Genomic DNA, 57671 nt, shown 5'->3' on the forward strand with positions numbered 1-57671 from the left:
TAGGCTTTCATTCACCCTGATTTTACCGCCCCCGGACCATGTCTATAAGAATCAGATAACACGACAAGTAGTCTGACGCCGGGGGGTCACGCCACACCAAGACTGCCCGAGGACCATTCGACGCATCGCCAAGAAATACGCTTTTCTTGAGATCGAGTGACGTGCGATCAAGCACTACAAGCTCACGGTTGTTTCGGTTGACAGACAGCAGAGAATTTGAGGTAAGCGCTTGCGACAATGGGTCGACCCATGAAAATGGTTTGCTCCAAGAATTAGGCTCAAATCTAATATCCTGAACTGACCTTCCAGTTTCAACATCCAGCACGCAGATACCTCGATGGGACTGGAACATGCCGACATAAACGCGATTGTGAATGTCGTCGTGTGTCAAACACGCAGGAGTGGCGTCGTCTGCTCGGCCATTTTTTACTTCGGCAAGCTGAGCGTTGGCCACGTAAGCCTGCCGGCTTAGATCGTAGATAGCCAAATAAGAGTTAGCGTGCGGATAACGCTGCCCATTGATGCAACCGCCACGCTGAACACCAATGTAGAGAAGCGGCTGCGTTGGATGTCGCAGCAGCGACATGCAGCCTCGCCCGCCTTCGGGATACGGCACTGCCGTGACGGCGTATGTGGCGCTGTCGATGACATAGAACTGATTAACACGGTTGCTCGCAAAATAGACTTCTTTCTCGTCATGCGACACCGCCAGTTGCCCATCACCTCCACCCGGTATCGCTATCCTCTTGACGATAGCGTGAGTAGCCAGATCAATAGCCAATATAACTTCCGAGAAAACTTGGCCAACGAACAGGCGTCCGTCTGCAACAACCAAGCTGCCGGGCGGATGACTACGTATTTCTCTCGCACCATTTTGCGAGGAAACCACTTCGTATTTGTCGAGGTCGATGGTACGGATGATCGTTTTGGAAATCGGATTAACAATGGAAATACTGCATCCGGCCCAGTTTGCAGTAATGATGACGTTGTTATACAGGAGCAGGTCATGCGGCTCAGCTCGGCTAGGAAACTGATAGATGGGCTCTCCATCATCGCTGCTGCTCAGCGTAAGCGGGACCTCTGATGTTGCTGCCAGTGCCGTGCTGGCGAACTCATCCAATGACGTCACAAGCGTAATATTCGTCCCTCGCGCCGCATCCTGTGCACCAGGCTGAAAGCCCGCCTCACTGACAATAATTCCCCGGTCAGCGCCAAGGTCGTCGATGAGACTCTTGAGCGCAAGCACCTTTTCCTTGGGAACGCGAGTCTTCCATAATTTGCATTCAATCACCCAAGTACACAGAATGCCTGATCGAAGAAAGGTCGCGTAGACGTCGACGTCATGGGTTGCACGAGCGCCGGTAACGCGAAAGTCAACCTGAGCATTGCATCCAAGACGTCGAAATACTTCTGCTGTGGCTTCTTGATAGGCGCGCCAGTCCGTATAACTCATGCAGCCCCTCTCCTATGGTGCAATCGTTGTTTTTTGTGCGATATCCAGCTTGCGATGAATCAGCGAGATCATCGTCAGAATGTCGAGCGCGTCCTGTTCTGACATCGGCCAATTCGTCTTAGGCGCATGGGCCAGAGGATTACGCACTGCGCCGAATAGCCCGATCATTAAGTTCGCGAAGCCTTTCTGTTCGCTCTTTTCTGACTCGGTACTGAGCGGCCCAAGGGCTAAAGCAGGTTGTTGCCCAGAAAACGCCTTGTTCACCAGGTCTGCTCCGTCACCGCTCAGGCCAGATAGTTGGCGAATCCGCTCCGCAATGCCCTTCGTCGCCTCGAAGACCGCGTGAAAATAGTTCTCGTCCAAGAGTTCGGCACGGCAATAGTTCAATACTTCTGCGTGCACGGCGCGACTTTCTAATGCGGCCTTGAGCCGCCCCGCACGAGCGCGAGCCGCATCGAGCGTTGTAGCCTTATCGGCGTACCCGACCTTGCCGTCTTCGCGCACGTAGAAGCCGGAGAAGGCTAAAACGACATTGAGTTCGTCGCGACGCCATGCAAATGTCGTCGCATCGCGGGCATAGTTCACCGGGTTCATCGCTCGGTTGATGAACATGATGAGGTGGTTGCCGACTCCATGCTGGTTCTGCGCACCGGCCAGCGCATTGAATAACCGCTTCCACTTGGTCATCCCTGGCGAGGGGTCGGCAATCTCGATCTCCTGCAACAACCGCTCGATCTGCGTCCCACTCAGGCCGCGCTCGGTGTCGGCCAGAACGCGACAAGCGGCTTCGAGGTGCTGCGAGCTAAATAATGAGATATGTGTCATGAATTTTCTTTTTATTGTTCTCAGGCCCATTCAAGCGCGGTGATGATCGCCTGCCCCTCGGTGCCGACTTCAACAAACAGAGCGTGCTCGTAGCCAAGCTGCTGCTTGTAACCCTGAAGTTTCCGCAAATCGATCTGTCGATCGACGCGGCTCGTTGATTTCTTGAACTCCAAGACTAGATGATTTTGTCGCGTACCCCGTCGATGCACAATTACATCCGGGAATACGGTCTTCGCTTCATCGTCCTCGCTGTCTGGATAAAGTTCTAAATGTCCGAGACGCTTGGGTTCTGTGCCATCCCTGTTGTATTCGCAATCAACGGTCCAACCAGGAAAATACCGCTGGAGATACATCGCAAAGCGAAAGGTAATGGAGCGTTCGTTAGCATCGGTACCAAGTAAATCGTGGTCATTTTCCAAAAGTTCGGAAAGCGCTCGCGCAACTGCCTCGCCTGGCGGCTGATGCTGGAGATACTGCATTTGATTGGCGGATAGCATTCTCATCACCCTCCCAAGCTTGTCAAAAGCCTGAGAGCGTCCTGATATAGCGAGCGCCTTATAGCTTTCACTGTGTCCTCTTATCCAAGACTAACGCTGAACGGCGCGTATGCCGATTTAAACGTCGTCAATATCCTCTGCCGCGCCTTGTCCAATTCGTCGGCAACGCGATGCGTGAGCATGTAGGTGGGACAATTCTGCTGGCCGCATCCGCAAGGCCGGATCTCGCCTTCCCGAAGACGGGTTACGAAAATACGGCGCAGCGCATCGACCTGGCGAACCACCTGTTCCAACAGGAAGCGGATGCGCGCGTCTCGAATGTGATGAATCGACGGAATACGCCTGATCTCGTCACCTTCCCGCGTTCGCCATACACCAGTGTTCAGTGCGCCGATGGTGTCCTCGATCGCTTGCTGAAAAGCAGGCAGGGAGCTTTCCTGCTGAAATGGCGTGCGAAAAGCCGGCCGGTCGAATACGACCGCCATCAGTTGCAGTGCATCGACATCCGAGAGATCGGGGAAGTCGTCAACGAATTTGCGGATGTCCGCCTCGGCGTCGGGAAACTCGATGCCTTGGACGAAACGGTGTAGTAGATATTCGGCGCGAAGCCGCAGGTTCTCCTCAAACTCCACACCCGACCATATCGTCACATGAGGAATCCCCAGGGAGGCTGCGGCTTGCTCGATCCGGGTGCGGCTGGCGTCCGAAACAGCGCCACGAGAGACGAACTTGAAGACATCAGGCGTTCCGCCTATAGCCTTGACCGCCTTGGTCATGTCGCCCTTTGCTTTCGCCAAGGTCAACGTGTCCCGATTCGCGCACTGAATGATGGTCTTGCGTGCAGGTTGGCCATCAAGCGGTTCGATACCCGAGATGTCCCGCCCTTGATCGCCTCCAGATTGGCCGTGCCAAATCAGGTCGCGCCAGCCGGCGCGAACGTGATACGCAAGGACAAGGCGCTCGAACTGAACACCACTGTAGTCCTCGAAATGAATCGGAGAAACCGTCACCGTCGCCATGCCTCTGCCCTTTTCCCGTGACTACTGTTCTTGAATACGCTCCTCTACGCTCCAGCGAGTTTCTGTGATAGCCAATGTAAGCCACCATTACTTCGTGCGGTAGCGAACCTTGCAGCGCCGAACACTCACGGAGTGCGACATGGAGAATAACCCGTCACAGCTCATCAGCCGGGACAACGGTGCCAAGGAGCCTACGCGCCCCGTATCCATCCCGCTGCCCGGCTCGGACGCCTACGACGATCTCCCGCAGTTTCCAAAGCGCAGTGTCTTGCCCTTCCGACGCACCATCCGCCGCCAGGAACTGCGGCAAATCGTCCCCTTGGCCGAAACGACGATCTACGAAATGGAGCGCCGCGGCGAGTTCCCGCGCCGCTTCAATCTGACGCCGCGCTGCGTCGTGTGGGACTTGGCCGAAGTGGAGGCGTGGATCGAGCAGCGCAAGCAAGCCCCTCGCGGCGGCGTCTCGAAGCCGGATGTCCGCCTACGAAAAACCCGCCCTGTTCGGGCGGGTTCGAGTGAGGAATGATGCTGGACAGCGACTCGCATCCAAACAAGGTGGACGCCGAGCGCAGCAACCGCCAGCCTTCCTTCGTCACGTTGACCTGCGAAGCTACCCCGTGCCACGTCCAACACGTCCGCCAAGTGGCAGATCGACGCGCCGCCCTCATGCTCCGGCGCAGGAATCAATTTAGCCGAAGAAAACAGCCGGGCTGACTGAGAATCGCTTGCTCAATGCCGCGATGTGGTCGCGAGTCAGGTTGCGGCCTCGGCCATTGAGAATCTTCGACACCAGCGACTTGCTCCCAATCTCCGGTAGGTCAGCCACGCCCAAACCATGCTGCTCCATCAGCAACCGGAGCACGTCGACGCCGCCCAACTTCGCCACGCGCGCGTTGAATACCGCAAACTCGTCGGATTCGTTTTCCCAGATCTCGATGGAACGGACCAGGATCTCGATCAGCGGGCGGTTGGCCTCGTAGTCCTCGACCAGTTCATCCATCAACGCCAGCGCCTGGGCGTAGTCGTCCTCATTGGCGATATGGCCAATGAAACCCGCCTCGTCGAACAAGGCATGGGCTCGTTCCTTGATGGCGGCAAATCCCATCTCAGTCACCCTCCTTCCGGTAGCGTTTGCAAAGCTTGTCGTACTCGGCATGCGTTGCGATGTGCTTGACGTACATGCGGTTGTCGCGGAATTCGATGAAAGCAATCAGTCGAAGATTGTTGCCACCGATGTCCAGCACCCACCACTTGTCCTTGTACTTGAAGTTGTCCAGCGACGGAAAAACCTGCCGCAGTGCCTGCGGTGTATCGAAATCGCCGGACCGCAGCACCCGGTAGGTGCGGTCGATCGCTTCGGCGTCATTCGGATAAGCCTTTGCTGCGTCGCTGAACGGCTTTCTGGATATGACGTGCATATCGTTCCATGCTCACATGTAGAAGGATAGGCGGAAGTTGACTTTTTGTCAACTTCCGCCATTGAGGCGAGTCAGCCAGCTCAAACCGTCGCGCTCAACGCCGGCACCACCACGTTCGCCGGCATCAACTTCGGCGCGTAGGCCTGTCCGTCGCCCCAGGCATCGACCATGTTTGCCCACTCTTGCAGCATATGGCGCCGCTGCTCGGCGTACTCGGCCTTGTTGTAGACCGAGCGCGAGGAACGTCCATCCTCGTGCGCCAGGCACTTCTCGATCCAGTCGCGGTTGAAACCGATTTCGTTCAACAGCGTCGAGCCGGTGCGGCGCAGGTCATGGACGGTGAACGGTTGTAGCGGCAGCCCTTTGGTTTTTGCAGCTTCCGCCACAAGTTGCGTGACCCGATTCAAAGTCGCATTCGACATGAACCGCTCGGCATCGTAACGAGAAGGAAAAACGAACCTTGAGCCGGCCGCACAGGCGTGCAACGTGATGAAGATGTCGAGCGCCTGGCGCGACAGATAGACCACATGCGGATTGCGGCCCTTCATCCGCTGCTTCGGAATCGTCCAGGTTGCGCGCTCGAAATCGACCTCATCCCAGGTGGCCTGAATCAGTTCGCTCTTGCGCACCAGCGTCAGCAGAATCAGGCGCAGCGCCAGCTTGATGGTCGGATAGGTCGCCACCGACTCCATCTGCTGCACCATCAGCCGGATTTCCAGTGGCGACAAGGCGCGATCCTTCGGCACGAAGGTGGCGATCGAGGCTGCTCCTACGCTGTTCGCCGGGTTATCAACCTTTTCACCGTGGGCGATGGCATATACGTAGACCTGCTTCACGATGTCCCGAATCTGCACCGCCGTAGCAGGTGCCCCGCGCTCCTTGACCTTGTTGCACAAGGCCCGCAGGTCTTCGGGCTGGATTTCGGTCAGCAGGCGATTCTGGAAAACCGGCAGGATGTCCCGGTCGATGATGTGCTTGCGCATCGCGCGGGTGCTGTCGGCCAATCTTGCATTGGCCAGCCATGTCTCCATCGCCGTGCCGAAGGTCTTGATGGCGACCACCCGGCGTTTCTCGCGTTGCTTTTCGAGCGCAGGTGATATGCCCTTGAGGACGGTTTTCCGCGCGTCCAGGAGCAGTTCGCGCGCCATCGCCAGAGAAATACCGTCAGGGCCATAGCGCCCGAGGGTCAGCGTTTCCCGGCGTCCGTTGAAACGGTAATCGTAGCGGAAGGTGACGGTACCGCTGGGTGATACCGTCACGTACATCCCATCACGGTCAGAAGCCTTATAAGTCTTGGACTTAGGCTTCAAGTTACGCAGTGCAGCGTCGGTAAGCATCGAGGTTTCCTCCGGCTTTTTGACGGCTTTACCGTCAGGTTTTACCGTCAGGGACCAGGAGACCTGTTGATGCCCGGAAAGCCGCATGAAACAAGCTTTCCCGAGGAGGCTTTTACCGTCAAAGACGGTAAAAGTCTGAATAGTGAACGGGAGTGTCTTAATCCGGCCTCGATTTTTACCGTCAGCTCTACCGTCAACTTTTTCTGCTAGCCGGCGATAGCCACCGATAGCTGCCGCGACGTATTTCTTTCTAAATCAACACGTTACGTCAGTTTTTCGATAGCTGGCGATAGTCCTCGAAGGACGTCAATTCACTCCCACTCGATTGTCGCCGGCGGCTTCCCGGAAATATCGTACACAACCCGATTGATCCCGCGAACCTCATTGATGATCCGGTTCGACACATGTCCCAGCAGCTCATGCGGCAGATGCGCCCAGTGCGCCGTCATGAAATCGAGCGTCTGCACCGCGCGCAACGCGACCACATACTCATACGTGCGCCCGTCGCCCATCACGCCCACGCTCTTCACCGGCAGGAATACCGCGAACGCCTGGCTCGTCAGGTCGTACCACGACTTGCCGGTTTCCTTGTCGATGAACGTGCGCAGCGTTTCGATGAAAATCGCATCCGCGCGGCGCAGCAGATCGGCGAAATCGCGGCGCACTTCGCCGAGAATCCGCACGCCCAGACCCGGGCCCGGGAACGGATGGCGATACACCATCGCAGGCGGCAGACCGAGCTTCACGCCCAGTTCACGCACTTCATCCTTGAAGAGTTCGCGCAACGGCTCGAGCAGCTTCAGGTTGAGCGTTTCCGGCAGGCCGCCCACGTTGTGGTGGCTCTTGATCGTATGGGCGCCCTTCTTGCCCTTGCCCGCCGACTCGATCACATCCGGATAGATCGTGCCCTGTGCGAGCCATTTCGCATCGGTGAGCTTGCCGGCTTCGGCCTGGAACACCTCGACGAACTCCGCGCCGATGATCTTGCGCTTCGCTTCCGGATCGGTCACGCCGGCCAGCTTCGACAGGAACGCTTCGCTCGCGTCGACGTGAATCACTTTCACACCAAGGTGATCGGCAAACGTCGCCATCACCTGTTCCGCTTCGTTCAGACGCAGCAGACCGTGATCGACGAACACACAGGTCAGCTGGTCACCGATCGCGCGATGCAGCAGCGCCGCGGCCACCGACGAATCCACGCCGCCCGACAGCCCCAGGATCACGTGCTCGCTACCGACCTGCTCGCGGATCTTCTCGACGGCTTCGTCGACGTAGTGACCCATTTCCCAGTCCGGCTTCGCGCCGCAGATGCCAAGCACGAAACGCTCGAGCATCGCGCGGCCCTGCACGGTGTGCGTGACTTCCGGGTGCCATTGCAGGCCATAGAAATGACGCGCTTCGTCGGCCATGGCGGCCACCGGGCACGATTCCGTCGATGCCATCAGCTTGAATCCCGGCGGCATGTCGAGCACCTTGTCGCCATGGCTCATCCAGACCTTGAGCATGCCGTGGCCTTCGGCCGTGCGGAAATCCTCGATGCCTTCCAGAAAGCTCGTGTGATTGCGCGCCCGCACTTCGGCATAACCGAATTCGCGCAGATGGCCGTTGTCGACCTTGCCGCCGAGCTGTTCGGCCATCGTCTGCATGCCGTAGCAGATGCCGAGCACCGGCACGCCCAGATCGAACACGGCTTGCGGCGCGCGGGGGGTGTCCTCATCGACGACCGAGTTCGGGCCGCCCGACAGGATCACGCCCTTCGGCGCGAATTCGCGGATGAATTCGTCACTGACGTCGTAAGGATGGATTTCCGACAGCACGTGCGCCTCGCGGATGCGTCGTGCGATCAGTTGGGTGACTTGCGAACCGAAGTCGAGAATCAGAATCTTGTCATGCATGGCAGCGGACTGAATCAAAAGTGAACGGATACGGAACGCTGCACCGGAACGATTTCCGGCACAGCGATGAATTCAATGCCAGCCAGTGAACTGCGCGAAGCAAACCGTCGCAGGTCATGGCGAAAAGACGTGATGAAGCCGATGTGAAGGCAAGCGGAACAGCCAGACGCAATTCGTAAGCGTGAACCCCTGACGCGAGAGACGCAGGCGCTCGCACGTCAGCCATGAAACGGCGGACGCGGTGCGCCAGGCGAATCGGCCGCGGCATCACGGGCTTCGTCGCGGGCAGCGTCGTGGCCGGTCACCGTGGTGCGGGTTTCGACCGTGCGCGTTTCAGCGGTCACGACGCCGGCTTGATGCGCAGCCGTGAAATCCGGCTCGACAGGCGCGCCCGTTGCGGGACTGACCGGACGCGACGCAGCCATCACGGGCTCCGCCCCGTACACGCGCGGCTCGCTATCCACGCCGCGATTCAGTTCGCGATCCGCTTGTGCCGCGTTCGCGGCATCCTTGCCGGCGCGCTTCTGCTCGCGCCCGGCACCCGCGGCTTCGGTCGCTCGCTCCCGCTCACGCCGGCGCACCACGCGCGCAAGACGCACGCCGCCCAGACCGACGATCACCAGCACGAGCGCGACAACCGCCGACACCAGTTGACCAAACGCCGTCAGGGAAGGCTTGTGCAGGCCAATCAGCCAGACCAGCATCAGCACGCCCGTCAGCCAGTTGACGTGCCCGACGACGCGCGCCACCGCACGCGTCATCGCACCATCGATCGCGGCATGAAACGCTAGCCACGCGAGGCCGAGAAGCGCCAGACCGAACGCCTGCCCGACGAGTGCAGGATCGACCTGCACCAGTTGCAGCGCGTTGTACAGCGATGTCCACGGCGTGAGCAGAAACAGCAGCCCGAACGCCAGCAGCAACAACGCGTCGATGACGAGTACAGCGCGCAGCAAGGGCTTCATCGGCGTCTGCTCCTTTAGTCCACGTGGTAGTTGGGCGCTTCCTTCGTGATCTGCACATCGTGCACGTGCGATTCACGCATGCCCGCTGCCGTGATCTGGACGAACTCGGCCTTGTCATGCATATCGCCGATCGTCGTGCAGCCGCAGTAACCCATGCTGGCGCGCACACCGCCGATCAGCTGGAACAGGATCGCGTTGACCGAACCCTTGTACGCGACGCGACCCTCGATGCCTTCCGGCACGAGCTTGTCGATGTTCGCGGAATTGTCCTGGAAGTAGCGGTCCGCCGCACCGTCCTTCATCGCGCCGACCGAGCCCATGCCACGGTACGACTTGTACTGGCGGCCCTGATACAGGAACACGTCGCCCGGCGATTCCTCGGTGCCGGCGAGCATGCTGCCCATCATGACCGCATCCGCGCCCGCGGCGAGCGCCTTGCTGACGTCGCCCGAGAAACGCACGCCGCCATCGGAGATGACCGGCACGCCCGTGCCGCGCAATGCCTCCGATACGTTCGAAACAGCCGAGATCTGCGGCACGCCGACCCCCGCGACGATCCGCGTCGTGCAGATCGAGCCCGGGCCGATGCCGACCTTGACGCCGTCCGCGCCGTATTCGACGAGCGCCTTCGCCGCTTCGGCGGTGGCGATGTTGCCGCCGATCACCTCGACGTGCGGGAAGTTCTTCTTGACCCAGCGCACGCGCTCCAGCACGCCCTTGCTGTGACCGTGCGCCGTATCGACGACGATCACGTCGACGCCCGCCGTCACCAGCAACTGGACGCGCTCTTCGTTATCCGCGCCGACGCCGACCGCCGCGCCCGCGCGCAGCTTGCCGTGTTCGTCCTTGCAGGCGTCCGGGTGTTCGGTCTGCTTCGTGATGTCCTTGACGGTCATCAGGCCGCGCAGTTCGAACGAATCGTTGATCACCAGCACGCGTTCCAGCCGATGGCTGTGCATCAGCGCTTTCGCTTCGGCGAGCGGCGTGCCTTCCTTGACCGTGACGAGACGCTCACGCGGCGTCATGATCGTGCGGACCGGCTCGTCGAGACGGGTCTCGAAACGCAGGTCGCGATTCGTGACGATACCGATCAACTGCGCACCTTCGACGACCGGAAAGCCCGAAATACCATGCTGTTGCGACAGTGCGATCACGTCGCGCACCGGCATCTGCGGCGGCACGGTGATCGGATCGCGCACGACGCCGGATTCGAACCGCTTGACCTTCGCGACTTCGCGGGCCTGTTCGGCCGGCGTGAGATTCTTGTGAATGATGCCGACGCCACCCATCTGCGCCATCGCGATGGCAAGGCGGGCTTCGGTGACGGTGTCCATGGCGGCAGACACGAGCGGCATATTCAGGGAGATGTTGCGGGTCAGCCGGGTTTTGAGGCTGGTGTCACGCGGCAGAACGTCAGAGAAAGCCGGGACGAGGAGCACGTCATCGAACGTGAGTGCTTTTTGGATCAGACGCATGGCAAATCCTATGGGCGCAAAAGCGAATTATACGCGATACCTCCCTGGTTTTCACTGCGCGAACAGCAGCTTAGCGGATTTTCCGTGACTTTTTCTGGCTTCGGCGGCCCGCGGATTTCGGTTCGCCGTTCGGCTCAGGTTCGATCGGGTTTCGTTTGCTCGTTCGGCTACACCGATCGTCAATGCGTGCCCTGGTCCCGATTTCCCGGTTGACGGTTCCGGGCCATTCATACGCCCGGAATGCAGGATTGAACAAGACGGCGCCCCGCCTCGCCGTGTTAACCTGCGCGCCTTCCCAGTATTTCGTTTGAGGTAGCAATGCGGCGGGGTGTGGCATATGGCGTGATGGCCGGGGCGTTATGGGGCGTGGTTTTCCTCGCCCCGAGGCTTCTCGCGGATTTCTCCCCACTCCTGCTCGGCGCCGGGCGCTATGTGATGTACGGCGTCGTTTCCGTGCTCGCGGCGCTGCCTTCCGCGCGCTCGCTGCTGCGCCGCCTGACGCGCCAGGACGTGCGGGCGCTCGTCACGCTCGCGCTCGTCGGCAACATCCTCTATTACGTGCTGCTGGCAAGCGCCGTGCATCTGGTCGGCATTTCGCCGTCTTCGCTGATCGTCGGCGTGCTGCCGGTTACCGTCACGCTGCTGGGACGCGGCGATCACGGCGCCGCGCGGCTTTCGCGGCTGGTGTTGCCGCTCGCGATGGTCGTCGCGGGCATCGTGTGCATCAACGTCGACGTCTTTACCGTCGACGGCGGCGGCACCGCCAGCACGATGACGAAAGTCGCCGGCCTCGCCTGCGCGACCGGCGCGCTCGGATGCTGGACCTGGTTTGCCGTCGAAAACACCCGCTATCTGCGCCGCAATCCGCATTTCAGCGGCAACGAATGGTCCGTGCTGTGGGGGGTGGTGACCGGCGCGCTCGCCGCGATCATGTGGGCCGTGATCGCCGTGCTGCCCATGGGCGTCGCGCCGGCTCCCGTCGCCGACAGCCGCTGGCAGCTCTTCTGGGGCATCAATCTGGTGCTGGCGATCGGCGCGTCGTGGCTCGGTAACGGGCTGTGGAACGCTGCATCGAAGCGGCTGCCGCTCACGCTATCGGGCCAGATGATCGTGTTCGAAACGCTTTTCGCGCTGCTCTACGGCTTTATTTACGATCATCGCATGCCGCGTCCGCTCGAGATGGCGGCCATTGCACTGCTGGTGGCGGGTGTGAGCTGGTCGGTGCGCCAGCATGCCAGCGACGATCCGGATGACACGCCGATCGAGGAAAAGGCACAGGTATCGGCGCATTGAAGGCTCGGGCCTGGGAGGGAAACAGGGCCGATCCGCGCAGATCAGTCGTTATTCGAGTCGCTATTCGCCGCTCCCCACGCGGAAAACGGCTCGCGAGGCACTGCAGCAGCAATGCAACCCAGGCCGCACGTTACCGCGAGTCCTTGTTGAGCCACCGACGCCCTTCGATCGAACCTGCCTTGCGGGTTTTCTGCACGCGCCGCTGGCGCGCTTCCTTTGGGTCGGCGATCAGCGGACGGTAGATTTCCACGCGATCATGCTGTGCGAGCACGGTGTCGAGCGGCTTCAACTTGCCGAATACGCCCGTTTTCATGGTGCTGATATCGATTTCCGGGTAGCGTTCGCGGATGCCGCTTGCTTCGATAGCCTCACGCAGCGTCGAGCCTTCGGGCAACTCGACGGCGATCAGCGTCTGCGTATCGGGCAGCGCGTAGCAGACTTCGATCGACAGCATCGCGCTCATGCCTTACCGTAGCGCTGGTCGGCACGCTTCACGAACGATTCGACGAACGTGTTCGCGATGTGGCTGAACACCGGCCCGATGATTTTCTCGATGATGATGTTCGAGAATTCGTAGTGCAGCGCGAATTCGATCTTGCAGGCGTCCGCGCGCAGTGGCGTGAAGCGCCAGAACCCGGTGAACTTTTTGAACGGGCCGTCCGCGAATTCCATATCGATGCGCGTGGGCCGCTGCTGGGTATTGTGGGTGGCAAAATGCTGCTTGATACCCTTGAAATTGATGTCGATTTTCGCCTCCATCCCGTTTTCGTCCTGACGACGGATTTCGACACCACCGCACCACGGGAGGAAATTGGGGTAATCGGCCACGTCGGTGACGAGGTCGAACATCTGTTCCGCCGAATGGCGGATCAACACGGTTTTCTGGACATCTGCCATAAATTGCGCGACAAGTGGCAACGGTGGACAAGCGCCGCGGGCTTTCCTTGCCCCGCTTTGCTAAAATCGTGATTTTAAACGAGTTGGGCACTTTCCATTCATGAGCATTATCGACAACAGAAAAGCCTTCTTCGACTATTTCATCGAAGAACGCTACGAAGCGGGGCTCGTGCTCGAAGGATGGGAGGTCAAGGCCCTGCGCGCGGGCCGCGGCCAGATCAAGGAAGGCTACGTCGTGATCCGTGACGGCGAGCTGTTTCTGATCGGCGCGCACATCAGCCCGCTGCCGGAAGCATCGACCCATATCCACCCGGATCCCGTCCGCACGCGCAAGCTGCTGCTGCACAGCGAGGAGATCAGCAAACTGATCGGCAAGGTCGAGCAGCGCGGCTTCACGCTCGTGCCGCTGAATTTCCATTACAAGGGCGGCCGCGTGAAGTGTGAAATCGGTCTCGCGAAGGGCAAGAAAATGCACGACAAACGCGACGTAGAGAAAAAGCGCGACTGGGAACGCGAAAAAGCACGCCTGATGCGCACGCCGACCTGATTCACTTCGATCAGGCACAGAAAGGAGAAGGCCCGCTGAAAATCCAGCGGGCCTTCTTGTTGATGCCGACCTCAAGCCGCGACCGACGTCTGCGACCTCACCGCTCTTTCGACGAGACCGCACCCCATCGCGATACGTCAGCCGGCCTTGCCGCGACTCACGATCGTCAGCGCCGATGCGATCATCGTGCTCATATCCGCCAGGTTACCCGGCACGATCAGCGTGTTGCCCTGCTTCGCCAGGTTGCCAAACGCGCTCACGTACTGCTCGGCCACCTTCAGGTTCACCGCTTCCATGCCGCCCGTCGACTGGATCGCCGCCGCGATCTTCTGGATCGCCTGCGCGTTCGCCTCGGCTACCGCCAGAATCGCGGACGCCTGACCCTGTGCCTGATTGATCGCAGCCTGACGCTCGCCTTCCGACTTCTGGATCGACGCCTCGCGCCCGCCCGATGCAATATTGATCTGCTCCTGCTTGCGCCCTTCCGACGCCGCGATCAGCGCGCGCTTTTCGCGCTCGGCGGTGATCTGCGCCTGCATCGCGTGGAGAATTTCCTTGGGCGGCGTCAGATCCTTGATTTCGTAGCGCAGCACTTTCACGCCCCAGTTGGCGGCGGCTTCATCGAGCGAGGACACGATGCTGTGGTTGATGAAGTCACGCTCCTCGAACGTCTTGTCCAGTTCGAGCTTGCCGATCACGGAGCGCAGCGTGGTCTGCGACAGCTGCGTGATCGCGAACACGAAGTTGCTCGATCCGTACGATGCCTTCATCGGATCGGTCACCTGGAAGTACAGCACGCCGTCTACCTGCAACTGCGTGTTATCGCGCGTGATACAGACCTGGCTCGGCACTTCGAGCGGAATTTCCTTGAGGATGTGCTTGTACGCAATGCGGTCGACGAACGGCAGCACGATCGTCATGCCAGGCGTGAGCGTCGCGTGATAGCGGCCGAGCCGCTCCAGCACCCACGCGTGCTGCTGCGGCACGATCTTGATGGTTTGCGCGGCGATCACAAACACGATCACCAGCAGAATTGCCCCGACGATAGTTACGTCCATCGTGTTACCCCTTTTATGGTTCGATGCGTTGTTCGTCCGTGCCTGTGTTCCCAGGCGAATTCAGGCCTGCACGGACTGCTTTTTTGCCGCCACGATCAGGCAGCTTCCTCGCAGCGCGGTGATCTCGTAGAGCCGCGCGTCCTCGGGTTCGCCTGGCGCCAGTTCGACATCCCACTGCGCGCCGCGATAATTCGTGCGCGCCCGCCGGTCCTGCCAGACGGACACGTTCAAGGTCTCGCCAATGTCCAGATTCACGTCAGGATTGTGCAGCGCATCCTTGCGCACTTTCCGGCCGAAGCGCGAGCGGCGCAGCGCAAAAACCGCCGCCGCCGCGACAAGCGCCGCGATCGCAAGCTGCGAATCGAGCCCGAGCCCCGCCCAGTGCGCAAGACCCGCCGCGACAAAGCCCAGCGCGATCATCAGCATATAGAAGGTGCCACTGAACAACTCCAGCACGACGAGCACCCCTGCACCCACCCACCAGAACAGCCCACCTGTTGCCACGTCGACCTCCAGAAAGCAAAACACCCCGGATATACCGGGGTGTTTATAGCACGAACCTGGTGCGTTATTCCGTGCCTTGAAGCATGTTTACTTCGCCGAGGACTTCGCCAGCGCCTGCCACGTTTCGATGACCGTATCCGGATTCAGCGAAATCGACGCAATGCCTTCGTCCGTCAGCCATTGCGCGAAGTCCGGATGATCCGAAGGACCCTGACCGCAGATACCGACGTACTTGCCCAGACGCAGACAGGTTTCGATCGCACGCTTCAGCATGAACTTGACTGCCGGGTCGCGCTCGTCGAAATCGACAGCCAGCAGTTCCATGCCGGAATCGCGGTCGAGGCCGAGTGTGAGCTGCGTCAGGTCGTTCGAGCCGATCGAGAAGCCGTCGAAGAATTGCAGGAATTCTTCGGCAAGAATCGCGTTCGACGGCACTTCGCACATCATGATGAGACGCAGGTCCTTCTCACCACGCTTCAGACCGAACTTCGACAGCAGCCCGACCACGCGTTCCGCCTGCTTCAGCGTACGCACGAACGGCACCATGATCTCGACGTTGTCGAGGCCCATTTCCTCACGCACCTTCTTCAGCGCGATGCATTCCATCTGGAACGCTTCGGCGAAATCTTCCGCGATGTAACGCGATGCGCCGCGGAAACCGAGCATCGGGTTTTCCTCGTCCGGCTCATAGCGCGAACCGCCGATCAGCTTCTTGTACTCGTTCGACTTGAAGTCCGACAGACGCACGATGACCGGCTTCGGGTAGAACGCCGCGGCGATCGTCGCGATACCTTCGGTCAGCTTGTCGACGTAGAACGCGCGCGGCGACGCGTGACCGCGTGCGACGCTTTCCACGGCTTTCTTCAGATCCGCATCGATGTTCGGATACTCGAGGATCGCCTTCGGATGGACGCCGATGTTGTTGTTGATGATGAATTCCAGCCGCGCAAGACCGACACCGGCGTTCGGCAACTGCGAGAAATCGAACGCGAGTTGCGGGTTGCCGACGTTCATCATGATCTTGACCGGAATTTCAGGCAGCTCCCCGCGCTGGATCTCGGTCACTTCGGTTTCGAGCAGGCCATCGTAGATCTTGCCTTCGTCGCCTTCCGCGCACGACACCGTGACAAGCGCGCCGTCCTTCAGCAGATCGGTTGCATCGCCGCAGCCCACGACCGCCGGCACGCCAAGCTCACGCGCGATGATCGCCGCGTGGCACGTACGCCCGCCGCGATTCGTCACGATCGCCGCCGCGCGCTTCATGACCGGCTCCCAGTTCGGGTCGGTCATGTCCGCGACGAGCACGTCGCCTGGCTGTACACGTTCCATTTCCGACGGATCGTGAATCACGCGCACCGGGCCCGCACCGATCTTCTGCCCGATCGCGCGACCCGTGATGATGACCTGCGACTGGCCCTTCAGCTTGAAGCGCTGCTCGGCCTTGCCGGACGCCTGGCTCTTCACCGTTTCCGGACGCGCCTGCAGGATGAAGATCTTGCCGTCGCGGCCGTCCTTGCCCCACTCGATGTCCATCGGACGCTGGTAGTGCTTTTCGATGATAACGGCGTATTTCGCGAGCTCGATCACGTCTTCGTCGGTGATCGAGAAGCGGTTGCGCTGCTCGTGCGACACGTCGACGGTCTTCACGCGGCCCGCTTCGCCGGCCTGCGTGAATTCCATCTTGATCAGCTTCGAGCCAATCGAGCGACGGATGATCGGGTACTTGCCCTGCGCGAGCGTGGTCTTGAAGACGTAGAACTCATCCGGGTTGACGGCGCCCTGCACGACCGTTTCACCGAGACCGTAGCTCGACGTGATGAACACCGCGTCCTTGAAACCCGATTCGGTGTCTAGCGTGAACATCACGCCCGCGGCGCCGACGTCCGAGCGCACCATGCGCTGCACGCCAGCCGACAGCGCGACTTCGGCGTGCGTGAAACCCTTGTGGACACGATAGGAAATCGCGCGATCGTTATACAGCGACGCGAACACGTGCTTCATGCGATCGAGCACGTCGTCGATGCCGACCACGTTGAGGTAGCTTTCCTGCTGCCCGGCGAACGAAGCATCCGGCAGATCCTCAGCCGTCGCCGACGAGCGGACCGCGAATGAAAGCTCTTCGGGCGAGCTGTTCTTGAGGGTGTCGAAGCCTGCGCGGATTTCCGCCTCGAGACGCGGCTGCAACGGAGCGTCGACGATCCATTGACGGATCTCCTTGCCCGCTTCGGCGAGTGCCTTCACGTCGTCGACGTCGAGCGTCTCCAGACGCTTTGCAATGCGTTCAGTGAGGGTGTTGTGATGCAGGAAATCGCGGAATGCGAGTGCCGTCGTGGCGAAACCGGTCGGTACGCGCACACCTGCTTCGGCGAGCTGACTGATCATCTCGCCGAGCGAGGCGTTCTTGCCGCCCACGATCTCCACATCGGTCATCCGCAACTGCTCGAACGGAACTACATACGCCTGATCCTTTGCGACATTAACTGCGTTAGTCATACAAGCCCCTAAGTGTGAAAGAAATTCACGGCTGTGCAAGTGGGCCTGGACGCGGCCGCCTGTAAGAAGCGGTGACGCGTCTTGCACAACCTGTTGGAGAAGCAATCGCACGAAGGGTCGCAGGAAGATTCGCTGATGCACGAGGAAGCAGAAAATTCCGCGAACTTGATGCCATTCGACGTGTAATGCGGACGAAATGCCCGGCATCGACACGAACTGGCTGCAATTGCTTATCCAACAGGTTGCCGCTATTCTACCGTGCTGACTCCCGAAATGTGGCAGTCAGCAAAGAATAGCGCCTCGAACCGCGTCCCGCGCTGTCGGACTGGCCTTTGCGAGGTCTGCACCCGTCGCCGGAATGCGTTTTGTGGCCACACGGCGCGCTGCTGCGACGCCGCTGCGCGAAGCCGGAACGCGCGCGGCGAATCAGGCAGCGCTGTTTCTTTCGAGCGTGCTTTTCCGCTCACGTTCCCTCTTCCTGCGATGCCGCCCACCGTATTCATCGTCTCCGACGGTACCGGGATCACTGCCGAAACCTTCGCGCATTCGATCCTTTCCCAGTTCGACCAGAAATTCCGTCTGGTTCGCGTGCCTTTTGTCGATTCGGCGGAAAAAGCCTACGCCACGCTCGAAAAAATCAACGAGGCCGGCCAGCACGACGGCCGCCGGCCGATCGTGTTCTCGACGCTCGTCGACAGCGCGTCGAACAATATCGTCAAGGATTGCAATGCGCTCGTGCTCGACATGTTCCAGACCTTCGTCGAGCCGCTCGAACAGGAACTGGAACTGAAGTCGAGCCACGCGATGGGCCGCGGGCACCAGAACGCCGACACCGAGGAATACAAGAACCGGATCGAGGCCATCAACTTCTCGCTCGCGCACGACGACGGTCAGTCGAACCGCAATCTCGCCGACGCCGACGTGATCCTGGTCGGCGTATCGCGCAGCGGCAAGACGCCAACGAGCCTCTATCTCGCGATGCAATACGGCGTGAAGGCAGCGAACTATCCGTTGATCCCGGAAGACTTCGAGCGCGGCAAACTGCCTACGCCGCTACTTGAGCATCGTCAGAAGATGTTTGGGCTGTCGATCGATCCGCAGCGGCTCTCGGAGATCCGTAACGAGCGGCGTCCGGGCAGCAAGTACGCGGCGCTCGCGAACTGCCGCTACGAAATCAACGAAGCGGAATCGATGATGCGACGTGAAGGGATCAAGTGGCTGTCGTCGACACATAAGTCGATCGAGGAAATCGCGACAACGATCCTGCAGGAAATCAGGCTCGACCGTTCGTCGTATTGATTGCGGATACCAGCGCGCGACGCGCGCTGCCCGCAAGCAGGATCAGGCGCCGCGCTGCTGGCGGCACTGCTCGAAGAGACATACGGCAGCAGCCGCCGCCACATTCAGCGATTCCATTCCGCCCGGCTGCGGGATCGTTACCCGATGCGTGACCGCGTCGCGCCACGGCTGCGACACGCCAGCGCCTTCATTGCCGAACACCCACGCATGCGGGCCAGACAGATCGCAATCGTAGATGGCCTCGGCACCGTGCGAATCGGTGATCGTGACCGGCGCGTCGAGTCGTTCGATCAGCGTACCGGCTTCGACGTCCTCGTGAATCTCCAGCAGAAAATGCGCACCCATGCCCGAGCGCAACACCTTCGACGACCACGCGTACGCCGTTCCCGGCGCGCAGAACACGTGCGACACGCCCGCGGCCGCCGCGCTGCGCAGAATCGAGCCGACGTTGCCCGCGTCCTGAACGCCGTCGAGCACGACGCAGGTCTGCGTGACCCTGTCCGGCAGCGGCACGTCGATCTTCTCGACGAGCAGCAGGATACCCACGCCATGCACCACGTTCGAAAGCTGCCCGAACAGCGCATCGGGTAGCGTGACTACGCGCTGCGCGTCGATGCGCGACACGATCGCCTGCGCTTCTTCATGACGCAACGCGCCTTCGGTGACGACGCACGTTTCCGGCTGGCCCGCGACATCGAGATACGCGCTCGCCAGGTGAAAGCCTTCGAGTAACGCGTGCGCGCTGCGCCGCTGCTGGTGCGTCGAACCGGCCAGCGCTTTCAGGCGTTTGTAGAGCGGGTTGTCCCGCGAGGTGATGGCTTTCACAGGGGGTCGCGAAGGGTTCGGGTAGTCAGGGCGCCGCTTCAGTCGAAGCGCCTTTTCAGAACGCGGGGACGCCGTCGCCGAAAGCGTTACCGGAAACGTCGTCGCGCAACGACGGCAACACGACGGGCACCTTGCCCGGCCGGCCCAGCCGGGCATACGCCTCGCGCACCGGCGCAAACGAGCGCCGATGGTGTTCGCACGGACCGTGTTCGAGCAGCGCGGCCAGATGCTGTGGCGTGCCATAGCCCGAATGCGCGTCGAAGCCGTACACAGGATAGACCTGATGCAAGTCGAGCAACAGGCGGTCACGGCTGACTTTCGCCAGAATCGACGCAGCCGAGATGCTCTTCACCAGCGCGTCGCCGCCGATGATCGCCTCGCTGCGCACGCTCAGTACCGGACAGCGATTGCCATCGATCTTGACGAGCGTCGGCGTGACAGCCAGCCCTTCGACGGCGCGCTTCATCGCGAGCATGGTGGCGTGCAGGATGTTGATCGAATCGATTTCCTCGACCGAAGCCGACGCGATGCAGAACGCCAGCGCGCGATCGACGATCCTGTCGTACAGCTCCTCGCGCTTTTTTGCCGTGAGTGCTTTCGAATCGTCGAGACCGCGGATCATCGGCTTCGCCGGATCGAAAATCACCGCCGCGGCCATCACGGGGCCGGCCAGCGGACCCCGGCCGGCTTCATCGACGCCGCATATGATCTCGACGTCCGAATCGAAGTTCAACCCGGTCTGGAACGCCGCCGCGGAGCCGCCCGCAACCGGCTTCCGGCGCGGTGAGCGCGCGCCTGTCACCGCCGCTCCTTGTGGGTTTCGATGATGCCCGTCACCACTTCCGCGGCGCGCCGGGCCGTGTTCTGCTTCAGCACGTGATGCATTTCCGTGAAAATTTCCGTGAGCGTACGGCGATTGGCTTCGTCGTTCAGTTGCGTCAGCGTGGCGTCGGCTAGCGCTTCAGGCGTCGCGAAATGCTGGAGAATCTCCGGCACCACGAAACGCCCCGCCAGAATGTTCGGCAAGCCGACGTACGGCAGATAACCCTGCCGCCGCATGATCTGGCCCGTCAGCCAGGGCACCTTGTATGAGATTACCATCGGCTTCTTGAGCAGCGCGGCTTCCAGTGTCACCGTGCCGCTTTTGACGAGAATCGCGTCGGCGGCGGTCATCGCAGTCTGCGACTGGCCGTCGGTGATCGTCAAGGCAAGACCCGGATGGGCGTCGACAAGCGGCTTCAGCAGTTCGCGCAGCGCCGGCGTCGCCGCCGGCATCACGAAGCGCACGCCGGGCTCGCGCTGCTGCATCAGTTCCATCGCGTCGAAGAACGTCGGCCCGATCAGGGCGATTTCCGAGCGCCGGCTGCCCGGCAGCACGGCGATCACCGGCCCGCTTTCCGCCAGACCCAGCGTGCGACGCGCGCCCAGCGTGTCGGGCACGAGCGGAATCTCGTCCGCGAGCGGATGGCCCACGTACGACGCAGCCACGCCCGCTTTTTCAAGCAGCGCCGTCTCGAACGGGAACACGCACAGCATGTGGTCGACCGCTTTCGCGATCTTTTTGATCCGGCCGCCACGCCACGCCCAGATCGACGGGCACACGAAATGGATGGTCGGAATGCCCGCGTCACGCAGCGGATGCTCGAGCCCAAAGTTGAAATCGGGTGCATCGACACCGATGAATGCATCGGGCGGATCGGCCAGCAACTGGCGCTTCAGGTCGTTGCGAATGCCGAGAATCTCGGGAATATGCCGGAGCGCTTCGACATAGCCGCGCACTGTCAGCTTTTCCATCGGCCAGTGCGCGTCGAAGCCCGTCGCGATCATGCGCGGGCCGCCAATGCCGTAATACTGCGTCGATTCGGGCAGGCGCGCCGACAGGCCGTCGAGCAGCGATGCCGCGAGCAGATCGCCCGACGGCTCGCCGGTCACCATTGCAAGCCGCAGCGGGCGGGGTTGAAGCGCCATCGGCTAGCGGATGATGCCGCGTTGCGACGCTTCGACGAAGGCCACCAGCGCCTGCACCGGAGCATCGCCGTCGCCGCCGGCGATGGCGAGTTCGCGCAACTGGACCTTCGCCTCTTCGAGCGAAAGACCGTTCTTGTACAGCACGCGATAGGCTGTACGCAGCGCCGAGATCGCATCGGCGGAAAAGCCGCGACGACGCAGCCCTTCGACGTTGATGCCGTGCGGCTCCGCCTTGTTGCCGGCCGCGATCACGAACGGCGGAATGTCCTGCACGAGCGCCGAAGCGCCGCCGAGCATCGAATGCGCGCCGATGCGCACGAACTGATGCACGCCCGACATGCCGCCGATGATCGCGTGGTCGCCGATCGTCACGTGGCCGGCCATCTGTGCATTGCTCGACAGGATGACGTTGCTGCCCACGCGGCAATCGTGGCCGATGTGGACGTACGCCATGATCCAGTTGTCGTCGCCTAGCGACGTGGTTCCCGTGTCCTGCACCGTGCCGGTGTGGATCGTCGTGAACTCACGAATCATGTTGCGATTGCCGATCTCGAGCTTTGTCGGTTCGTCCTTGTACTTCATGTCCTGCGGACGGCCACCCACCGATGCGTAATGACCGATGCGATTATCTTCACCGATCGTGGTGTAGCCCTCGATCACACTGTGCGACCCGACCGTGGTCCGCGCGCCGATCGTGACGTGCGCGCCGACGACCGCATAGGGCCCGATTTCGACTGACTCGTCGAGCTGCGCGCCCGGCTCGATGATCGCAGTAGGATGAATCCTGCTCATGCGCCCTCGCTTGTGATTCGTTGCGTTGTCTGGATGCTGCGCGACCGCTTACTGGCCGTCGTCCGTGGTGCGGACCGCGCACATCAGGTCGGCTTCCGCCGCCACCTGGCCATCCACCTCGGCGCGCGCCTTGAACTTCCAGATGCCGCGCATGTGGCGCTCGAACGTGGCGTTCAGGATCAACTGGTCGCCCGGTTCGACCACACGCTTGAAGCGCGCGTTATCGATACCGACGAACAGATACAGCGTGTTGTCCGGATCGTGCGGCTCTTCCGCGAACGTCAGCAGCGCGGCCGTCTGGGCGAGCGCTTCCAGGATCAGCACGCCTGGCATGACCGGGCGCTTCGGGAAGTGGCCTGTGAAATACGGCTCGTTGATCGTCACGTTCTTCAGCGCCTTGATGCTCTTGTGCGGCTCGAGTTCGAGCACCCGGTCGACGAGCAGGATCGGATAGCGATGCGGCAGCAGCGTGAGAATCTTGTGAATGTCGAGATTGATTTTTTCGGTGTTCATGGTGTTTCTGCTCACGCGTGGATGGCGCGATGATGACTGCGGATGCTTGCGCAGGCAGGTTGATAACGCGTGCGGCTGTCGTTTCATGTAACCAGACTGCGTCTCCCGCCGGCCGGTCACGACAACAGCGCTTACGCCGTGCTCGTGCTCTGTGTTGCTTGTGTGCTTCGTGCTGCACGGGCGTTTCCACCCGTGCCCCGCGTCATGCGGTCCCTGTAGCGAATCGGGATACTGTTACGCCTTCTCGCCTGCCGCTGCCCCCGCGCCCGCTTCCAGCGCCTTGATGCGCTCGCGCAGCTTGTCGATATTGCGCAGCAGTGCGGCACTCTTGTTCCACGAAGCATGATCGACGGCCGGAAACGCACTCGTGTACATGCCTGGCTTCAGCAACGATTTCGATACGCCCGACTTCGCCGTGACGATGACATGGTCGACCAGCGTCACATGGCCGGCAATACCGACCGCGCCACCGATCATGCAATGGCGCCCGATCGTCGTGCTGCCCGCGATGCCGGCGCAGCCCGCGATGACCGTATACGCGCCCACCTTGCAGTTATGGCCGATCTGGACGAGATTGTCGATCTTTACGCATTCTTCGATGATCGTATCGGCCATCGCGCCGCGATCGATCGTCGTGTTCGCGCCAATCTCGACGTCCGACCCGATCGACACACCGCCGACCTGCGGAATCTTCACCCAGCTGCCCGTGCGGGCGTCGCCGTCGCCGGTGAAATCAGGGGCAAAGCCAAAACCGTCCGAGCCGATCACGGCACCGGCATGAATGATGACGCGCGGGCCGATCCGGCAGCCATGGTAGACCGATACGTTCGGGTACAGATGAGCGCCGTCGCCGACCTGCGTACCGCGGCCAATCACGACATTGGCGTCGATCTGTACGTTTTCGCCGATGACGGCCCCCGCTTCCACCGTCACGTTCGGGCCGATCACGGCGCTCGCCGCGACTTTCGCCGAAGGATCGATCGTGGCGCTGGCGTGGACACCCGGCGCGCGCTTCGGCGCGGCGAGGTCGATGAACGCCTGGGCGATGCGCGCGAAGTAAGCGTACGGGTTGGGCGTGACGATGAAGTTACGGCTCGAACCGGGCGCGAGTTTCGCGAGATCTTCGGCGTTGATCAGCACGGCGCCCGCGCGGGTCGTCTCGACCTGCGACAGATACTTCGGGTTCGCGAGGAACGCCAGCTGTTCCGGACCAGCCTGATCGAGCGGCGCAAGGCTGCCGACGCAATGCGCCGGGTCGCCAACTACCTTGCCGCCGAACTGCCGGGCGATATCCTCGAGCGTAAATCCCATGCGTGGACTGCTCCTGCTGTTCAGTTTCCGTTGGAGGACGCGGCCAGCGCCTTCAGCACCTGATCCGTAATGTCGATACGCGGACTCACATACACCGCTTCCTGCACGATCAGGTCGTAATGTTGCGCCTCGGCGATCTGTTTGATCACCTTGTTCGCGCGATCCAGCACCGCCGCCAGTTCCTCGTTACGACGCTGGTTCAGGTCTTCACGGAATTCGCGCTGCTTGCGCTGGAAATCCGTGTCGAGCTGCGACAGGTCACGCTGCTTCTGCGCACGATCCGCCGGCGACAGCGACGAACCGTTCTTGTCGAGCGAATCGGACATCGACTTCAGACGTGCCGCCATATCCTGCAGGTCCTTGTCGCGCTTCGCGAACTCGGCCTCGAGCTTGACCTGCGCCGCCTTTGCAGCCGTGGATTCGCGCAGGATACGGTCGGAATTGACCGCCGCGATCCTTGCTTCCTGCGCGTGCGCCACGGCGCTCACGCCCAGCGTCATGACCAGCGCCATGGCGCACATCACACGTTTCGAAAACATACCGGTTAGCAAAGTCATCCTCTCGATACTGTAGATAATCCGGAGCTGCGCCTCGCCCGCGCGATCAGAACGCCGTCCCGATCTGGAACTGGAATTTCTGGTACTGGTCGCCTTCATGCTTCTGCAGCGGGAAACCCAGGCTCAGCTTGAGCGGTCCGATCGGCGAGATCCACGCGAGACCCACGCCGTAGCCGTAGCGCAGGCCGTTCGCGCCATTCGAGTTGGCCGCGTTGCTCGCGTCCGCCCAGACGTTACCACCGTCGAGGAACGTGAACACGCGCAGCGTACGATCGTAACCGGTGCCCGGCAGCGGGAACGTCAACTCGATGTTGCCGACCACCATCTTCGAACCGCCGATCGGGTCGCCCGTCGTCTTGTCGCGCGGACCCAGCGAACTCGGTTCATAACCCCGCACCGAGCCGATACCGCCCGCGTAGTAGTTCTTGAAAATCGGGTATGGCTTGCCGCCGAGACCGTTACCATAGCCGCCCTGGAAGTTGAGGCCCAGCACGAAGCCACGCGAGAACGAATAATAGTACTGCGCCTGGAGGTCGGCCTTGTAATACTGCGTGCCGCCGACCGGCGTGCCGTACTCGGCGTTGGCCTGCGTGAAGTAGCCGCGGCTCGGGACAAGCGCGCTATCGCGCGCATCGCGCGACCAGCCAACAGTGAGCGGTACGTTGTTCGATACGCGACCGAAATCGTTAACGTACTGTTGATATGACGCCGGCGTGTTCGCATCGACGTCGAGCGTATTCTGTTCGAGGCCCGCGCCGAAGTAGACCGTATCCAGTTCCGAGAACGGGATACCGAACTTCAGGTCGCCGCCCATCGTGACGATCTTGAAGCTTGAATCCGTCGAGTAATACAGCGGCTCGTACGTACGGTAGTAGACGTCGGTAATGCGCTTGATGCCATCGACCGTGAAGTACGGGTCGACCTGCGTGACCGTCAACGTGCGGTATGTTTTTGCCGTGTTCACGTTGACCGAGAGACTCGTACCCGAACCGAACACGTTGTCCTGCGACACACCGGCCGACAGCACGACCTTGTCGGTCGACGAGAAACCCGCGCCCAGCGTGATCGCGCCGGTCGGCTTTTCGGCCACTTTGACGTCGACGTCCACCTGGTCGGGCGTGCCTTCCACCGGCGTTGTCGTGACGTCCACATCGGTGAAGTAGCCAAGACGGTTGATACGGTCTTTCGACAGCGCGAGGCGGTTCGAATCGAACCATGAGCTTTCAAGCTGGCGCATTTCGCGGCGCACGACTTCGTCACGCGTACGCGTGTTGCCCACGACGTTGATCCGGCGCACATACACGCGGCGGCTCGGATCGACCTGCAGCGTGAGGTCGACCTTGTGATGTTCCTGGTCGATCTGCGGCAGCGCGTTCACCGTGGCGAACGCGTAGCCGTATTCGCCGAGCTTGTCGACGATCGCCTTTGTTGTGGCCTGCAGCTTTTCCGCCGAAAAACGGTCGCCGGCCTTGATCTTGATCAGCTTGTTGAGCTCGGCTTCGCGATCCAGCAGATTGCCCGCGAGCTTGATGCTCGAGATCGTGTACGGCTCGCCTTCGTGCAGCGCGACCGTCAGGTACATGTCCTTCTTGTCCGGCGAGATCGACACCTGGGTCGACTCGATGCTGAACTCGAGGTAGCCGCGATTCAGGTAATACGAGCGGACGTTTTCGAGGTCGCCCGTGAGCTTTTCCTTCGCGTACAGGTCGTTCTTCGTGTACCACGAGAACCAGTTCGGCGTGGACAGCTGCATTTCATCGCGCAGCGTGCCGGTGCTGAACGCCTTGTTGCCGATGAAGTTGATCTGGCGGATCTTGGCGCTCGGACCTTCGACGACCGAGAACAGCACCGCGACGCGGTTGCGGTCGATCGGCGTGATGGTCGTGGTGACTTCGGCGGCGTAGAAGCCGCGCGTCAGGTACTGGCGCTTCAGTTCCTGCTCGGCCTTGTCGACGAGCGCCTTGTCGTAGTAACGGCCTTGCGACAGCCCGACGGCACGCAGCGCCTTCGCCAGGTTGTCTTTTTCGAATTCGTGAATACCGGAGAAATCGATCGTGCCGATGGCCGGCCGTTCGATTACCTGCACGATGACGACGTTGCCTTCGGTGGCGATCTTCACGTCGTTGAAGAAGCCCGTTGCGTAGAGCGCCCGGATGGCTTCGGACGCCTTGTCGTCATTGAACGTATCGCCCTGCTTGATCGGCAGATACGAAAACACGGTACCGGGTTCGACGCGCTGCAACCCCTCGATCCGAATGTCCTGCACCACGAAAGGTGTCGTCGCGTGAGCCACCAGCCCATGCGCGGCAAATGCCGCGGCTACAACTGTCTTTGGAACAAAGCGATGAGGTTTAAACAACGTGCTTCCCCAGTATGTATAGCTGCATCAGGTCGGGCGGTCGCCATCGTGAACGCCACCAGACACTTTAAAAATGGATTAAACGAGCAAGATCGTTGAAGAGCGCGATCGCCGACAGTGCGACGATGCAAACCAGCCCCGCTCTCTGCAGAACAAGCTGCCAGCGATCAGATACGGCTTTGCCGGTTACAGCTTCAACCAAATAATATAACAGATGACCCCCGTCCAATACCGGAATTGGTAAGAGGTTTAACACACCGAGACTGATACTGACGAGCGCGAGGAACGACAAAAACGCAGACGGACCAAGGCGTGCGCTCTTTCCCGCGTAGTCGGCGATCGTCACGGGACCGGACAGATTCTTCAGCGACGCCTCGCCGGTGATCATCCTTCCGAACATGCGAAGCGAGTACACCGCGATGTCCCACGTGCGGTGCGCGCCCATCTGAACGCTCTCGAGCGGCCCGTAACGCACATCGACGGACGGCACCTGCGTCGCGAGCGCCGCGCCAATGCGGCCGATGTTCTGGCCGGTGGCGTCGTCGCGAGTCAGTACCGGCACGACGCTCAGATCGCGCTGCACGCCCGTCTGGCTGCCCTGCGTGCCGCGCTCGATCTGCAACGTGATCGACTTGCCCGCATGGGCCTTGACGTAAGCGATGAAAGCTGTCGCGCTGCCGACCGGATGACCGTCGGCTGCGCGAACCGTGTCGCCTGCCGCAAGACCTGCTTTCTGCGCCGCGCTGCCCGGTTCGACACTCGCCACCGTCAGCGTGCCGCCGCCCGGCTCGAAGCCAAGACGGGTCATGAAATCGTCGTCGACGTCGCGATCGGCAAAGTCCCGCAGATCCAGCGCAAAATCGAACGTGCCGCGCCCATCCTTCGCGCCCAGCACGACGCGCCGGTGATCGAACGCGGCACCCAGCAGCTTCCAGCGCAAATCGGACCACGAGCGGACCGGATCGGTCTCGCCGCCGTTTTCGTCGCGAATCGATACGACCGTTTCGCCGCCGTCGAAACCCGCACGCGCGGCCAGCGTGTTCGCCGCGGGCGCCGCGACGATCGCCGCGGGCTCAGTCACGCCGCTCGCAAACACCACCGCGAACAGCACGATCGCCAGCAGGAAATTCGCGACGGGACCGGCCACGACAATCGCAAACCGTTTCGCGACGGACTGCCGGTTGAACGCGTACGGCAGTTCCCCGGCCGGGATCGTGGTGCCTTCTTCACGCTCGTCGAGCATCTTCACATAGCCGCCCAGCGGCAGCGCGGCGATCGTCCACTCGGTGCCGGTCTTTTTGCTGACCCACTGAACAAGCGGTTTGCCGAAGCCGATCGAAAACCGCAGCACCTTCACGCCGCACAGACGCGCGACGCTGTAATGGCCGTATTCGTGCACGACAACGAGCACGCCAATCGCAACGGCGAAAGCGACCAGTTCGATCAGCACATTCATGAACGCCTCACTGGACGGCGCGTTCCGGATGGACGCCCGCGGGCAGCCGGTCGATAAAGGCCGTGGCGGCGCGGCGCGCGGCGGCGTCGGCTTCGATCACGTCTTCGAGGGCGGCGGCGCTGCGGTTCGACAACCCGTTCAGCACGGCATCGACCACCTGCGCAATGGCCATGAAACCGATCCGTCGCGACAGGAACGCGTCGACCGCGACCTCGTTCGCGGCGTTCAGCGCCGCACTCGCGATGCCGCCTTCAGCCAGCGCCTTCGTGGCAAGCGCGAGGCACGGGAAGCGCGTGTAATCCGGCCGCTCGAACGACAGCGACGCGACCTGCGCGAGATCGAGTTGCGCGACGCCAGAATCGACGCGATCCGGGAACGCCAGCGCATGCGCGATCGGCGTGCGCATATCGGGATTGCCGAGTTGCGCGAGCACCGAGCCGTCCGCGTACGACACCATCGAATGGATCACGCTTTGCGGGTGAATCAGCACTTCGATACGTTCGCCCGGCAGATTGAAGAGCCAGTGCGCCTCGATGACTTCGAGGCCCTTGTTCATCATCGTCGCCGAGTCGACTGAAATCTTTCGACCCATCACCCAGTTCGGATGCGCGCAGGCTTCGTCGGGTGTGACGTCGACGAGCGTCGACGGTTCGCGTGTGCGGAACGGGCCGCCCGACGCAGTCAGGATGATCTTCGACACGCCGCCGTGCAGCGCCGCTTCACGCGGCAGGCACTGGAAAACCGCGTTGTGTTCGCTGTCGACAGGCAGCAGGATCGCGCCGTTGTCGCGCACCGCGTCCATGAAGATCGCGCCCGACATCACCAGCGCTTCCTTGTTCGCAAGCAGGATGCGCTTGCCGGCGCGCGCGGCGGCCAGACTCGGCGCGAGACCCGCCGCGCCGACGATTGCGGCAACCACCGTGTCGCAGCCCTCGCTCTTCGACACGTCGACGAGCGCCTGCGGGCCGTATGTGACTTCGGTCTTGCAGCCGGCCTCGCGCAGCTTCGTCGCGACCTGCGCGGCCGTTGCCGCATCGCCGACGACGGCCACTTCGGGCGAAAAGCGCAGACACTGCTCGACGAGCTTGTCGCCGTTACGGTGTGCGGTCAGCGCGTAGACAGAGAAACGCTCGGGATGACGCGCAACGACGTCGAGCGTGCTGTCTCCAATCGAGCCCGTTGAACCGAGCAGAGTTAATCGTTTTTGCATGTCTCTTTCTCTAGCCGAGCAGCAGCATCGCAAGCGGCAGCACCGGCAATAACGCGTCGATACGGTCGAGGACGCCGCCGTGTCCCGGCAGCAGGCCACTGGAATCCTTCACGCCAGCCTGGCGCTTCAGCATCGACTCGAACAGGTCGCCGACGACGCTGAATATCACCAGCACGGTCAGCGCAATGAGCGCCCGCAGGGCGCCATGGCGCTCCAGCAGCGCCGAATACAGGGTCGGCTCGAACGCATGGACGGCGACGGCCGCGATAGCCACGGCCAGTACGGCAACCCAGCCGCCCAGCGCGCCTTCCCAGGTCTTGCCCGGGCTGATGGCAGGTGCGAGTTTATGCCTGCCGAATGCCTTGCCTGAGAAGTATGCGCCGATATCGGCCAGCCATACCACTAGCAGCAGGGAGAGCACGAACGGCACGCCGGCCATGCGGGCCGCCACGAGCGCATGCCAGCAGGCGACGAACACCAGCAGGCCCGCGACCAGCAGGAAACCCCGCCAGGCGCCCTGTGCGAGCATCGGCTTGCGCAGCAGGACGAACGGCCCGACGAGCACCCAGAAAACCGACGCCGCCTGGAAGAGCGGCCGGGGCTCGTCGACGCCCGTGCCGAGCTTCGTGCTCGCAACGAGCGCCACGGCGGCGATCAGCGCATAAACGACCGGGCCGGCGCCGCCCAGCTTCAGGAGGCGCGCCCATTCCCAGGCGGCGAAAACGACGACGAACGCGATCAGCGCGCCAAACGCGCCCACCGGCGCAAAGAAGGTGACCGGCAGAAAGACAGCCAGCAGGACGAGCGCCGTGATGACACGGGTTTTTAGCATGGAAGCGAATCGACGTTCTGCGATTGCGGTTCGAGCTGCGCGCTCGTGCGGCCGAAGCGGCGCTCGCGCTCCGTATAGGATTCGATGGCGTGACCGAGCGCGTCGGCGTCGAAATCCGGCCAGAAGGTATCGGTGAAATAGAATTCGGTGTACGCGAGCTGCCACAGCAGGAAATTGCTGATGCGCTGCTCGCCGCCGGTACGGATGAAGAGATCCGGTTCGGGCGCGTAGGCCATCGCGAGATGTTCGGCGAAGGCTTCTTCGGTCACCTCGACGGGGCGACCCGCCGCGACCGACTGCTCGACCAGCGCGCGGGTGGCCTGCATGATGTCCCAGCGCCCGCCGTAATTGGCGGCGATGGTCAGCGTAAGGCGGGTATTGCGCGCGGTTTTCGTCTCCGCGCGACGGATCAGGTCCTGAATGCGCGTATCGAACATCGTGAGGTCGCCGACCACGCGCAGACGGATGCCGTTCGCGTGCAGCTTGCCGATTTCGCGCTCCAGCGCGGTCACGAAAAGGCGCATCAGGAACGACACTTCGTCGTTCGGACGACGCCAGTTTTCGGAGCTGAACGCGAACAGTGTCAGATATTCGACGCCGCGGCGGGCACACGCCTCGACGGTAGCCCGCACCGCGTCGACGCCACGGGTATGGCCCGCCACGCGCGGCAGCCGGCGCTGCGTCGCCCAACGGCCATTGCCGTCCATGATGATCGCGATATGTCGCGGCACCGCCGCGACATCAGGCACGCGAACGGTAGAGCTGGTATAGGTCATGGCCGTCGGGACAAAGACTGCAAAAAAAAGTGAAACCGTGAAGATGCTGGAGCCGGACGGTTTTACACCGTCATGATTTCGGCTTCCTTGGTCGTCACGAGCTTGTCGATTTCCGCGACGAACCGGTCCGTCAGCTTCTGGACGTCGTCACCGGCACGACGCTCGTCGTCTTCGGAGATTTCCTTGTCTTTCACGAGCTTCTTCAGCTGCTCGTTCGCGTCGCGGCGCAGGTTGCGCACCGCGATTTTGGCCGTTTCGGCCTCGCTCTTCACGACCTTCGTCAGCTCGCGGCGACGCTCTTCGGTCAGCGCGGGCATCGGCACACGGATCACGTCGCCCTGCGTCGCCGGGTTCAGGCCAAGATCCGATTCGCGGATCGCCTTCTCGACGACCTGCACCATCTTCTTTTCCCACGGCTGCACGCCAATCGTGCGTGCGTCGATCAGCGTCAGGTTCGCGACCTGCGAGATAGGCACCGGCGAGCCGTAGTAATCGACCTGAATGTGGTCCAGCAGCCCCGTATGGGCGCGGCCCGTGCGGATTTTCGACAGATCGTTCTTGAACGCTTCGATCGTACGCTGCATTTTCTGGTCAGCGCCCTTCTTGATGTCAGCCACAGACATGATTAAACCTCCGAACCTTTAAATCGGTGCAGGCCGGCCAGCACGCATGAGCGGCGACCTGGGCCCGCGTTCAGCCCACTTTACGTGGAAGGGAGTTTACACGTGGACGAGCGTGCCTTCGTCCTCGCCCTGTACGATGCGCTTGAGCGCGCCCGGCTTGACGATCGAAAACACGCGGATCGGCAGCTTCTGGTCGCGGCACAGCGCAAACGCGGTCGCGTCCATGACCTGCAGATTGCGGCCGATCGCCTCGTCGAAGCTGATCGTGGTATAGCGCGTCGCGGACGCATCCTTTTTCGGATCGGCCGAGTAGACGCCATCGACCTTCGTGGCCTTCAGCACGACTTCCGCGCCAATTTCCGAGCCGCGCAGCGCGGCGGCTGTATCCGTCGTGAAGAACGGGTTGCCCGTGCCGGCCGCGAAAATCACGACCTTGCCCTCTTCCAGCTGCCGGATGGCGCGCGGGCGGATGTACGGCTCGACGACCTGGTCCATGCGCAGCGCGGACTGCACGCGCGCCTCGATACCGGCGTGGCGCATTGCGTCCTGCAGCGCCAGCGCGTTCATCATCGTGGCAAGCATCCCCATGTAATCGGCCGTCGCACGGTCCATGCCGGCCGCGCCGCCCGCGACGCCCCGGAAAATATTGCCACCGCCAATCACTACCGCCAGCTGCGTGCCGAGCTGCACGACCTCGGCCACGTCCGCCACCATTCTTTCGATCGTCAGGCGGTTGATGCCAAATGCATCGTCGCCCATGAGAGCTTCGCCGGAGAGTTTGAGGAGGACGCGTTTATAGGCAGTGGGCATAGAGATATCCGGATCGCGCTGAAGAGGACGACGACAACATGGAACTGTAGGGGTGAAATGCTGATTCGGGCAAGCGCCGCCAGATTATCGGACCCGAAGGCCCGGCCCGGGCGGCTGTAGCGCGGGAATCAACCCGCGTTACAGCCCGCGTCTGACCGCGTGGCACTGCCGGCCGCAGCAGGATCTTGCCCCGCCGCGGGTCAAACGATACTGCGAGACCGCTTATTGCTGCTTTGCAGCAGCGACCTGCGCGGCCACTTCAGCAGCGAAGTCGTCCTGTTTCTTCTCGATGCCTTCGCCGACGACGAACAGTGCGAACTTCTGCACACTCGTGTTCGCGGCCTTCAGCATCTGTTCGATCGTCTGCTTGTCGTTCTTGACGAACGGCTGGTTCAGCAGCGACACCTCCTTCAGATACTTCTGGACGCTGCCATCGACCATCTTCGCGACGATTTCAGCCGGCTTGCCCGATTCGGCGGCCTTCTGTTCAGCAATGCTGCGTTCCTTGGCGATCAGGTCAGCCGGCACTTCGTCCGACGACAGCGAGACCGGCTTCATCGCGGCGATGTGCATCGCGACGTCCTTGCCGACCTGCTCTTCCGCGCCCGTGTACTCGACCAGCACGCCGATACGCGTGCCGTGCAGGTACGCCGCCAGCTTGTTGGGCGTTTCGAAACGCACGAAACGGCGGATCGACAGGTTTTCACCGATCTTGCCGACCAGCGCGAGGCGCACTGCGTCGACCGTCGAGCCTTCCAGCGGCAGCGCCGACAGGGCGGCGACGTCAGCCGGGTTTTGCGTTGCGACCAGCTGGGCAACGGTGTTCGAGAAAGCGAGGAAGTCGTCGTTCTTCGAAACGAAGTCGGTTTCGCAGTTCAGCTCGACGATCGCGCCTGCGTTGCCGCCGATGAACGAAGCGATCACGCCTTCAGCCGTCACACGCGATGCTGCCTTGCTGGCCTTGTTGCCGAGCTTCACGCGCAGCAGTTCTTCAGCACGGGCCATGTCGCCTTCGGCTTCCGTCAGGGCCTTCTTGCATTCCATCATCGGCGCGTCGGTCTTCGCGCGCAGTTCTGCAACCATGCTTGCGGTAATTGCCGCCATCATTCGCTCCTTGAGTCTGTCTTTCACACGCCGCCCGCACTTCGATACCGGCGGCAAGAATTCGTTTCCGCTGCGGCGCGAAAAATTTGCCGCGCCGCGTGCCGGGCTGCCTGCCCGGCCTGCACTCTTTATCGCGGCTTAAAAAAAGGGGGCCTGTAGAAAGCCCCCTTTTTTGCCGGACACGGGGCAGTTTTACGCTTCCCCGTTGACCTCGACGAACTCGTCGCCTTCGCCGCCACGGGCAGCCTGCACCACTTCGTTGACCGCGTTCGCACGGCCTTCGAGGATCGCGTCAGCCACGCCTGCCGTGTACAGGATGACAGCCTTGCTGGCGTCGTCGTTACCCGGAATCACGTAGTCGATGCCTTCCGGCGAATGGTTCGTGTCGACCACGGCAATGACCGGCACGCCAAGCTTGTTCGCTTCAGTGACGGCAATCTTGTGATAGCCGACGTCAACGACGAAAATCGCGTCCGGAATACCGCCCATGTCCTTCACGCCGCCGATCGACTTTTGCAGCTTCTGGATTTCGCGTTCGAACAGGAGCGCTTCCTTCTTGCTCATGCGCTCGGTTTCGCCCGACTCAACAGCGGCTTCCATGTCCTTCAGGCGCTTGATCGACACCTTCAGCGTCTTGAAGTTGGTCAGCATGCCGCCAAGCCAGCGGGCGTTGACGTAAGGCATGCCAGCGCGCTTCGCCTCTTCGGCGATCGTGTCGCGCGATTGACGCTTCGTGCCGACAAACAGGATCGTGCCGCGATTCGCTGCCAGCTGACGCACGTACTTCAGTGCGTCGTTGTACATCGGCAGCGTCTTTTCGAGGTTGATGATGTGAATCTTGTTGCGATGGCCGAAAATGAAGGGGGCCATCTTCGGGTTCCAGAAGCGCGTCTGGTGACCAAAGTGGACACCGGCTTCCAGCATTTGACGCATGGTAACTGCCATGAAAATCTCCGCGAGGGTTGGGGTCTTAAGCCGGCTGCCGTATCCACTGCGCCGCGCCCGCCTCTGCGGGAACCTGACGCCGCGAACACCCTGGGTGCGCCGGCTTGCGAGTCTGCTGCCTTGTGCTGCTTTTACTGCCTTTTACTACTTCTTCCTTGCTGCCACATCCGCCGCCCCGGGCCCGCAGTAGCGGCACGGCAAAATAACCCTGAACGACTTAGCCAAAGATTATAGCACGTGACTATCGGTCGACTCAACCCGCGCGGTTGCCCCTGAACCGCGCGGCGGTTGCACCTTCCGGCGCCAGCGACCCGGCTGCCACGCCCGCCGATGCTCCCTCAACATCTAGCCGGACGGCCAGAACGCCGTCTCAAAAGGCTGCGGCAGGCCCCATATGGTGCGATAATCTTTTAATAAACTGCATTTCAGGCCCGACTCATGGCTATTACGCTCAAAAACGAAGACGATATCGCGCAGATGCGCATTGCCGGCAAACTCGCAAGCGAGGTGCTCGACTACATCACGCCGCATGTCAAGGCCGGCGTGACGACGGGTGAACTCGATCGTCTGTGTCACGAATACATGCTGAACGTACAGGGCACGATTCCGGCGCCGCTCAACTATCAGCCGCCCGGCTATCCGCCCTACCCGAAAGCGACGTGCATTTCCGTCAACGACGTGATCTGCCACGGCATTCCGGGCGAAAAAACGCTCAAGAACGGCGACGCGCTCAATATCGACATCACCGTCATCAAGAACGGCTATTTCGGCGACACCAGCCGGATGTTCATCGTCGGCGAGGGTTCGATTCTCGCGAAGCGGCTCGTGCAGACCACGTTCGAATGCATGTGGCGCGGCATCGAGCAGGTTCGGCCCGGCGCGCATCTCGGCGATATCGGCCATGCGATCCAGCGGCACGCCGAGGCCCAGGGTTATAGCGTCGTGCGGGAATACTGCGGTCACGGCATCGGCCAGGTTTTCCACGACGATCCGCAGATCCTGCATTACGGGCGCCCCGGCACCGGCATCGAGCTGCAAAAAGGCATGATTTTCACGATCGAGCCGATGATCAACGCCGGTCGTCGCGATATCCGCACGATGCCTGACCAGTGGACCGTGAAAACGAAAGACCGCAGCCTGTCGGCACAATGGGAGCACACGATACTGGTCACGGAAACAGGTTATGAAGTGCTGACGGTCTCCGTCGGCACGCCTGCCCGCCCGGCTCTCGCCGCCGCCACCGCCTGAACGGTCCCTCGATCTCCTGACCCGGTCGCCCATGAGTGTTCCAGCTGTCGCGCTAACCCATGCCTCGTCGCTACGGGCGGACTACAAGGTGGCCAAAGCTTTGTTACTGGAGCGTTTCCGGTCAGCGGCCAACGTCGACTCGCTGATGCGCTCGCTCGCGCGCCTCACCGACAGCGCGCTGACAGGCGCCTGGAGTGCCTGCGAGCTGCCCGGGTCGCTGGCGCTGGTCGCCGTGGGCGGCTTCGGTCGCGGCGAACTGGCGCCTCATTCGGATATCGACATCCTCGTCCTCCTGCCGGACGAACCGGTCCCGCATCTGGAAGCACGTATAGAGCGCTTCATCGGGCTTGCGTGGGACCTGGGCCTCGAACTCGGCAGCAGCGTGCGCACTGTTTCGCAATGTCTCGACGAAGCGGCCAACGACATCACGGTCCGCACAGCACTGCTCGAAGCACGCCGGATCACGGGTAGCACGGCGCTCTTCGAAGATTTCTCGCAGCGCTACCGCGACGCCCTCGACCCACGCGCGTTTTTCCAGGCCAAGGTGCTGGAGATGCGTCAGCGTCACGCCCGGTACCAGGACACGCCGTACGCACTCGAGCCGAACATCAAGGAAAGCCCCGGCGGCCTGCGCGATCTGCAACTGATCCTGTGGGTCACGCAGGCAGCGCAATTGGGCAGCAGCTGGCGCGAGCTGGATGCGCGCGGCCTGATTACCGGGCGTGAAGCACGCGAGTTGCGCCGTAACGAAGGTTTTCTGAAAACACTGCGGGCCCGTTTGCACATCATTGCCGGGCGTCGCCAGGACATCCTGGTGTTCGACCTGCAGAATCCGGTCGCGGAGAGCTTCGGTTACAAGGCGACCGCCACGAAGCGCGCCAGCGAACAGCTGATGCGCCGCTATTACTGGGCGGCCAAGGCTGTCACGCAGCTTGCGACGATTCTGATCCAGAACATCGAGGCGCAGCTTTTTCCGAAAACAAGCAACATCACCCGGGTCTTGTCCGATCGTTTCGTCGAAAAACAGGGCATGCTGGAAATTGCCACGGACGACGTTTTCGAGCGTGAGCCGAACGCAATCCTCGAGGCTTTTCTGCTGTACGAGAAAACGCCTGGCGTGAAGGGCCTGTCCGCCCGCACGCTGCGCGCGCTCTACAATGCGCGCGAGATGATGGACCAGCACTGGCGGCGGGATCCCGAAAACCGGCGACTCTTCCTCGATATCCTGAAGCAGCCGGAAGGCTTGACGCATGCAATGCGCCTGATGAACCAGACCAGCGTGCTTGGGCGCTACCTGTTGAATTTCCGGCGCATCGTCGGACAGATGCAGCACGACCTGTATCACGTCTATACGGTCGACCAGCATATCCTGATGGTACTGCGCAATCTGCGCCGCTTCTCCGTGGCCGAACACGCGCACGAGTACCCGTTCTGCAGCCAGCTGATCGCGAACTTCGAGCGGCCCTACGTGCTTTACGTGGCCGCGCTGTTCCACGATATCGCCAAGGGGCGCGGCGGCGACCATTCGACGCTCGGCATGGCTGATGCACGCCGCTTCTGCCGCGATCACGGCATCGGCGGTGACGATGGCAAGCTGGTTGTGTGGCTCGTCCAGCAGCATCTGACCATGAGCCACGTCGCGCAGAAACAGGACACGAGCGATCCAGAGGTGATCAAGGCATTTGCCGCCCTCGTCGGTTCCGAACGGTGGCTGACCGCGCTTTACCTGCTGACCGTTTCCGACATTCGTGGCACGAGCCCGAAAGTATGGAACGCATGGAAAGGCAAGTTGCTCGAAGACCTGTACCGGGCCACGCTGGCCGTGCTCGGTGGGGCGCGTCCCGATGCGCATTCCGAACTGAAATCGCGGCAGGAGCAGGCGCTTTCGCTGCTGCGTCTCGAAACCGTTCCGGAAAACGCCCAGCGGGCGCTGTGGGACAAGCTCGATGTGGGTTACTTCCTGCGTCACGACGCGGCTGACATCGCGTGGCAAACGCGTGTGCTGTACCGGCACGTCGAAACGCCCACACCGATCGTCCGGGCCCGGCCGTCGCCGATCGGTGCGGGGCTTCAGGTGCTCGTGTACGTGAAGGACCGCCCTGACCTGTTCGCGGCGATCTGCGCGTATTTCGACCGCAATGCACTGTCGGTGCTGGATTCGCGGGTCAGTACGACGCGCCACGGATACGCACTCGACAACTTCCTCGTCGCGCACACCGAGGAAGACGTGCATTATCGGGACATCGCCAATCTGGTGGAACAGCAACTGTGCGCCCGGCTGTCGGGCGAAGGTCCGTTGCTGCCAGAACCGTCGAAGGGGCGCCTGTCGCGTCTGTCGCGGACCTTCCCGGTTACGCCGCGTGTCGATCTTCGGGCCGACGAGCGCGGCCAGTACTACATCCTGTCCGTGTCGGCGAACGACCGGCCAGGCCTTCTTTATTCGATCGCGCGCGTGCTGGCGGAACATCGGGTCGGCGTCCATGCGGCGCGGATCAACACCCTCGGCGAACGTGTCGAGGACGTGTTCCTGCTGGACGGCCACGGCCTCTCGGACAACCGCCTGCAAATTCAGGTCGAGACCGAACTGCTGCGCGCGATCGCAGTGTGAGATTTCATGCGAGTCAAACTGACAGCCAGGCACCCGCGGCCGGCAAGTGCCGATCGGGCTCCCGTTCGTTCGGGCAGCGCCGCGGCGCGTAGCAAATCCAAGCCGGTTGGACCCAAGCCGACGTCGATGCTGGGCAAACGCAACAGCGACGACGCGGGGGCAGGCGAGCGCCGCGGCGGACCGTCTTCCGGGGGCGCGGCAAAGCGCTCTTTTGCCGGGGCCGGCCCTGCCGGCGGCAAACGTGCGCCGGGCACCGGCGGGCGTCCGTCGACCGGACCGCGGCCGGCTCGACCGGAAGGCGCATCGACGCGCGAACGGTCGGGCGGCGGTGAGCGGAATGACCGTCGCGCCAGCGGCGAACGGCCGCCGCGACGCGATGGTCCGGGTGGCGCGGCGCCGCGTCGGGCTGAAGGTGACCGCCCGGCTCGTTCGTTCGAAGGTAACCGCGATCGTAGTGACCGCCCGCCGCGTCGTGCTGAAGGCGAACGGCCGCCACGTTCGTTCGAAGGTAACCGCGATCGTAGTGACCGCCCGCCGCGTCGCGCGGAAGGCGAACGTGCTGGCGGCGAACGCGCGCCGCGACGTTTCGACAGCGAGCGCGCACCTCGCGCGCCGCGTGAAGAAGGCACACGCCGGCCATACGGTGCAGCGGCACGCCCCGCGGATACAGGCGCCCGTGGCGGCCCACCGCGACGTGAGCGCGACGATGCGCGCGAACGCACCGACGCTGCTCGTCCCCACCCTGGCGCCGATCGGGGTGCCCCCGGCACACGACGTGACGCCGGGCGTCCTCCCCGCAGCGGCAGCACCGAACGCCCCGCATTCGCGAAAGAACGCGGCGCGGGCGAACGCGGCGAGCGGGCTTTCGCGAGACCTGTAAAAAGCACCTATGCGGACCGCGCCGGGCGCCCTGCGCGCGAAGAACGACCCGCGCGGCGTCCGGCAACCGTCGACGCCAAACCGGCACGCGCAGCCGAAGCTCGCGAGACCGCGTCTGACGATCATCACAACGATCAACCGGGCTCGCTGCGGCTGTCGAAACGGATGTCGGAACTCGGCCTGTGCTCGCGACGCGAAGCGGACGAATGGATCGAAAAAGGCTGGGTGATCGTGGATGGCGTCCGGATCGACACGCTCGGCACGAAGGTGCTTCCGGAGCAACAGATCGAAATCGACCCGGCAGCCCGGGCCGAGCAGGCAAAACAGGTCACGATCCTGCTGCACAAGCCGGTTGGTTTTGTGTCGGGCCAGGCCGAGGACGGCTATCTGCCGGCCATCACGCTCATCACGCCCGAAAATCACTGGGAAGGCGACCGCTCGGGAATCCGCTTCTCGGGTATGCAACTGCGTGCGCTGGCACCTGCGGGACGCCTCGACATCGACTCCACCGGCCTGCTGGTCCTGACGCAGGATGGTCGCGTCGCGCGGCAATTGATCGGCGAAAACTCGGATATCGACAAGGAATACCTGGTCCGCGTGACTTACGGCGACCAGGCAACCGATATTGATCAGAGTTTCCCGCCAGAAAGCCTCGCAACATTGCGACACGGCCTGTCGCTCGACGACGTGCCACTCAAGCCCGCCATGGTGAGCTGGCAAAACGGCGAGCAACTCCGCTTTGTGTTGCGCGAAGGCAAGAAACGCCAGATCCGTCGTATGTGCGAACTGGTTGGACTGAACGTCGTCGGACTAAAGCGCGTTCGAATGGGCCGTGTTCAACTCGGCGCGTTGCCCCAGGGACAATGGCGCTATCTGGACACTGAAGAATCGTTCTGAGGTACTGACATCACAGGAATACGTGCCAGTGTCCGGCTCAGGCCGGACCGAAAGGCAGGGACGCCCGCATCCGCGGGCGTTTTCCATTGCGGTGCGCGATCGGTCACACCGGTCGCACCTTTCACGGCTAACGGCTCAATCGTCGCTGTTCGGATCAAGCCCAGGAAACAGTACTTCAGTGAAGCCAAACTTCGAGAAATCGTTGATCCGCATCGGATAGAGCTTGCCGATCAGGTGATCGCATTCGTGCTGAACGACTCGGGCGTGAAACCCCTCCGCGACACGATCGATCGGTTTGCCGAACTGGTCGAAACCCTGATACCGGATCATCGTGAACCGGCTCACGGCGCCGCGCAATCCCGGCACGGACAGGCACCCTTCCCAGCCTTCCTCCATATCCTGCGATACCGGCGAAATGGTCGGATTGATGAGCACCGTTTCCGGCACGGAGGGCGCGTCCGGGTAACGTTCGTTACGCCCGAATCCGAAGATCACAACCTGCAGGTCGACGCCAATCTGCGGCGCGGCGAGCCCTGCGCCGTTCGCGTCGTGCATCGTGTCGAACATATCCTTCACGAGGTCATGCAGAGCGGGCGTATCGAAACGATCGACCGGTGCGGCGATGCGTAGAAGACGCGGATCGCCCATCTTGAGGATTTCACGAATCATGTCAGGTGCCCCTCCAGAAGCTTGCGCATACCTTCTTCGTCGAGTACGGGAATGCCGAGTTCCTCGGCCTTCGCGAGCTTGCTGCCCGCTTCCGCGCCGGCGACCACGTAGTCGGTTTTTTTCGACACCGAACCGGCCACTTTCGCGCCGGCCGCCTCCAGCATTTCTTTCGCGTCGTCACGCGCGAGTGTGGGCAGTGTGCCCGTCAGCACGACGGTCTTGCCCGCCAGCACGCCCTGCGGCGCCTTCGGTGCCGGCGGCCCTTCCGGCCATGTCACGCGGCCCGGGGCCCGCAACTGTTCAATCACCGTGCGATTGTGCTCTTCAGCGAAGAACTGATGAAGCGCTTCGGCGACAACCGGCCCGACGTCGTTGACTTCAAGCAGTTCTTCGACCGACGCGTTCATGACCGGATCGAGCGAGCCAAAATACTTTGCCAGGTCCTTCGCGGTCGATTCACCGACATGCCGGATACCCAGCGCATAGATGAAGCGGGCGAGCGTAGTGTGCCTGGCTTTTTCCAGGGAATCCAGCAGGTTTTGCGCGGACTTGTCCGCGAAACGATCGAGCGCGGCGAGCGTCGAGAATCCGAGGTTGAACAGATCGGCAGGCGTGCGAACCAGATTCTGTTCGACCAGCTGATCGATGATCTTTTCCCCCAGGCCGTCGATATCGAGCGCGCGACGTTGCGCGAAGTGCCACAGCGCCTGCTTGCGCTGCGCGGGACAAAAAAGCCCACCACTGCACCGCGCGATCACTTCTTCCGGCAGACGCTCGATCGCGGAACCGCAGACCGGACACTGCGTCGGCATCACGAACTCGCGCGCGTCGGCCGGACGCCGGTCGAGCAACGCGCTCACCACCTCGGGAATGACGTCGCCCGCACGGCGCACCACGACCGTGTCGCCGATGCGGATGTCCTTGCGACGCACTTCGTCTTCGTTGTGCAGCGTCGCGTTCGTCACGGTCGCGCCGCCGACGAACACGGGCTCCAGCCTGGCAACCGGCGTGATCGCGCCCGTGCGCCCGACCTGAACATCGATCGCCAGAAGCTTCGTGAGCGCTTCCTGCGCCGGGAACTTGTGTGCAAGCGCGAAGCGCGGCGCGCGCGACACGAAACCGAGCCGGTCCTGCTCTTCGCGGTTGTTGACCTTGTACACGACGCCATCGATGTCGTACGGCAGCGCATCCCGCTTTTCGCCGACAACATGGAAGAACGCCAGCAGCCCTTCCACGCCCTTCACCACAGCCCGCTCCGTATTCACCGGCAGGCCCAGTTCGCCATACCAGTCGAGCAGCGCACTATGGGTTGCCGGCATCTCCATACCTTCGAGCACGCCGATGCCGTACGCGAAGAACGACAACGGCCGCTGCGCGGTGATTTTCGGATCGAGCTGACGCAGGCTGCCGGCCGCGGCGTTGCGCGGATTCGCGAATTCGCGCTGTTCCGCTTCGCGCTGCCGTGCGTTCAGGCGCTCGAAGTCGCGGCGAAACATCAGCACTTCGCCGCGAACGTCCAGCACCCCGGGTATGCGTTTGCCCTTTAGCGTAAGCGGAATCGAGCGGACCGTCCGGATGTTCTCGGTCACATCCTCACCCGTTTCGCCGTCGCCGCGTGTCGACGCCTGCACGAAGCGGCCGTCGACATAACGCAGCGAAATGGCGAGCCCGTCGAACTTGAGTTCGCATGCGTAATCGACCGGCGCCACGCCGAGCATGTCGGACACGCGTTTGTCGAACGCGGCGATGTCTTCGTCAGCGAAGCCGTTGTTCAGCGAAAGCATCGGCATCGAATGCACGACCGGCTCAAAGCCACGTGCGACCTCGCCACCGACGCGCTGCGTCGGTGAATCCGGCGTGATCAGGTCCGGATGTTCGGATTCGATCTGCTGCAGCGCCTTGAAGAGCCGGTCGTATTCGGCGTCCGGCAGGTCCGGCTGGTCGAGCACGTAGTACGCATGGTTCGCGCGTTCAAGTTCGGCGCGCAACCATGCGGCCTGCCCGGCCGGCGACGTGACTGCTGGATCAGGGACGGAAGTTCGAGCCATGCTATGGACGGGTTCTCAGAAGAATCTCAGACGCCAGATTATCGCAGGAAGCGTCGCTCATGGCATCGTCCGAACGGCCAGCTTCGTGCAGATGCAGCAGTCGCCCCCCGCTTCCTCCTGGCTAGTTGGTCAACGTGCATTGCAACGCGTTGACACAGGCGCGACCGGATGCGAACCTGGCGGCTGCAGCCCTATCACGTTCTTGCGCCGCACACCTGGCGCATCGATTGCAGGAGAAGTCATGTCATCTTTTCACTTGCGCACCAGCCACGTGCCGTACATGGCCAGGCTGTTGCGAACGCTATGCGCGATGTTCGTGGCGCTGCACGTCTTGCCGGTGCTCGCGCGCGAGCAGGTCGTGAGCGTCCCCCTTTCGGGCGGTCAGTCGATCGCCTGTCTGCTCACCCAGAAAGATGGCAGCAAACCCGCGTGGGTACTCGTCATGATGCCTGGCGGCGATGGCAGGCTGGATCTCAAACAGAAAGCAGACGGCGAGATCACGATGCGGGAGAAGAACAATTTTCTGGTTCGCGCACGTGGTCTGATCGTCGATGATCGCTTCGCTACGGCAATCGTAGACTCGCCCTCCGATCTACCCGACGGTTATACCGACAGTTTCCGGGCGTCGTCGCGTCACACGCAGGATATCGCGCGGATCGCCGCTGACCTGAAGCATCGCTTTCCGGATGCGAACCTCGTTCTCGTCGGCACGAGCCGGGGCACGATTTCGACGGCGTTCGCCGGGCGGGTTCTCAGCAACACCTGGCAAGCGGTCGTCCATACGTCGACGCTCAGCAGCCCTTCGCGCGGCCAGGCGCTGCCGCTTGCCGGTTTCGACTACAACGCGATCCACGCACGTCAGCTATTCGTGCATCACGTCGACGACGCGTGCTTTCTCTGCTCGTTCGACGCGGCAAAACGCATTGCCCGCGGCCACGACCTCATCACCGTGAGCGGCGGCGACGCGAGCGGCAACCCCTGCAAGGCGATGGCGCATCACGGCTTCAACGGCCAGGACGCATCCGTCGTTGCAGCGATCAAGATGTGGATCGACGGCGCAAAATGGCCAAAGGAGGTGAACTGAAACGGATGGATCGTCGGGCCGCTGCCGTGCAACACGTCGAGGGTGTTGCACGGCAGGGCGATGAAACGCGAGCCGGACGACAGCGACAGGCTTACTGACTGAAAAGACGGCGCGTGGCCGGCGAGCCCGCCGGGATGCCGGCCTGTTCGAGGCGAGCATACAGCGTCATCAACTGCTTTTCGATGGCGAGCAGCGCGCTTTCCGGCAACGGCCGGCGTTGATCGTCGACGACCCGCGCGCCAATGCGCTCGGACAGTGACTTCGCGTAATCGCACATCAGGCGGAACGGCAGGATATCCTCGTCGGCGACCGGCACGTCGAGTACCAGCGTGATCAGCTGGCCGCCCTTGTACGTGAGGTCGTCGCGCAGGAAATTCGTGTCGCCGAACTGGAGCATGAACACCGGGCTCTGCCTGGCATCAAGCTTGACGAAGCGTGTGCCGTCGCGAGAGAGCAGCAGACCGTCCTGCGAAGCCACGGCCTGCACGTAGTTCGCGGACCACGGCGCGCCGTCGGACATCACGTTGATCGACAGCTGGGCGTCGCATTGTGCAGCGAAGCCGTCGAGTTCGCGTGCCATCGCGACCGTTTCCAGCATGTCGGGAAATTCGGGAGAGGCGTCGATCGCGTCCGCGAACTGCTGTACGCCCGTCACGAACTCGGAAAACTCCAGTTCGTTGAGCGGGCCGCTGCGATTCGCGAGTTGCGCCGCCGCGCGCAGTTCTTCGTAGCGGGCGCCGTTTTGCAGCAACTCCCACGCGCCGCCACCTTCCGGCTTGCCTTCGATGTGAACCGGCTTGCTGCCCGCGCGCCGCAGGCGCTGGGCCAGCGGAATAATCTTGTCGCCCGCAACGGGGCCGGCCGGCCGGATCGGCACGATGCAATCGATACGGCGATCCACGATAGCCGGCGGCGCCGGGGAAATCGTCGTGGCCGCAGGCAGAATCGGCTCGACCGGCTCCTGGCCAGCCGCGCCGGCAGGCGCAAAAGCACCGGTTTCGTCCGGTTCGGGATAACCGTTTGGTGTCGTCGTTTCGGCCTGGATGTCGACCGGCGTATCGAGCGGCGCGACGCCCGCTCCGCCGAAACTCGGCTCGACGCGCGAGGCCGAGGCGGCATCCGCCGGATCGCCAAGCGAGGGCTCACGGCGTGTGGCCGGCCGCGCGGGTTCGATGAACGGGCTCTGCTCTTTTTCGTCGTCGCGTACGGACGTTTCGGCGGTTTCAGGCGGCATGGGGCGCGGCATACGACGGCGTACCTTCGCGCCCTGCCACGCGTTGTAGACCACCACGCCCCCGACCACCACGGCGCCGGCGCCGATCAAACCGAGTGTCAACTCGTCCATGCATGCTCCATCAGCAATTCTTTTGTCTGCGATGCAGCCGGCCGCGTCTGCCTCGCGCGGCCAGACGCCGCTGCGTGGCGTGCAGGCGCGCGCCGTCTGCTCGATTCGTTCTTCGGGTCAAACGATATTCTGCGCGAAGCCCGCGGCCGTTTCCATGTCGACCGCGACGATCCGCGACACGCCCTGCTCCTGCATGGTCACGCCGATCAGCTGTTGCGCCATTTCCATCGCAATCTTGTTGTGCGAGATGAAGAGGAACTGCGTCTTGACGGACATCGCGCGCACGAGGTTCGCGAAACGTTCGGTGTTCGCATCGTCGAGCGGTGCATCCACTTCGTCCAGCAGACAGAACGGGGCCGGATTCAGCTGGAACATCGCGAACACGAGCGCCGTCGCCGTCAGTGCCTTTTCACCGCCCGAGAGCAGATGAATGGTCGAATTCTTCTTGCCCGGCGGTTGCGCCATCACCTGCACACCGGCGTCGAGAATTTCGTCGCCAGTCATGATGAGCTTCGCCTGGCCGCCGCCGAAAAGACGCGGGAACAGTTCGCCGAAATGCCGGTTGACCTCGTCGAACGTGCCCTGCAGCAACGTGCGGGTTTCCTGGTCGATCTTGCGGATTGCGTCTTCGAGCGTTTCGATGGCGTTGTTCAGATCGGCCGACTGCGCATCGAGGAACGTCTTGCGCTCGCTCGCAGTCTTCAGTTCGTCGAGCGCCGCCATGTTCACCGGTCCGAGCGCCGCGATGGCGTTGTTCAGGCGCGTGACTTCGCCCTGCAGATACGACGGCTTCATGTCCGGCGTGAGTTTGGCCTGCAACTCGGCTTCGTCCACGCCCGCGGCGGCCAGCTGTTCGACGAACTGTTCGCCGTTCAGGCGCGCCGCCTGTTCCTTCAACTGCAGTTCGGTAATGCGGTCGCGCAGCGGTTGCAGCGCACGTTCGGCGGTGAGACGGGTTTCGTCGGCGGAACGCAGCTTAGCGGTCAGGTCGTCGAGTTCGAGACGGGCGGCGTGGAGCAACTCTTCTTTCGCCGCACGCAACTCCAGCGCGTCGTGCAGGCCGGTGTGCGCGGTCTGCTCGTTGATCGTTTCGAGTTCGGCACGTGCATCTTCCAGCGAAGCGGCGACGCGCTCGCTCTGCTCGTGCGCCACCTGGATGCTGCGCTTCAGTTCGTCGATCCGGTTCGCCATGTTGCGCGCGGCAAAGCGCGCGTCGGTGGCGGCACGGTCGAGATCGCGCGACTGTGCGCGTGCCGCGGTCAGCGCTTCATCGAGTGCTTCGAACGCGAGCTGGTTGTCTTCGAACCGTGCCTGGAGTTCGGCGAGCTGCGTGTCGTGACGTTCGAAATTCGCTTCCGATTCGCCACGCAACGCGCGCTGTTCCTCGATCTGCGCGGTGATCTCTTCCAGTTCCTCGCGGATCTGCGTGCTGCGCTGCGTGTAGCGCTCGTGCGCCTGTGTGAGCTTGAGCACGTCCATCTGCAGTGCATGCACGCGCTGCGTCGCGCGCTCAGCCTGCGAGCGCACGTCCGATAGTGCCTGCGATGCCTGTGTGTGCGCGGCTTCCGCGCGGATCGCGGCAGCCTTCGCTTCGTCGGCGAGGAGCGCCTGGGCGCGCACCTGGCGCGTCAGGTTCTCGATTTCCTGCTGACGGGCCAGCATGCCGGCCTGTTCGGAATCGGCCGCGTACAGCTGCACGCCGACCCGCGTCACGACGTGACCGGCTTTCACGACAAACGCACCGCCAGCCGGCAGTTGCGAGCGCATCGCGAGCGCCTGCGCGAGATCGTCGGCGACGAACGCCTGACCGAGCCAGTCGGTGAGCACCGCGCGCAAACCGGCGTCGTCGATACGCACGAGCGAGAGCAGCGGGCGCAGCGTCGACGGCGTGTCGCCCGGCTGTCCGGCAGCCGGCGGTGCGTAGAACGCGAGCTTCGCGGGCGGCGCGTCCGTCGCGAATGCCTTGACCCAGTCGAGATTCGAGATTTCGAGCGCCGCAAGCCGCTCACGCAGCACCGATTCGAGCGCCGTTTCCCAGCCCGCCTCGACGTGCAGCTTCTTCCACAGACGCGGCAGCGCGCCCAGTTCGTGCCTGTCGAGCCACGGCTGGATCTTGCCTTCGGTCTGCACGTTTTCCTGAAGCTGCTTGAGCGCGGCAAGCCGCGCTTCGAGCTGGTGAATCTGCGCGCTCTCCGCCTGCACACGTTCCTGCGCGGCACGACGTTCGCCATCCAGACGCGGCAGCGTTTCCTGCGCATCGGCGTGACGCGCCTGGGCTTCGGCGAGGATTTCCTCGTGCTCGGCGAGCTGCATGCGCTGCTCTTCGAGCTGCGCTTCGTCCGGCGCATCAAGGCCGCCCGATTCCTGCTTCAGTCGCTCGTGACGCTGCTGCAACTGCTGCAGTTGCTGGTCGGCGTTACGTTGATGCGCGGCTTCGAGCTTGAGCGCCTGTTCGGTCTGCGCGATGCCGCCGCGCTCTTCGTTCAGCTGCGTCTGCGCATCGCGCCAGCGGGCTTCGAGCGCCGGCATCGCATCGTGCTTTGCAGCCGCTTCGTCTTCGGCCACGGCGGCTTTTTCTTCCGCGACGGCCAGCTGTTCTTCCGCGTCCTCGAGATCGTCCTGCGCCTTCTGCGCTTGCGACTGCCACTGCTCACGCTGCGCGGTCAGCGCGGCGATCTGCGCCTGCACGCGGTTGCGCGACTCGACGATGAAGCGGATTTCCGCTTCGAGGCGGCTCACCTCGGCATTCGCTTCGTAGAGCGCGCCCTGGGCGCCCTGCATCGCGTCGCTCGCCGAGTAGTGCGCAACCCGCAGCGTCTCCAGTTGCGCCTCGACTTCGCGCAGCTTCGCGGTGTGCGCTTCCAGATCGATCTGGGCCTGCTCGATGGCGCGCTGCTGGCGTTCCTGCTCGCCGCCAGCCTCGTTCTTGCGCAAGAGCCAGAGAAGTCGCTGTTTCTCTTCGCCGTCGGCCTGCAGTTCCTTGAACTTCGTGGCCACCACCGCCTGCGCCTCGAGTTTTTCGAGGTTCGCGCCGAGTTCGCGCACGATGTCCTCGACGCGCGTCAGATTCTCGCGCGTGTCGTGCAGACGGCTTTCCGTCTCGCGGCGACGCTCCTTGTACTTCGACACGCCCGCGGCTTCTTCAAGGAACACGCGCAGCTCTTCCGGCTTCGCCTCGATGATCCGCGCGATCATGCCCTGCCCGATGATCGCGTACGCGCGCGGACCGAGACCGGTACCGAGGAAGATGTCCTGGATGTCGCGCCGGCGCGCCGGCAGGTTGTTGATGTAGTAGCTCGACGTGCCGTCGCGCGTCAGCACGCGCTTGACGGCGATCTCGGCATACTGGCCCCACTGGCCGGCCGCACGGCCGTCGGCATTGTCGAAGATCAGTTCGACGCTGGCGCGGCTACCCGGCTTGCGCGCCGTCGAGCCATTGAAGATGACGTCCTGCATCGATTCACCGCGCAGCTCGGAAGCGCGCGATTCGCCGAGCACCCAGCGCACGGCATCGATGATATTGGATTTGCCGCAACCGTTCGGACCCACCACGCCGACGAGCTGGCCTGGAACCTGGAAATGCGTGGGGTCGACGAAAGATTTGAAGCCAGCGAGTTTGATCGAGGTCAGACGCACGGCGATATCGCTGATTGAAAAGGGAAAATTGGATCGGACCGCACTGTTCCCGGGCACCGTCGGCGAACCTTGCCGGACGGCACGCGGAACCACCGCGGTACTCGGGCCGGCGACACGCAGTCAAGCGCGTCCCGACAGGCAGGGGCAATCATACCATCGCGCGTTCCCGATCCTTACGGTCCGGGTCGGAGTGCGTGCCAGCAGGCGGTTTTGCTTTCGTGCGATGTACCCAGCTCGACAACGCTGACGCCAGCACGATGCACGCGCCGCCCGCCCATTCGCGCGGACCGGGCGTCTCGCCGGCGAAGAGCCACGCGGACAGTGCCGTGATCACGATCTCGAACAGCATGATGATCGACGCGCGATTGGCCGGCACGCGCGCGAGCCCGTATTGCACCAGCATGTTGTTGGAGCCCAGCACGAACCCAAGGCCCAATACGAGCAACGCAGCGGTTGCGAGATGGGAGGCCGCCGGCGGCGCCGGCATCGCCTCGAAAAACGACGCGAATGAACTGAAGATCGCCGCCCCGCCGAAGATCGTCGCCGTGCGCATTTCGGGCTTCATGTCGGGCAGCACGCGGCTTGCCTTCAGAATCAGCACGTTGCTCATCGCGAAGCCCATGCCGCCCGCCAGCCCCGCCCATTCGGCCAGGTTGCCCGGCATCGGAATGCCGGGTTGCGGAGACCACAGCATCATCATCGCGCCCGCCAGCGACAGCGCGGCGAGCGCCGCGCCCGACCACGTCAGCCGTTCGTGCAGGATGAAGTGCGCGAAGAGCGCGGTCCATGCGGGCGTGAGATAGAACAGCAGCAGCACGCGCATTACTTCGCCGTGAATGGACCCCCATACGAAGCCGAGGTTCGTCACGCCGGCGGCCAGTGCCAGCGCCGGCAGCAGCCAGTGCCACCGGACCGTCGCGATCGCGCGACGACGCAGGAGCAGCACGAAGAGGCACCCGGCACCGCTCGTCAATGCGCTCGCCGCCGTGCCGGACACGCCCAGCGCGGCGAGCATGCGCAGCGGATACCAGATCAGACCCCAGACCGACGCGCCCAGCATGATTGCGAGCGTCGGCCAGCCGGTCGACCAGCTGTTCCGGAGCCCGCTATTCATCGCGCGGTCCCCGCTGGGGCGCCTGCTGCCGCGCGCCTTGCCGCCACGGGCTCCGCCCTTCGTCTGTTACTGCCTGCATCCCGCCTCCTGTCTGGCGTATCCGCGAGGATGCGCCCCCTGCCGATCGCCGTGCGCGCCGGGCCCGGAGGCTCCTCGGCACGCTATAATCCAGTGCTCGCCGCCGGTCGTCCGATCCCGTCTTCAGGATGTCGCCGCGCGCCGCCTTCATCTGTGTTTGTCCGTCTTCGACCAGGCTCGATCCGCCCAGTGAACCCGCTACTCGACTCTCTCCAGCCCTATCCGTTCGAAAAGCTGCGCGCGCTTTTCCAGGACGTCACGCCGCCCGCCGGTCTCGCGCACATCAGCTTTGGCATCGGTGAGCCGAAACACCCCACGCCCGCGCTGATCCGCGACGCCGTCGTCGAATCGCTCGGCGGTCTCGCTTCGTACCCGGCGACGCTCGGTGCGCCGGCGCTGCGCGAATCGATCGCCCGCTGGATCGCGCGGCGTTACGACCTGCCGGCCGTCGACCCGCTGACGCAGGTGTTGCCCGTCGCAGGCTCACGCGAGGCGCTTTTCGCGCTCGCGCAGACGGTGATCGATCCATCGAAAAAGATCGGTGGCGAGCCCGCGATCGTACTCTGCCCAAACCCGTTCTACCAGATTTACGAGGGCGCGGCGCTCCTGGCCGGCGCCCAGCCATACTTCGCGAACAGCGATCCAGCGCGTAACTTCGCCTGCGACTACGCGGCCATTCCCGCAGACATCTGGGCACGCACGCAGCTCCTGTACGTGTGCTCGCCGGGCAATCCGACGGGCGCCGTGCTCACGCTCGACGACTGGCGAGAACTGTTCGCGCTGTCGGACCGCTACGGCTTCGTGATCGCGTCCGACGAATGCTATTCCGAGATCTATTTCGACGAAGCAAAGCCGCCGCTCGGCGGCCTCGAAGCCGCGCACCGGCTCGGCCGCGGCTTCGAGCGGCTTGTCATGCTCTCGAGCCTGTCCAAGCGCTCGAATGTGCCGGGCATGCGCTCGGGCTTCGTCGCGGGCGACGCGGCGATCCTGAAGCAGTTCCTGCTGTACCGCACGTATCACGGCGCCGCGCTCTCGACCGTCTACCAGAGTGCCAGCATCGCCGCCTGGAACGACGAGACGCACGTGCGCGAGAACCGCGCGAAGTACGTGCAGAAGTTCTCCACCGTGACGCCGATGCTCGCCGGCATGCTCGACGTGCGTCTGCCGGATGCCGCGTTCTACCTGTGGGTGGACGTTTCGCGCACTGGCCTTTCGGATACTGACTTCGCCCGGCGCCTGTACGCCGACTATAATGTGACGGTTCTGCCCGGATCGTTCCTCGCCCGCACCGCGCAAGGCACGAATCCCGGTCGCGATTTCGTGCGCCTCGCGCTCGTCGCCGGTGTCGACGAATGCACCGAAGGCGCGCAGCGGATCGTCGATTTTTGCCGTTCGCTGGCGCGCTGACGCGCCGCGAACCGCTTTCAGCCGGCCGCCGGCCTCTTCACCCGCTTTCCACTCTTCAGAAATCACGAACATGTCGCAACAACTTCAGCAGATCATCGATAACGCCTGGGAAAACCGCGCCGAGCTGTCGCCGAAGGCCGCGCCCGCCGAAGTGCGTGATGCCGTCACGCATGCCATCGAGCAGCTCGACAAAGGCGCGCTGCGCGTCGCCGAAAAGAAGGATGGCGACTGGACCGTCAACCAGTGGCTGAAAAAAGCCGTGCTGCTGTCGTTCCGCCTCGAGGACAACGTGCCGCAACCGGCCGGCGGCTACTCGCAGTTCTACGACAAGGTGCCGTCGAAGTTCGCGAACTACACCGCTGAAGATTTCGCTGCCGGCGGCTTTCGCGTCGTGCCGCCCGCCATCGCGCGCCGTGGCTCGTTCATCGCGAAGAACGTCGTGCTGATGCCGTCGTACGTGAACATCGGCGCGTACGTCGATGAAGGCACGATGGTCGACACGTGGGCGACCGTCGGCTCGTGCGCGCAGATCGGCAAGAACGTGCACCTTTCGGGTGGCGTCGGCATCGGCGGCGTGCTGGAGCCGCTGCAGGCCAACCCGGTCGTCATCGAGGACAACTGCTTCATCGGCGCGCGCTCGGAAGTCGTCGAAGGCGTGATCGTCGAGGAAAACTCGGTGATCTCGATGGGCGTGTACCTCGGCCAGAGCACGAAGATTTACGACCGCGAAACCGGTGAAGTCACGTATGGGCGCATTCCGGCGGGCTCGGTGGTCGTCGCGGGCAACCTGCCTTCGAAGGACGGTTCGCACAGCCTGTACTGCGCGGTCATCGTCAAGAAGGTCGATGCCAAGACGCGCGCCAAGGTCGGCCTCAACGAGCTGCTGCGAGGCGATTGATGGCTCGCGCCAACAAAACTGTCGTCTACGGCATCCCGAACTGCGACACCGTGAAGAAGGCCCGCGTGTGGCTCGAGGAGCACGGCGTCGAGTTCGAATTCCACGACTTCAAGAAAGCGGGCGTCACCGCGCCGCTCGTGCAGGACTGGCTCAAGGACGTGTCGCTCGATGCGTTGCTGAACCGGCGCGGCACGACGTGGCGCGCGCTGTCCGACAGCATGAAGGCCGCCGCCGATACCGAAGCGGGTGCGATCGCGCTGATGATCCACAAGCCGTCGGTGATCAAGCGGCCCGTGGTGGTCGTGAACGGCCGGGTCAAGACGCTCGGCTTTTCCGCGGAGCAGTACGAAACGCTCTTTGCCTGAACGTTCGCGCGATGGCCTCTTTGACGCCATCGCATGGAAACAGGTTGTTGCCGGCGTGCGCGCCGGCATTTTTTCATCCCAGGTGGTTGGTTCCAACATGTCCGGCACGCTTGCCCTTACTGAACAACTGATCGCGCGCGCATCCGTCACGCCCGACGACCAGCATTGCCAGAACCTGCTCATCGAGCGTCTTTCGGCAATCGGCTTTGAATGCGAGACGATCGAATCGCACGGCGTCACGAACCTGTGGGCCGTGAAACGCGGTGTCGACGGCACCGCGGGCAAGCTGCTCGCGTTCGCCGGCCATACCGATGTGGTGCCGACCGGTCCGCTGGAACAATGGACGTCGCTGCCGTTCGAGCCGACGCATCGCGACGGCAAGCTGTACGGCCGCGGCGCCGCCGACATGAAGACGTCGATCGCCGGCTTCGTGGTGGCGAGCGAGGAATTCGTCGCCGCGCATCCTGAACATCGCGGATCGATCGCCTTCCTCATCACGAGCGACGAGGAAGGCCCGGCCACCGACGGCACGATCAAGGTCGTCGAAGCCCTGCAGGCACGTGGCGAACGGCTCGATTACTGCATCGTCGGCGAGCCGACGTCGAGCGAAACGCTAGGCGACATGGTCAAGAACGGCCGGCGCGGCTCGATGTCCGGCAAGCTCGTCGTGAAGGGCGTGCAGGGCCACATCGCGTATCCGCATCTCGCGAAGAATCCGGTTCATCTGCTCGCGCCCGCGCTCGCCGAACTGGTCGCTGAACGCTGGGACGATGGCAACGAATACTTTCCGCCCACCACATGGCAGGTGTCGAACATCCATGGCGGCACGGGCGCGAGCAACGTGATTCCGGGCCACGCCGACGTGCAGTTCAACTTCCGTTTCTCGACGGCGAGCACAGTGGAGGGATTGCAGCGCCGCGTGCACGCCATTCTCGACCGGCACGGGCTCGAATACGACCTGAAGTGGAGCGTCAGCGGCCTGCCCTTTCTCACGCCGCGCGGCGACCTGTCGAACGCGCTCGGCCGTGCCATCAAGGACGAAACCGGCGTCACCGCCGAACTCTCGACCACCGGCGGAACGTCCGACGGCCGGTTCATCGCGCGCATCTGCGACCAGGTCGTCGAATTCGGGCCGCCGAACGGCAGCATCCACAAGATCGACGAACACATCGAAGTCGCCTTCGTCGAACCGCTCAAGAACGTGTATCGCCGCGTGCTCGAACAACTGATCGCCTGACCCGAGACCACCATGACCCTTCCGTTCTCCACCGTGCGCGACCTGCTGCGTTTCGCCGTCAGCCGCTTCAATCAGGCCGGGCTGTCGTTTGGACACGGCTCGGCAAACGCCTACGACGAAGCCGCGTATCTGATCCTGCACTCGCTGCATCTGCCGCTCGATCTGCTCGACCCGTTCCTCGACGCGAAGCTGACCTCACCGGAGATCGAAACGATCCTGCGCGTGATCGAGCGGCGCGCCGTCGAGCGCGTGCCCGCCGCGTACATCACGCAGGAAGCGTGGATGCACGGCTTCCGCTTTCACGTCGACGAACGGGTCATCGTGCCGCGCTCGTTTATCGGCGAACTGCTGCAGGATGGCCTGCAACCGTACGTCGAGGACCCCGAGCAGGTCGGCGCGGTCCTCGAACTGTGCACCGGATCGGCGAGCCTCGCGATTCTGGCCGCTTACGCGTTCCCGAACGCGGACATCGACGCGGTCGACCTGTCGGCCCCGGCCCTCGAAGTCGCGACGAAGAACGTGCAGGAATATGAGCTTGACGACCGTATCGCACTTTTCGAAGGCGATCTGTTCGCACCGCTGCCCGAGCGCCGTTACGACGTGATCATCACGAATCCGCCGTATGTGAACGCGGAATCGATGACATCGCTGCCGGCCGAGTACAAACATGAACCTGAAATGGCGCTTGCGGGCGGCACCGACGGCATGGACATCGTGCGTCGCATCATCGCCGAAGCGCGTAACTGGCTCACCGACGAAGGCGTGCTCGTCGTCGAAATCGGCAACGAGCGGGCGAACGTCGAAGCGGCATTTGGCGGTCTCGACCTCGTCTGGCTGTCGACAAGCGCCGGCGACGACAACGTGTTCCTGATCCAGGCTTCCGACCTTCCGTCCTGACGCTTTTCAGCAGATCGTGGCAAGATCGCGCGCCACTTGTCGCGCGCGGCCGGCCTGAATCAATGCGAATGCAACGAACCCGACCGGCCGCCAACCGGGTTCGGTAAGATGGCGGAATTGCCCTCGGCGCCCCACCCGGAGCGCCCCGGGAATATTCCGGACACTTATGCAATTCGACCTGCTTCATGTCGGCAGTCTGATCGCGCTCGCTCACCTGCTGGGCGTGATCGCTGCCTGCCACGCCATCCTCTATACCCGTACCTCGCAAGGCGCGATCGCCTGGGCCGTGTCGCTCGTGGCCATGCCGTATTTCACGCTTGTGCCGTACCTGTTTCTCGGGCGCAGCAAGTTTCGCGGCTACGCGGACGCGCGCCGGCTGGAAAACGAATCGCTTCGCACGCTCGCGCACCCGCAGGAATGGGACGCGCTGGATTCGTCCGGTGGGCGCCCAACCGACGAACTCGGCCAGCGCGTCATCCGTTCGTTGACCCGGCTTGGCGGCATGCCATTCCTGCCCGGCAACCAGGTGCGCACGCTCGTCAACGGCGAAGCGACGTTCGCCGCGATTTTCGACGCCATCGAGGCGGCGCAAAAATATGTGATCGTCCAGTTCTTCATCGTGCGCGCGGACGCGCTGGGTGAAATGCTGAAGGACGCCCTGCTCGCGAAAGCGGCGCAAGGCGTACGCATCTACTTTCTCTACGACAGCATCGGCAGTTTCGATCTGCCGCACCGGTATACCTCGGCACTGCGAGCCGGTGGCATCGAGGTGCATCCTTTCGCCACGAACCGGAAATTCGTCAACCGCTTCCAGGTCAATTTCCGCAATCACCGGAAGATCGTCGTGGTCGATGGCGAGTGCGCGTTTGTCGGCGGCCACAATGTGGGCGTGGAGTATCTCGGCAGCCATCCACCGCTGTCACCCTGGCGCGACACACATATCGAAGTGCGCGGCCCCGCAGTCGCGTGCATCCAGTTCGTGTTTGTCGAAGACTGGTACTGGGCGACGCAGCAGGTTCCCGAATTCGACGTGCCCGCCGCCGATACCGTCACTCCCGCCGGTGAAGGCATGCATTGCATCGTCATCCCAAGCGGGCCTGCCGACCGACAGGAAACCTGTTCGCTCTTTTTCGTGGAAGCGATCAACGCCGCGCACGAGCGCATCTGGATCACGACGCCCTATCTGATTCCAGACGAAGCCGTGTTCGCCGCGTTGCGGCTCGCGGCCATGCGCGGCGTGGATGTGCGGATCCTGATTCCGTGCCGGCGCGACCATATCGTGGTCTTCGAAGCGTCGAAGCTGTACGCCTACGACGCCGTGCGTGCCGGCGTGCGCATCTTTCGCTACCGTCCGGGTTTTCTGCACCAGAAAGTCGTGCTGATCGACAGCGTCGCGGCGGCAGTGGGTAGCGCAAACCTGGATAACCGCTCGTTCAGGTTGAACTTCGAGATCATGGTGCTGACCGTCGACCGTGGCTTCGCCGCCGAAGTCGAAGCGATGCTGATGCGCGATTTCCAGGACGCATTCGAGATCAACCGGGACGAATTCTGGAAGGCCCCAGCCTGGCGACGGGTTGCGATGCACGTGGCGAGACTGTTCTCGCCGGTTTTGTAGCTTTGCGCGATTTCCGGCCGGCGCGTGCATGGTCAAGGTTCAACGCTTTGCCCCTCGACGCCGGACACCTCAGACGACAGCAAAACCGCCGGCGAAACTAAAGCACCTTCTCGATATCGTCGGTGATCGATTCGGGCTTCGTCAGCGGCGCATAGCGTTTCAGCACCGTACCATCGCGCCCGATCAGGAATTTGGTGAAATTCCACTTGATGGCTTCGAGCCCCAGGAGGCCAGGCGCTTCGCCGGTCAGATATTTGTAGAGCGGATGCGCATCCGCGCCGTTCACGTCGATCTTGTCGAACATCTGGAACGACACGCCGTAATTCGTTTCGCAGAAGCTGCCGATCTGCGCGGCATCTCCCGGCTCCTGTTTGCCGAACTGGTTGCACGGAAAACCAAGCACCTCGAACCCGCGCGACGCGTAGTCGTCCTGCAGTTTCTGCAGCCCCGCGTATTGCGGCGTGAACCCGCACTGGCTGGCCGTATTGACGATCAGCAGCACCTTGCCCTGATAGCGATCCAGCCCGATTGTGTCGCCACCCAGCGTGCGCGCGGAAAACGTGTAGATCGAAGTCATGTACTTTCCCCGG

At 62.7% G+C, this 57671-nt stretch carries 52 protein-coding genes; 15 read left to right on the forward strand and 37 right to left on the reverse strand.

Going from position 1 to position 57671, the window contains the following annotated elements:
• Positions 1-22: 22 nt before the first annotated feature.
• The 4 genes from LPA34_RS09980 to LPA34_RS09995 all read right to left on the reverse strand — a co-directional run bounded on the left by LPA34_RS09980 (position 23) and on the right by LPA34_RS09995 (position 3794).
• Complete coding sequence (locus LPA34_RS09980; protein ID WP_228977540.1) at positions 23-1453, reverse strand: restriction endonuclease; 1431 nt, start codon at positions 1451-1453, stop codon at positions 23-25.
• Between the two features lie 12 nt (positions 1454-1465).
• Complete coding sequence (locus LPA34_RS09985; protein WP_228977542.1) at positions 1466-2278, reverse strand: TIGR02391 family protein; 813 nt, start codon at positions 2276-2278, stop codon at positions 1466-1468.
• Positions 2279-2298: 20 nt separating this feature from the next.
• Positions 2299-2775 (reverse strand): hypothetical protein, encoded by a 477-nt coding sequence (locus LPA34_RS09990; RefSeq protein WP_228977544.1) that lies wholly within the window; start codon positions 2773-2775, stop codon positions 2299-2301.
• A gap of 80 nt (positions 2776-2855) precedes the next feature.
• Positions 2856-3794 carry a hypothetical protein gene (locus tag LPA34_RS09995; RefSeq protein WP_228977545.1) on the reverse strand — a complete coding sequence of 313 codons (939 nt, stop codon included), beginning with the start codon at positions 3792-3794 and terminating at the stop codon, positions 2856-2858.
• A gap of 139 nt (positions 3795-3933) precedes the next feature.
• Here LPA34_RS09995 and LPA34_RS10000 point away from each other — a divergent pair, with 139 nt between their 5' ends.
• Positions 3934-4320, forward strand: a complete 387-nt coding sequence (locus LPA34_RS10000) for a helix-turn-helix transcriptional regulator (protein WP_228977547.1) — start codon at positions 3934-3936, stop codon at positions 4318-4320.
• A gap of 162 nt (positions 4321-4482) precedes the next feature.
• Here the strand turns inward: LPA34_RS10000 and LPA34_RS10005 are convergent, their stop codons facing one another.
• The 6 genes from LPA34_RS10005 to guaB form a co-directional block, all read right to left on the reverse strand.
• The gene (locus LPA34_RS10005; protein WP_228977549.1) at positions 4483-4899 is read right to left on the reverse strand and encodes a helix-turn-helix domain-containing protein; all 417 of its coding nucleotides are present in this window, start codon (positions 4897-4899) and stop codon (positions 4483-4485) included.
• Position 4900: 1 nt separating this feature from the next.
• Positions 4901-5212 (reverse strand): type II toxin-antitoxin system HigB family toxin, encoded by a 312-nt coding sequence (locus LPA34_RS10010; RefSeq protein ID WP_027806954.1) that lies wholly within the window; start codon positions 5210-5212, stop codon positions 4901-4903.
• Between the two features lie 80 nt (positions 5213-5292).
• Positions 5293-6549 (reverse strand): tyrosine-type recombinase/integrase, encoded by a 1257-nt coding sequence (locus tag LPA34_RS10015; RefSeq protein WP_228977858.1) that lies wholly within the window; start codon positions 6547-6549, stop codon positions 5293-5295.
• A gap of 311 nt (positions 6550-6860) precedes the next feature.
• Positions 6861-8444 carry a glutamine-hydrolyzing GMP synthase gene (guaA, locus tag LPA34_RS10020; protein WP_228977551.1) on the reverse strand — a complete coding sequence of 528 codons (1584 nt, stop codon included), beginning with the start codon at positions 8442-8444 and terminating at the stop codon, positions 6861-6863.
• A 218-nt stretch (positions 8445-8662) separates the two neighbouring features.
• Complete coding sequence (locus LPA34_RS10025) at positions 8663-9409, reverse strand: hypothetical protein (protein ID WP_228977552.1); 747 nt, start codon at positions 9407-9409, stop codon at positions 8663-8665.
• Positions 9410-9423: 14 nt separating this feature from the next.
• On the reverse strand, positions 9424-10884 hold the full coding sequence (guaB, locus tag LPA34_RS10030; RefSeq protein WP_228977554.1) for an IMP dehydrogenase: 1461 nt from the start codon (positions 10882-10884) through the stop codon (positions 9424-9426).
• A 318-nt stretch (positions 10885-11202) separates the two neighbouring features.
• On the opposite strand from guaB, the gene LPA34_RS10035 reads away from it, so the two are divergent.
• On the forward strand, positions 11203-12177 hold the full coding sequence (locus LPA34_RS10035; RefSeq protein WP_228977556.1) for a DMT family transporter: 975 nt from the start codon (positions 11203-11205) through the stop codon (positions 12175-12177).
• 130 nt (positions 12178-12307) lie between these two features.
• Here the strand turns inward: LPA34_RS10035 and LPA34_RS10040 are convergent, their stop codons facing one another.
• On the reverse strand, positions 12308-12631 hold the full coding sequence (locus LPA34_RS10040; protein ID WP_228977859.1) for an RnfH family protein: 324 nt from the start codon (positions 12629-12631) through the stop codon (positions 12308-12310).
• 5 nt (positions 12632-12636) lie between these two features.
• Positions 12637-13074: a type II toxin-antitoxin system RatA family toxin gene (locus LPA34_RS10045; protein ID WP_090530722.1), complete on the reverse strand. Its 438-nt coding sequence runs from the start codon at positions 13072-13074 to the stop codon at positions 12637-12639.
• Between the two features lie 100 nt (positions 13075-13174).
• Here LPA34_RS10045 and smpB point away from each other — a divergent pair, with 100 nt between their 5' ends.
• The gene (gene smpB / locus LPA34_RS10050) at positions 13175-13621 is read left to right on the forward strand and encodes an SsrA-binding protein SmpB (protein ID WP_228977557.1); all 447 of its coding nucleotides are present in this window, start codon (positions 13175-13177) and stop codon (positions 13619-13621) included.
• Between the two features lie 137 nt (positions 13622-13758).
• Here smpB and LPA34_RS10055 read toward each other — a convergent pair whose 3' ends face one another.
• The 3 genes from LPA34_RS10055 to ppsA form a co-directional block, all read right to left on the reverse strand.
• Complete coding sequence (locus LPA34_RS10055) at positions 13759-14679, reverse strand: SPFH domain-containing protein (protein ID WP_228977559.1); 921 nt, start codon at positions 14677-14679, stop codon at positions 13759-13761.
• Between the two features lie 60 nt (positions 14680-14739).
• Complete coding sequence (locus LPA34_RS10060; protein ID WP_228977560.1) at positions 14740-15183, reverse strand: NfeD family protein; 444 nt, start codon at positions 15181-15183, stop codon at positions 14740-14742.
• Between the two features lie 87 nt (positions 15184-15270).
• On the reverse strand, positions 15271-17676 hold the full coding sequence (gene ppsA / locus LPA34_RS10065) for a phosphoenolpyruvate synthase (RefSeq protein ID WP_228977562.1): 2406 nt from the start codon (positions 17674-17676) through the stop codon (positions 15271-15273).
• A gap of 483 nt (positions 17677-18159) precedes the next feature.
• Here ppsA and ppsR point away from each other — a divergent pair, with 483 nt between their 5' ends.
• Positions 18160-18975, forward strand: a complete 816-nt coding sequence (ppsR, locus tag LPA34_RS10070; RefSeq protein WP_228977564.1) for a posphoenolpyruvate synthetase regulatory kinase/phosphorylase PpsR — start codon at positions 18160-18162, stop codon at positions 18973-18975.
• A gap of 42 nt (positions 18976-19017) precedes the next feature.
• On the opposite strand, the gene LPA34_RS10075 is transcribed toward ppsR, so the two are convergent.
• From LPA34_RS10075 to rpsB, 16 genes are all read right to left on the reverse strand, one after another.
• Entirely contained in the window at positions 19018-19800 is a 783-nt protein-coding gene (locus LPA34_RS10075; RefSeq protein ID WP_228977566.1) for a TrmH family RNA methyltransferase, read from the reverse strand.
• A gap of 55 nt (positions 19801-19855) precedes the next feature.
• Positions 19856-20602 (reverse strand): ribonuclease HII, encoded by a 747-nt coding sequence (gene rnhB / locus LPA34_RS10080; protein ID WP_228977568.1) that lies wholly within the window; start codon positions 20600-20602, stop codon positions 19856-19858.
• Positions 20599-21768 (reverse strand): lipid-A-disaccharide synthase, encoded by a 1170-nt coding sequence (gene lpxB / locus LPA34_RS10085; protein ID WP_228977570.1) that lies wholly within the window; start codon positions 21766-21768, stop codon positions 20599-20601. The genes rnhB and lpxB overlap by 4 nt, the downstream gene beginning before the upstream one ends.
• Positions 21769-21771: 3 nt before the next feature.
• Complete coding sequence (lpxA, locus tag LPA34_RS10090) at positions 21772-22560, reverse strand: acyl-ACP--UDP-N-acetylglucosamine O-acyltransferase (RefSeq protein ID WP_228977571.1); 789 nt, start codon at positions 22558-22560, stop codon at positions 21772-21774.
• A 48-nt stretch (positions 22561-22608) separates the two neighbouring features.
• On the reverse strand, positions 22609-23073 hold the full coding sequence (gene fabZ, locus LPA34_RS10095; protein WP_228977574.1) for a 3-hydroxyacyl-ACP dehydratase FabZ: 465 nt from the start codon (positions 23071-23073) through the stop codon (positions 22609-22611).
• Between the two features lie 234 nt (positions 23074-23307).
• On the reverse strand, positions 23308-24384 hold the full coding sequence (gene lpxD, locus LPA34_RS10100; RefSeq protein ID WP_228977576.1) for a UDP-3-O-(3-hydroxymyristoyl)glucosamine N-acyltransferase: 1077 nt from the start codon (positions 24382-24384) through the stop codon (positions 23308-23310).
• Between the two features lie 20 nt (positions 24385-24404).
• Positions 24405-24935, reverse strand: coding sequence for an OmpH/Skp family outer membrane protein (locus LPA34_RS10105; RefSeq protein ID WP_228977860.1), 531 nt, complete (start codon positions 24933-24935; stop codon positions 24405-24407).
• 52 nt (positions 24936-24987) lie between these two features.
• The gene (gene bamA / locus LPA34_RS10110) at positions 24988-27300 is read right to left on the reverse strand and encodes an outer membrane protein assembly factor BamA (protein ID WP_228977578.1); all 2313 of its coding nucleotides are present in this window, start codon (positions 27298-27300) and stop codon (positions 24988-24990) included.
• A 67-nt stretch (positions 27301-27367) separates the two neighbouring features.
• Positions 27368-28756 (reverse strand): RIP metalloprotease RseP, encoded by a 1389-nt coding sequence (gene rseP / locus LPA34_RS10115; protein ID WP_228977579.1) that lies wholly within the window; start codon positions 28754-28756, stop codon positions 27368-27370.
• Between the two features lie 7 nt (positions 28757-28763).
• Positions 28764-29966, reverse strand: a complete 1203-nt coding sequence (locus LPA34_RS10120) for a 1-deoxy-D-xylulose-5-phosphate reductoisomerase (RefSeq protein WP_228977581.1) — start codon at positions 29964-29966, stop codon at positions 28764-28766.
• Positions 29967-29976: 10 nt separating this feature from the next.
• Positions 29977-30798, reverse strand: a complete 822-nt coding sequence (locus LPA34_RS10125) for a phosphatidate cytidylyltransferase (RefSeq protein WP_228977583.1) — start codon at positions 30796-30798, stop codon at positions 29977-29979.
• Positions 30792-31574, reverse strand: coding sequence for a polyprenyl diphosphate synthase (gene uppS, locus LPA34_RS10130; protein ID WP_228977586.1), 783 nt, complete (start codon positions 31572-31574; stop codon positions 30792-30794). The genes LPA34_RS10125 and uppS overlap by 7 nt, the downstream gene beginning before the upstream one ends.
• Positions 31575-31636: 62 nt before the next feature.
• Positions 31637-32197 carry a ribosome recycling factor gene (gene frr, locus LPA34_RS10135; protein WP_228977588.1) on the reverse strand — a complete coding sequence of 187 codons (561 nt, stop codon included), beginning with the start codon at positions 32195-32197 and terminating at the stop codon, positions 31637-31639.
• Between the two features lie 96 nt (positions 32198-32293).
• Positions 32294-33007: a UMP kinase gene (pyrH, locus tag LPA34_RS10140; RefSeq protein WP_090530669.1), complete on the reverse strand. Its 714-nt coding sequence runs from the start codon at positions 33005-33007 to the stop codon at positions 32294-32296.
• Between the two features lie 222 nt (positions 33008-33229).
• Positions 33230-34111 carry a translation elongation factor Ts gene (tsf, locus tag LPA34_RS10145; protein WP_228977862.1) on the reverse strand — a complete coding sequence of 294 codons (882 nt, stop codon included), beginning with the start codon at positions 34109-34111 and terminating at the stop codon, positions 33230-33232.
• 192 nt (positions 34112-34303) lie between these two features.
• Entirely contained in the window at positions 34304-35056 is a 753-nt protein-coding gene (rpsB, locus tag LPA34_RS10150; protein WP_228977591.1) for a 30S ribosomal protein S2, read from the reverse strand.
• Between the two features lie 438 nt (positions 35057-35494).
• Here rpsB and map point away from each other — a divergent pair, with 438 nt between their 5' ends.
• The 4 genes from map (at position 35495) to LPA34_RS26960 (ending at position 40688) form a co-directional block, all read left to right on the forward strand.
• Complete coding sequence (gene map, locus LPA34_RS10155; RefSeq protein WP_228977592.1) at positions 35495-36304, forward strand: type I methionyl aminopeptidase; 810 nt, start codon at positions 35495-35497, stop codon at positions 36302-36304.
• Positions 36305-36335: 31 nt separating this feature from the next.
• Entirely contained in the window at positions 36336-38912 is a 2577-nt protein-coding gene (locus LPA34_RS10160; protein WP_228977594.1) for a [protein-PII] uridylyltransferase, read from the forward strand.
• A 337-nt stretch (positions 38913-39249) separates the two neighbouring features.
• On the forward strand, positions 39250-39792 hold the full coding sequence (locus LPA34_RS26955; protein WP_324251725.1) for a hypothetical protein: 543 nt from the start codon (positions 39250-39252) through the stop codon (positions 39790-39792).
• Positions 39793-39944: 152 nt separating this feature from the next.
• Entirely contained in the window at positions 39945-40688 is a 744-nt protein-coding gene (locus LPA34_RS26960; RefSeq protein WP_324251723.1) for a pseudouridine synthase, read from the forward strand.
• A gap of 135 nt (positions 40689-40823) precedes the next feature.
• Here the strand turns inward: LPA34_RS26960 and def are convergent, their stop codons facing one another.
• Together def and ligA are read right to left on the reverse strand one after the other, a co-directional pair.
• A complete protein-coding gene (def, locus tag LPA34_RS10170) occupies positions 40824-41357 on the reverse strand; it encodes a peptide deformylase (RefSeq protein WP_228977598.1) in 534 nt (177 codons plus the stop codon).
• On the reverse strand, positions 41354-43405 hold the full coding sequence (gene ligA, locus LPA34_RS10175; protein ID WP_228977599.1) for an NAD-dependent DNA ligase LigA: 2052 nt from the start codon (positions 43403-43405) through the stop codon (positions 41354-41356). The genes def and ligA overlap by 4 nt, the downstream gene beginning before the upstream one ends.
• A 241-nt stretch (positions 43406-43646) precedes the next feature.
• Here ligA and LPA34_RS10180 point away from each other — a divergent pair, with 241 nt between their 5' ends.
• Positions 43647-44489 carry a hypothetical protein gene (locus tag LPA34_RS10180; RefSeq protein WP_228977602.1) on the forward strand — a complete coding sequence of 281 codons (843 nt, stop codon included), beginning with the start codon at positions 43647-43649 and terminating at the stop codon, positions 44487-44489.
• A 91-nt stretch (positions 44490-44580) separates the two neighbouring features.
• Here LPA34_RS10180 and LPA34_RS10185 read toward each other — a convergent pair whose 3' ends face one another.
• The 3 genes from LPA34_RS10185 to LPA34_RS10195 form a co-directional block, all read right to left on the reverse strand.
• Complete coding sequence (locus LPA34_RS10185) at positions 44581-45834, reverse strand: cell division protein ZipA C-terminal FtsZ-binding domain-containing protein (RefSeq protein ID WP_228977603.1); 1254 nt, start codon at positions 45832-45834, stop codon at positions 44581-44583.
• Positions 45835-45951: 117 nt separating this feature from the next.
• The gene (gene smc, locus LPA34_RS10190; RefSeq protein WP_228977605.1) at positions 45952-49470 is read right to left on the reverse strand and encodes a chromosome segregation protein SMC; all 3519 of its coding nucleotides are present in this window, start codon (positions 49468-49470) and stop codon (positions 45952-45954) included.
• A 148-nt stretch (positions 49471-49618) separates the two neighbouring features.
• The gene (locus tag LPA34_RS10195) at positions 49619-50584 is read right to left on the reverse strand and encodes a DMT family transporter (protein ID WP_228977610.1); all 966 of its coding nucleotides are present in this window, start codon (positions 50582-50584) and stop codon (positions 49619-49621) included.
• 267 nt (positions 50585-50851) lie between these two features.
• On the opposite strand from LPA34_RS10195, the gene dapC reads away from it, so the two are divergent.
• From dapC to cls, 6 genes are all read left to right on the forward strand, one after another.
• On the forward strand, positions 50852-52069 hold the full coding sequence (dapC, locus tag LPA34_RS10200; protein ID WP_228977611.1) for a succinyldiaminopimelate transaminase: 1218 nt from the start codon (positions 50852-50854) through the stop codon (positions 52067-52069).
• A 70-nt stretch (positions 52070-52139) separates the two neighbouring features.
• On the forward strand, positions 52140-52967 hold the full coding sequence (dapD, locus tag LPA34_RS10205) for a 2,3,4,5-tetrahydropyridine-2,6-dicarboxylate N-succinyltransferase (protein WP_228977612.1): 828 nt from the start codon (positions 52140-52142) through the stop codon (positions 52965-52967).
• A complete protein-coding gene (locus LPA34_RS10210) occupies positions 52967-53332 on the forward strand; it encodes an ArsC family reductase (RefSeq protein ID WP_228877371.1) in 366 nt (121 codons plus the stop codon). The genes dapD and LPA34_RS10210 overlap by 1 nt, the downstream gene beginning before the upstream one ends.
• A gap of 97 nt (positions 53333-53429) precedes the next feature.
• Positions 53430-54569 (forward strand): succinyl-diaminopimelate desuccinylase, encoded by a 1140-nt coding sequence (gene dapE / locus LPA34_RS10215; protein WP_228977865.1) that lies wholly within the window; start codon positions 53430-53432, stop codon positions 54567-54569.
• A 12-nt stretch (positions 54570-54581) separates the two neighbouring features.
• Positions 54582-55466 (forward strand): 50S ribosomal protein L3 N(5)-glutamine methyltransferase, encoded by an 885-nt coding sequence (prmB, locus tag LPA34_RS10220; protein WP_228977615.1) that lies wholly within the window; start codon positions 54582-54584, stop codon positions 55464-55466.
• A 166-nt stretch (positions 55467-55632) separates the two neighbouring features.
• Entirely contained in the window at positions 55633-57081 is a 1449-nt protein-coding gene (gene cls / locus LPA34_RS10225; protein ID WP_228977616.1) for a cardiolipin synthase, read from the forward strand.
• A gap of 97 nt (positions 57082-57178) precedes the next feature.
• On the opposite strand, the gene LPA34_RS10230 is transcribed toward cls, so the two are convergent.
• Positions 57179-57658, reverse strand: a complete 480-nt coding sequence (locus tag LPA34_RS10230) for a glutathione peroxidase (RefSeq protein WP_228977618.1) — start codon at positions 57656-57658, stop codon at positions 57179-57181.
• Between the last annotated feature and the right edge of the window lie 13 nt (positions 57659-57671).

It is taken from the genome of Paraburkholderia gardini, assembly GCF_907164575.1.
GTDB lineage: Bacteria > Pseudomonadota > Gammaproteobacteria > Burkholderiales > Burkholderiaceae > Paraburkholderia > Paraburkholderia gardini.

Excerpts from the sequence above, each read along its gene's own strand:
- LPA34_RS10010 (WP_027806954.1), bottom strand. The coding sequence starts at position 5,212 with ATGCACGTCATATCCAGAAAGCCGTTCAGCGACGCAGCAAAGGCTTAT.
- lpxA (WP_228977571.1), bottom strand. The coding sequence starts at position 22,560 with ATGAGCAGGATTCATCCTACTGCGATCATCGAGCCGGGCGCGCAGCTC.
- LPA34_RS10180 (WP_228977602.1), top strand. The coding sequence starts at position 43,647 with ATGTCATCTTTTCACTTGCGCACCAGCCACGTGCCGTACATGGCCAGG.
- LPA34_RS10035 (WP_228977556.1), top strand. The coding sequence starts at position 11,203 with ATGCGGCGGGGTGTGGCATATGGCGTGATGGCCGGGGCGTTATGGGGC.
- LPA34_RS10025 (WP_228977552.1), bottom strand. The coding sequence starts at position 9,409 with ATGAAGCCCTTGCTGCGCGCTGTACTCGTCATCGACGCGTTGTTGCTG.
- LPA34_RS10015 (WP_228977858.1), bottom strand. The coding sequence starts at position 6,549 with ATGCTTACCGACGCTGCACTGCGTAACTTGAAGCCTAAGTCCAAGACT.
- LPA34_RS10040 (WP_228977859.1), bottom strand. The coding sequence starts at position 12,631 with ATGCTGTCGATCGAAGTCTGCTACGCGCTGCCCGATACGCAGACGCTG.
- pyrH (WP_090530669.1), bottom strand. The coding sequence starts at position 33,007 with ATGCCCACTGCCTATAAACGCGTCCTCCTCAAACTCTCCGGCGAAGCT.
- LPA34_RS10125 (WP_228977583.1), bottom strand. The coding sequence starts at position 30,798 with ATGCTAAAAACCCGTGTCATCACGGCGCTCGTCCTGCTGGCTGTCTTT.
- LPA34_RS10195 (WP_228977610.1), bottom strand. The coding sequence starts at position 50,584 with ATGAATAGCGGGCTCCGGAACAGCTGGTCGACCGGCTGGCCGACGCTC.
- cls (WP_228977616.1), top strand. The coding sequence starts at position 55,633 with ATGCAATTCGACCTGCTTCATGTCGGCAGTCTGATCGCGCTCGCTCAC.
- LPA34_RS10230 (WP_228977618.1), bottom strand. The coding sequence starts at position 57,658 with ATGACTTCGATCTACACGTTTTCCGCGCGCACGCTGGGTGGCGACACA.
- prmB (WP_228977615.1), top strand. The coding sequence starts at position 54,582 with ATGACCCTTCCGTTCTCCACCGTGCGCGACCTGCTGCGTTTCGCCGTC.
- LPA34_RS10005 (WP_228977549.1), bottom strand. The coding sequence starts at position 4,899 with ATGGGATTTGCCGCCATCAAGGAACGAGCCCATGCCTTGTTCGACGAG.
- LPA34_RS10045 (WP_090530722.1), bottom strand. The coding sequence starts at position 13,074 with ATGGCAGATGTCCAGAAAACCGTGTTGATCCGCCATTCGGCGGAACAG.
- rseP (WP_228977579.1), bottom strand. The coding sequence starts at position 28,756 with ATGAATGTGCTGATCGAACTGGTCGCTTTCGCCGTTGCGATTGGCGTG.
- ppsR (WP_228977564.1), top strand. The coding sequence starts at position 18,160 with ATGCCGCCCACCGTATTCATCGTCTCCGACGGTACCGGGATCACTGCC.
- ppsA (WP_228977562.1), bottom strand. The coding sequence starts at position 17,676 with ATGACTAACGCAGTTAATGTCGCAAAGGATCAGGCGTATGTAGTTCCG.
- LPA34_RS10055 (WP_228977559.1), bottom strand. The coding sequence starts at position 14,679 with ATGGACGTAACTATCGTCGGGGCAATTCTGCTGGTGATCGTGTTTGTG.
- LPA34_RS09990 (WP_228977544.1), bottom strand. The coding sequence starts at position 2,775 with ATGCTATCCGCCAATCAAATGCAGTATCTCCAGCATCAGCCGCCAGGC.
- LPA34_RS10210 (WP_228877371.1), top strand. The coding sequence starts at position 52,967 with ATGGCTCGCGCCAACAAAACTGTCGTCTACGGCATCCCGAACTGCGAC.
- ligA (WP_228977599.1), bottom strand. The coding sequence starts at position 43,405 with ATGGCTCGAACTTCCGTCCCTGATCCAGCAGTCACGTCGCCGGCCGGG.
- lpxB (WP_228977570.1), bottom strand. The coding sequence starts at position 21,768 with ATGGCGCTTCAACCCCGCCCGCTGCGGCTTGCAATGGTGACCGGCGAG.
- dapE (WP_228977865.1), top strand. The coding sequence starts at position 53,430 with ATGTCCGGCACGCTTGCCCTTACTGAACAACTGATCGCGCGCGCATCC.
- def (WP_228977598.1), bottom strand. The coding sequence starts at position 41,357 with ATGATTCGTGAAATCCTCAAGATGGGCGATCCGCGTCTTCTACGCATC.
- LPA34_RS10160 (WP_228977594.1), top strand. The coding sequence starts at position 36,336 with ATGAGTGTTCCAGCTGTCGCGCTAACCCATGCCTCGTCGCTACGGGCG.
- map (WP_228977592.1), top strand. The coding sequence starts at position 35,495 with ATGGCTATTACGCTCAAAAACGAAGACGATATCGCGCAGATGCGCATT.
- uppS (WP_228977586.1), bottom strand. The coding sequence starts at position 31,574 with ATGACCTATACCAGCTCTACCGTTCGCGTGCCTGATGTCGCGGCGGTG.
- LPA34_RS09995 (WP_228977545.1), bottom strand. The coding sequence starts at position 3,794 with ATGGCGACGGTGACGGTTTCTCCGATTCATTTCGAGGACTACAGTGGT.
- lpxD (WP_228977576.1), bottom strand. The coding sequence starts at position 24,384 with ATGGGATTTACGCTCGAGGATATCGCCCGGCAGTTCGGCGGCAAGGTA.
- guaB (WP_228977554.1), bottom strand. The coding sequence starts at position 10,884 with ATGCGTCTGATCCAAAAAGCACTCACGTTCGATGACGTGCTCCTCGTC.
- fabZ (WP_228977574.1), bottom strand. The coding sequence starts at position 23,073 with ATGAACACCGAAAAAATCAATCTCGACATTCACAAGATTCTCACGCTG.
- guaA (WP_228977551.1), bottom strand. The coding sequence starts at position 8,444 with ATGCATGACAAGATTCTGATTCTCGACTTCGGTTCGCAAGTCACCCAA.
- LPA34_RS26955 (WP_324251725.1), top strand. The coding sequence starts at position 39,250 with ATGACCGTCGCGCCAGCGGCGAACGGCCGCCGCGACGCGATGGTCCGG.
- smpB (WP_228977557.1), top strand. The coding sequence starts at position 13,175 with ATGAGCATTATCGACAACAGAAAAGCCTTCTTCGACTATTTCATCGAA.
- LPA34_RS10185 (WP_228977603.1), bottom strand. The coding sequence starts at position 45,834 with ATGGACGAGTTGACACTCGGTTTGATCGGCGCCGGCGCCGTGGTGGTC.
- LPA34_RS09985 (WP_228977542.1), bottom strand. The coding sequence starts at position 2,278 with ATGACACATATCTCATTATTTAGCTCGCAGCACCTCGAAGCCGCTTGT.
- rpsB (WP_228977591.1), bottom strand. The coding sequence starts at position 35,056 with ATGGCAGTTACCATGCGTCAAATGCTGGAAGCCGGTGTCCACTTTGGT.
- tsf (WP_228977862.1), bottom strand. The coding sequence starts at position 34,111 with ATGGCGGCAATTACCGCAAGCATGGTTGCAGAACTGCGCGCGAAGACC.
- frr (WP_228977588.1), bottom strand. The coding sequence starts at position 32,197 with ATGTCTGTGGCTGACATCAAGAAGGGCGCTGACCAGAAAATGCAGCGT.
- LPA34_RS09980 (WP_228977540.1), bottom strand. The coding sequence starts at position 1,453 with ATGAGTTATACGGACTGGCGCGCCTATCAAGAAGCCACAGCAGAAGTA.
- LPA34_RS10000 (WP_228977547.1), top strand. The coding sequence starts at position 3,934 with ATGGAGAATAACCCGTCACAGCTCATCAGCCGGGACAACGGTGCCAAG.
- LPA34_RS10120 (WP_228977581.1), bottom strand. The coding sequence starts at position 29,966 with ATGCAAAAACGATTAACTCTGCTCGGTTCAACGGGCTCGATTGGAGAC.
- dapD (WP_228977612.1), top strand. The coding sequence starts at position 52,140 with ATGTCGCAACAACTTCAGCAGATCATCGATAACGCCTGGGAAAACCGC.